At 73.0% G+C, this 53,356-nt stretch carries 61 protein-coding genes (2 of these 61 only partly in view); 32 read left to right on the top strand and 29 right to left on the bottom strand.

Translation table 11 applies throughout. The features are described from left to right. The 3 genes from BMY19_RS10265 to BMY19_RS10255 all read right to left on the bottom strand — a co-directional run. Positions 1-74, bottom strand: partial view of a DUF6456 domain-containing protein gene (locus tag BMY19_RS10265; RefSeq protein WP_170862941.1) — the start only. Its footprint begins 775 nt before the window's first position; 74 of the gene's 849 nt are visible here — the first part of the coding sequence; the start codon lies at positions 72-74; the stop codon falls past the left edge of the window. A gap of 93 nt (positions 75-167) precedes the next feature. Further along, positions 168-395: a hypothetical protein gene (locus BMY19_RS10260; protein ID WP_020090935.1), complete on the bottom strand. Its 228-nt coding sequence runs from the start codon at positions 393-395 to the stop codon at positions 168-170. Positions 396-532: 137 nt separating this feature from the next. After that, positions 533-2,230, bottom strand: a complete 1,698-nt coding sequence (locus tag BMY19_RS10255; RefSeq protein WP_100251609.1) for a porin — start codon at positions 2,228-2,230, stop codon at positions 533-535. Positions 2,231-2,693: 463 nt separating this feature from the next. Here BMY19_RS10255 and BMY19_RS10250 point away from each other — a divergent pair, with 463 nt between their 5' ends. Beyond that, complete coding sequence (locus BMY19_RS10250; RefSeq protein WP_100251632.1) at positions 2,694-4,829, top strand: S9 family peptidase; 2,136 nt, start codon at positions 2,694-2,696, stop codon at positions 4,827-4,829. 96 nt (positions 4,830-4,925) lie between these two features. On the opposite strand, the gene BMY19_RS10245 is transcribed toward BMY19_RS10250, so the two are convergent. After that, complete coding sequence (locus BMY19_RS10245; RefSeq protein ID WP_100251608.1) at positions 4,926-8,366, bottom strand: AsmA family protein; 3,441 nt, start codon at positions 8,364-8,366, stop codon at positions 4,926-4,928. Between the two features lie 335 nt (positions 8,367-8,701). Between BMY19_RS10245 and BMY19_RS10240 the strand changes: the two genes are divergently transcribed. From BMY19_RS10240 to BMY19_RS10210, 7 genes are all read left to right on the top strand, one after another. Continuing rightward, positions 8,702-11,101, top strand: coding sequence for an ATP-dependent helicase (locus tag BMY19_RS10240; RefSeq protein WP_100251607.1), 2,400 nt, complete (start codon positions 8,702-8,704; stop codon positions 11,099-11,101). Positions 11,102-11,514: 413 nt separating this feature from the next. Continuing rightward, complete coding sequence (locus BMY19_RS10235; protein ID WP_012321860.1) at positions 11,515-12,231, top strand: PhoH family protein; 717 nt, start codon at positions 11,515-11,517, stop codon at positions 12,229-12,231. 133 nt (positions 12,232-12,364) lie between these two features. Beyond that, entirely contained in the window at positions 12,365-12,610 is a 246-nt protein-coding gene (locus tag BMY19_RS10230; RefSeq protein WP_020090940.1) for a hypothetical protein, read from the top strand. A 148-nt stretch (positions 12,611-12,758) separates the two neighbouring features. Then, positions 12,759-13,043, top strand: a complete 285-nt coding sequence (locus BMY19_RS10225; protein WP_042673542.1) for an accessory factor UbiK family protein — start codon at positions 12,759-12,761, stop codon at positions 13,041-13,043. A 290-nt stretch (positions 13,044-13,333) separates the two neighbouring features. Next, the gene (locus tag BMY19_RS10220; protein ID WP_020090942.1) at positions 13,334-13,843 is read left to right on the top strand and encodes a type III secretion system chaperone family protein; all 510 of its coding nucleotides are present in this window, start codon (positions 13,334-13,336) and stop codon (positions 13,841-13,843) included. Between the two features lie 26 nt (positions 13,844-13,869). Continuing rightward, positions 13,870-14,673 (top strand): pyrroline-5-carboxylate reductase, encoded by an 804-nt coding sequence (gene proC / locus BMY19_RS10215; protein WP_091676486.1) that lies wholly within the window; start codon positions 13,870-13,872, stop codon positions 14,671-14,673. A 129-nt stretch (positions 14,674-14,802) separates the two neighbouring features. Continuing rightward, a complete protein-coding gene (locus BMY19_RS10210) occupies positions 14,803-15,666 on the top strand; it encodes a TetR/AcrR family transcriptional regulator (RefSeq protein WP_170862940.1) in 864 nt (287 codons plus the stop codon). A gap of 9 nt (positions 15,667-15,675) precedes the next feature. On the opposite strand, the gene BMY19_RS10205 is transcribed toward BMY19_RS10210, so the two are convergent. After that, positions 15,676-17,622, bottom strand: coding sequence for a methyl-accepting chemotaxis protein (locus BMY19_RS10205; protein ID WP_100251631.1), 1,947 nt, complete (start codon positions 17,620-17,622; stop codon positions 15,676-15,678). A 561-nt stretch (positions 17,623-18,183) separates the two neighbouring features. Then, positions 18,184-18,618 carry a response regulator gene (locus tag BMY19_RS10200; RefSeq protein WP_020090945.1) on the bottom strand — a complete coding sequence of 145 codons (435 nt, stop codon included), beginning with the start codon at positions 18,616-18,618 and terminating at the stop codon, positions 18,184-18,186. A 230-nt stretch (positions 18,619-18,848) separates the two neighbouring features. On the opposite strand from BMY19_RS10200, the gene argJ reads away from it, so the two are divergent. The 3 genes from argJ to BMY19_RS10185 are packed head-to-tail and all read left to right on the top strand — an operon-like array spanning position 18,849 to position 21,264. Next, entirely contained in the window at positions 18,849-20,099 is a 1,251-nt protein-coding gene (argJ, locus tag BMY19_RS10195; RefSeq protein WP_100251606.1) for a bifunctional glutamate N-acetyltransferase/amino-acid acetyltransferase ArgJ, read from the top strand. Next, positions 20,096-20,815 (top strand): SIMPL domain-containing protein, encoded by a 720-nt coding sequence (locus tag BMY19_RS10190; protein ID WP_100251605.1) that lies wholly within the window; start codon positions 20,096-20,098, stop codon positions 20,813-20,815. The genes argJ and BMY19_RS10190 overlap by 4 nt, the downstream gene beginning before the upstream one ends. Further along, positions 20,812-21,264 (top strand): (deoxy)nucleoside triphosphate pyrophosphohydrolase, encoded by a 453-nt coding sequence (locus tag BMY19_RS10185; protein WP_020090948.1) that lies wholly within the window; start codon positions 20,812-20,814, stop codon positions 21,262-21,264. The genes BMY19_RS10190 and BMY19_RS10185 overlap by 4 nt, the downstream gene beginning before the upstream one ends. A gap of 18 nt (positions 21,265-21,282) precedes the next feature. On the opposite strand, the gene BMY19_RS10180 is transcribed toward BMY19_RS10185, so the two are convergent. From BMY19_RS10180 to BMY19_RS10160, 5 genes are all read right to left on the bottom strand, one after another. Next, positions 21,283-22,260, bottom strand: a complete 978-nt coding sequence (locus tag BMY19_RS10180) for a Gfo/Idh/MocA family protein (protein ID WP_100251604.1) — start codon at positions 22,258-22,260, stop codon at positions 21,283-21,285. Positions 22,261-22,373: 113 nt separating this feature from the next. Next, positions 22,374-23,195 (bottom strand): alpha/beta fold hydrolase, encoded by an 822-nt coding sequence (locus tag BMY19_RS10175; RefSeq protein ID WP_100251603.1) that lies wholly within the window; start codon positions 23,193-23,195, stop codon positions 22,374-22,376. Positions 23,196-23,261: 66 nt separating this feature from the next. Further along, a complete protein-coding gene (locus BMY19_RS10170) occupies positions 23,262-23,672 on the bottom strand; it encodes a DoxX family protein (RefSeq protein ID WP_020090951.1) in 411 nt (136 codons plus the stop codon). Positions 23,673-23,706: 34 nt separating this feature from the next. Continuing rightward, positions 23,707-24,339: an alpha/beta hydrolase gene (locus BMY19_RS10165; protein WP_100251602.1), complete on the bottom strand. Its 633-nt coding sequence runs from the start codon at positions 24,337-24,339 to the stop codon at positions 23,707-23,709. 69 nt (positions 24,340-24,408) lie between these two features. Next, positions 24,409-25,332, bottom strand: a complete 924-nt coding sequence (locus tag BMY19_RS10160; protein ID WP_100251601.1) for a ring-cleaving dioxygenase — start codon at positions 25,330-25,332, stop codon at positions 24,409-24,411. A 119-nt stretch (positions 25,333-25,451) separates the two neighbouring features. Here BMY19_RS10160 and BMY19_RS10155 point away from each other — a divergent pair, with 119 nt between their 5' ends. Further along, complete coding sequence (locus BMY19_RS10155) at positions 25,452-26,390, top strand: LysR family transcriptional regulator (protein WP_100251600.1); 939 nt, start codon at positions 25,452-25,454, stop codon at positions 26,388-26,390. A gap of 272 nt (positions 26,391-26,662) precedes the next feature. After that, positions 26,663-27,358 (top strand): GntR family transcriptional regulator, encoded by a 696-nt coding sequence (locus BMY19_RS10150; protein ID WP_056522938.1) that lies wholly within the window; start codon positions 26,663-26,665, stop codon positions 27,356-27,358. Between the two features lie 16 nt (positions 27,359-27,374). Here the strand turns inward: BMY19_RS10150 and BMY19_RS10145 are convergent, their stop codons facing one another. Genes BMY19_RS10145 through BMY19_RS10130 form a run of 4 tightly spaced genes read right to left on the bottom strand, consistent with a single transcriptional unit; the run spans position 27,375 to position 30,558 of the window. After that, complete coding sequence (locus tag BMY19_RS10145; protein WP_100251599.1) at positions 27,375-27,953, bottom strand: GbsR/MarR family transcriptional regulator; 579 nt, start codon at positions 27,951-27,953, stop codon at positions 27,375-27,377. Between the two features lie 49 nt (positions 27,954-28,002). Further along, positions 28,003-28,125, bottom strand: coding sequence for a DUF2474 family protein (locus tag BMY19_RS10140; protein ID WP_012321840.1), 123 nt, complete (start codon positions 28,123-28,125; stop codon positions 28,003-28,005). Next, positions 28,125-29,132, bottom strand: coding sequence for a cytochrome d ubiquinol oxidase subunit II (cydB, locus tag BMY19_RS10135; protein ID WP_100251598.1), 1,008 nt, complete (start codon positions 29,130-29,132; stop codon positions 28,125-28,127). Before cydB ends, BMY19_RS10140 begins: the two co-directional genes overlap by 1 nt. A gap of 7 nt (positions 29,133-29,139) precedes the next feature. Next, positions 29,140-30,558: a cytochrome ubiquinol oxidase subunit I gene (locus BMY19_RS10130; RefSeq protein ID WP_091676122.1), complete on the bottom strand. Its 1,419-nt coding sequence runs from the start codon at positions 30,556-30,558 to the stop codon at positions 29,140-29,142. A gap of 258 nt (positions 30,559-30,816) precedes the next feature. On the opposite strand from BMY19_RS10130, the gene BMY19_RS10125 reads away from it, so the two are divergent. Then, positions 30,817-32,037, top strand: coding sequence for a pyridoxal phosphate-dependent aminotransferase (locus tag BMY19_RS10125; protein WP_091977879.1), 1,221 nt, complete (start codon positions 30,817-30,819; stop codon positions 32,035-32,037). Between the two features lie 16 nt (positions 32,038-32,053). On the opposite strand, the gene BMY19_RS10120 is transcribed toward BMY19_RS10125, so the two are convergent. Then, a complete protein-coding gene (locus tag BMY19_RS10120; RefSeq protein ID WP_100251597.1) occupies positions 32,054-32,980 on the bottom strand; it encodes a dihydrodipicolinate synthase family protein in 927 nt (308 codons plus the stop codon). Between the two features lie 235 nt (positions 32,981-33,215). Here BMY19_RS10120 and BMY19_RS10115 point away from each other — a divergent pair, with 235 nt between their 5' ends. The 3 genes from BMY19_RS10115 to BMY19_RS10105 all read left to right on the top strand — a co-directional run bounded on the left by BMY19_RS10115 (position 33,216) and on the right by BMY19_RS10105 (position 35,533). Further along, entirely contained in the window at positions 33,216-34,001 is a 786-nt protein-coding gene (locus BMY19_RS10115) for an amino acid ABC transporter substrate-binding protein (protein WP_091977881.1), read from the top strand. Positions 34,002-34,094: 93 nt separating this feature from the next. Beyond that, a complete protein-coding gene (locus BMY19_RS10110; RefSeq protein ID WP_100251596.1) occupies positions 34,095-34,775 on the top strand; it encodes an amino acid ABC transporter permease in 681 nt (226 codons plus the stop codon). Beyond that, complete coding sequence (locus BMY19_RS10105; protein WP_091926431.1) at positions 34,772-35,533, top strand: amino acid ABC transporter ATP-binding protein; 762 nt, start codon at positions 34,772-34,774, stop codon at positions 35,531-35,533. The genes BMY19_RS10110 and BMY19_RS10105 overlap by 4 nt, the downstream gene beginning before the upstream one ends. 46 nt (positions 35,534-35,579) lie before the next feature. Here the strand turns inward: BMY19_RS10105 and BMY19_RS30855 are convergent, their stop codons facing one another. The 3 genes from BMY19_RS30855 to BMY19_RS10095 all read right to left on the bottom strand — a co-directional run bounded on the left by BMY19_RS30855 (position 35,580) and on the right by BMY19_RS10095 (position 38,370). Continuing rightward, positions 35,580-35,735: a hypothetical protein gene (locus BMY19_RS30855; RefSeq protein ID WP_170862939.1), complete on the bottom strand. Its 156-nt coding sequence runs from the start codon at positions 35,733-35,735 to the stop codon at positions 35,580-35,582. Next, the gene (locus tag BMY19_RS10100) at positions 35,732-36,205 is read right to left on the bottom strand and encodes a DUF2243 domain-containing protein (RefSeq protein WP_091676107.1); all 474 of its coding nucleotides are present in this window, start codon (positions 36,203-36,205) and stop codon (positions 35,732-35,734) included. Before BMY19_RS10100 ends, BMY19_RS30855 begins: the two co-directional genes overlap by 4 nt. Before the next feature lie 155 nt (positions 36,206-36,360). After that, the gene (locus BMY19_RS10095) at positions 36,361-38,370 is read right to left on the bottom strand and encodes an OPT family oligopeptide transporter (RefSeq protein WP_100251629.1); all 2,010 of its coding nucleotides are present in this window, start codon (positions 38,368-38,370) and stop codon (positions 36,361-36,363) included. 216 nt (positions 38,371-38,586) lie between these two features. On the opposite strand from BMY19_RS10095, the gene BMY19_RS10090 reads away from it, so the two are divergent. Both BMY19_RS10090 and BMY19_RS10085 read left to right on the top strand, forming a co-directional pair. Then, positions 38,587-39,036, top strand: coding sequence for a DMT family transporter (locus BMY19_RS10090; RefSeq protein ID WP_100251595.1), 450 nt, complete (start codon positions 38,587-38,589; stop codon positions 39,034-39,036). Between the two features lie 43 nt (positions 39,037-39,079). Next, a complete protein-coding gene (locus BMY19_RS10085) occupies positions 39,080-39,523 on the top strand; it encodes a DMT family transporter (protein ID WP_100251594.1) in 444 nt (147 codons plus the stop codon). Between the two features lie 16 nt (positions 39,524-39,539). Here BMY19_RS10085 and BMY19_RS10080 read toward each other — a convergent pair whose 3' ends face one another. Then, on the bottom strand, positions 39,540-40,268 hold the full coding sequence (locus BMY19_RS10080; RefSeq protein ID WP_100251593.1) for an SDR family oxidoreductase: 729 nt from the start codon (positions 40,266-40,268) through the stop codon (positions 39,540-39,542). Positions 40,269-40,473: 205 nt separating this feature from the next. On the opposite strand from BMY19_RS10080, the gene BMY19_RS10075 reads away from it, so the two are divergent. Next, positions 40,474-40,698 carry a hypothetical protein gene (locus tag BMY19_RS10075; protein ID WP_020090971.1) on the top strand — a complete coding sequence of 75 codons (225 nt, stop codon included), beginning with the start codon at positions 40,474-40,476 and terminating at the stop codon, positions 40,696-40,698. 70 nt (positions 40,699-40,768) lie between these two features. Here the strand turns inward: BMY19_RS10075 and egtD are convergent, their stop codons facing one another. Together egtD and BMY19_RS10065 are read right to left on the bottom strand one after the other, a co-directional pair. Next, on the bottom strand, positions 40,769-41,716 hold the full coding sequence (egtD, locus tag BMY19_RS10070) for an L-histidine N(alpha)-methyltransferase (protein WP_100251592.1): 948 nt from the start codon (positions 41,714-41,716) through the stop codon (positions 40,769-40,771). Continuing rightward, positions 41,713-42,687, bottom strand: a complete 975-nt coding sequence (locus BMY19_RS10065; protein WP_100251591.1) for a methyltransferase — start codon at positions 42,685-42,687, stop codon at positions 41,713-41,715. Before BMY19_RS10065 ends, egtD begins: the two co-directional genes overlap by 4 nt. A 638-nt stretch (positions 42,688-43,325) precedes the next feature. Here BMY19_RS10065 and BMY19_RS10055 point away from each other — a divergent pair. Both BMY19_RS10055 and BMY19_RS10050 read left to right on the top strand, forming a co-directional pair. Next, on the top strand, positions 43,326-43,910 hold the full coding sequence (locus BMY19_RS10055) for a YgjV family protein (RefSeq protein WP_020090974.1): 585 nt from the start codon (positions 43,326-43,328) through the stop codon (positions 43,908-43,910). Between the two features lie 103 nt (positions 43,911-44,013). Continuing rightward, positions 44,014-44,754 carry a DUF4336 domain-containing protein gene (locus BMY19_RS10050; protein WP_091676086.1) on the top strand — a complete coding sequence of 247 codons (741 nt, stop codon included), beginning with the start codon at positions 44,014-44,016 and terminating at the stop codon, positions 44,752-44,754. 30 nt (positions 44,755-44,784) lie between these two features. On the opposite strand, the gene BMY19_RS10045 is transcribed toward BMY19_RS10050, so the two are convergent. Then, entirely contained in the window at positions 44,785-45,030 is a 246-nt protein-coding gene (locus BMY19_RS10045; RefSeq protein WP_091676084.1) for a hypothetical protein, read from the bottom strand. 208 nt (positions 45,031-45,238) lie between these two features. On the opposite strand from BMY19_RS10045, the gene BMY19_RS10040 reads away from it, so the two are divergent. Beyond that, positions 45,239-45,643 (top strand): hypothetical protein, encoded by a 405-nt coding sequence (locus BMY19_RS10040; RefSeq protein ID WP_020090977.1) that lies wholly within the window; start codon positions 45,239-45,241, stop codon positions 45,641-45,643. A gap of 58 nt (positions 45,644-45,701) precedes the next feature. Here BMY19_RS10040 and BMY19_RS10035 read toward each other — a convergent pair whose 3' ends face one another. The 3 genes from BMY19_RS10035 to BMY19_RS10025 all read right to left on the bottom strand — a co-directional run bounded on the left by BMY19_RS10035 (position 45,702) and on the right by BMY19_RS10025 (position 46,684). Beyond that, the gene (locus BMY19_RS10035; protein ID WP_056522904.1) at positions 45,702-46,007 is read right to left on the bottom strand and encodes a hypothetical protein; all 306 of its coding nucleotides are present in this window, start codon (positions 46,005-46,007) and stop codon (positions 45,702-45,704) included. 65 nt (positions 46,008-46,072) lie between these two features. Continuing rightward, on the bottom strand, positions 46,073-46,273 hold the full coding sequence (locus BMY19_RS10030; RefSeq protein WP_056522902.1) for a hypothetical protein: 201 nt from the start codon (positions 46,271-46,273) through the stop codon (positions 46,073-46,075). Between the two features lie 21 nt (positions 46,274-46,294). Continuing rightward, on the bottom strand, positions 46,295-46,684 hold the full coding sequence (locus BMY19_RS10025) for a hypothetical protein (protein WP_100251590.1): 390 nt from the start codon (positions 46,682-46,684) through the stop codon (positions 46,295-46,297). A gap of 217 nt (positions 46,685-46,901) precedes the next feature. Between BMY19_RS10025 and BMY19_RS10020 the strand changes: the two genes are divergently transcribed. Both BMY19_RS10020 and BMY19_RS10015 read left to right on the top strand, forming a co-directional pair. Beyond that, positions 46,902-47,165: a hypothetical protein gene (locus tag BMY19_RS10020; protein WP_026604594.1), complete on the top strand. Its 264-nt coding sequence runs from the start codon at positions 46,902-46,904 to the stop codon at positions 47,163-47,165. A gap of 168 nt (positions 47,166-47,333) precedes the next feature. After that, a complete protein-coding gene (locus BMY19_RS10015; RefSeq protein ID WP_020090982.1) occupies positions 47,334-47,522 on the top strand; it encodes a hypothetical protein in 189 nt (62 codons plus the stop codon). A 15-nt stretch (positions 47,523-47,537) separates the two neighbouring features. Here BMY19_RS10015 and BMY19_RS10010 read toward each other — a convergent pair whose 3' ends face one another. After that, entirely contained in the window at positions 47,538-47,783 is a 246-nt protein-coding gene (locus BMY19_RS10010; RefSeq protein WP_170862938.1) for a hypothetical protein, read from the bottom strand. Positions 47,784-47,937: 154 nt separating this feature from the next. Between BMY19_RS10010 and BMY19_RS30850 the strand changes: the two genes are divergently transcribed. Beyond that, the gene (locus BMY19_RS30850; protein ID WP_020090984.1) at positions 47,938-48,105 is read left to right on the top strand and encodes a hypothetical protein; all 168 of its coding nucleotides are present in this window, start codon (positions 47,938-47,940) and stop codon (positions 48,103-48,105) included. A 43-nt stretch (positions 48,106-48,148) separates the two neighbouring features. On the opposite strand, the gene BMY19_RS10005 is transcribed toward BMY19_RS30850, so the two are convergent. After that, complete coding sequence (locus tag BMY19_RS10005; RefSeq protein WP_244491794.1) at positions 48,149-48,478, bottom strand: hypothetical protein; 330 nt, start codon at positions 48,476-48,478, stop codon at positions 48,149-48,151. A 95-nt stretch (positions 48,479-48,573) separates the two neighbouring features. Beyond that, complete coding sequence (locus BMY19_RS10000) at positions 48,574-49,332, bottom strand: CDP-diacylglycerol diphosphatase (protein WP_100251627.1); 759 nt, start codon at positions 49,330-49,332, stop codon at positions 48,574-48,576. A gap of 96 nt (positions 49,333-49,428) precedes the next feature. Between BMY19_RS10000 and BMY19_RS09995 the strand changes: the two genes are divergently transcribed. From BMY19_RS09995 to BMY19_RS09970, 6 genes are all read left to right on the top strand, one after another. Further along, positions 49,429-49,854: a hypothetical protein gene (locus BMY19_RS09995; protein WP_056522893.1), complete on the top strand. Its 426-nt coding sequence runs from the start codon at positions 49,429-49,431 to the stop codon at positions 49,852-49,854. A gap of 134 nt (positions 49,855-49,988) precedes the next feature. Beyond that, on the top strand, positions 49,989-50,291 hold the full coding sequence (locus BMY19_RS09990; protein ID WP_020090988.1) for a hypothetical protein: 303 nt from the start codon (positions 49,989-49,991) through the stop codon (positions 50,289-50,291). 361 nt (positions 50,292-50,652) lie between these two features. Then, on the top strand, positions 50,653-51,183 hold the full coding sequence (locus tag BMY19_RS09985) for a Ros/MucR family transcriptional regulator (RefSeq protein WP_100251589.1): 531 nt from the start codon (positions 50,653-50,655) through the stop codon (positions 51,181-51,183). 191 nt (positions 51,184-51,374) lie between these two features. Next, entirely contained in the window at positions 51,375-51,635 is a 261-nt protein-coding gene (locus BMY19_RS09980) for a hypothetical protein (RefSeq protein WP_020090990.1), read from the top strand. Between the two features lie 125 nt (positions 51,636-51,760). Beyond that, positions 51,761-52,819: a phosphatase PAP2 family protein gene (locus tag BMY19_RS09975; RefSeq protein ID WP_100251588.1), complete on the top strand. Its 1,059-nt coding sequence runs from the start codon at positions 51,761-51,763 to the stop codon at positions 52,817-52,819. A gap of 221 nt (positions 52,820-53,040) precedes the next feature. Then, positions 53,041-53,356, top strand: the start of a protein-coding gene (locus BMY19_RS09970; protein ID WP_100251587.1) for a protein adenylyltransferase SelO. 1,160 nt of this gene lie beyond the right edge of the window; 316 of the gene's 1,476 nt are visible here — the first part of the coding sequence; the start codon lies at positions 53,041-53,043; its stop codon lies off the right edge, out of view.

Here is a 53,356-nt window from a genome sequence, read left to right as displayed (position 1 = left end):
AGATCCCCCGGAGCGGCGCCGCGGCGACGCGTCCCCGCGGAGGCGGAACGGCCGCCCTTCACTCGCATGTTCATGTTTTGTTCCGTGTGTGCTACGACGGACGTGCGAAGCCTCCAGTGTCCCAGGAAAAATCAGAAGGTCAAGGCTTTTTTACCTACAACCCACAGCTATCTAGCGACGGCCGCGCGCGTCGGCGGCCGGTGCAGGATGTCGGCGATCTCGCCCTCCGACTTGCCGCGGACCTCGTAGCCCATCGCCTCGAACCGGTCGATCAGCGCGGCGCTCTCGGTGGCGGAGCGCGCCGCCCAGGCGGCGAGGATGTCGTTCACCCGCTCCAGGTCAGCGGCGGGGTGATCGTCCTGCGGATCCGGCTGCGGATCGGGGATCGCGTCCATGTCGGCACCTCGGGATCGAACCGGCGACCATGGTCGACGCCACGGCCCGCGGTTCAACGCCCCAGGCCGGAACCGGCTCCCGGCCGAGCCGGCATCGCCGCCCGCCCTCCTGGATCACCCCGGATCCGCAGCCGCCCTCAGAAGTCCCGCTGCACGCGCGCGCGGACCTGGATGACGTCGACGTGGCGGGCGGTCGAGACCGGGTTGGCGAGGTTGTTGACGTAGGCCGCGTTCTGGTTGGGGTACCGGCCCAGGTCGAGGATGCGGCCGCTCTGCGGCCCGTAGCGCGTGTAGATCGCCTCGACGCCGATATCGAACTCCTTCACCGGCGACCAGATCAGGTTGCCGCCGACCACGAAGCGGTAGCTGTCCCGCAGGACCTGGCTCAGGTCGAAGAACCGCGTGCCAGGGGTGCCCGGCCCGGTCCCGGTCACGCCGAAATAGGCGCCCTGCGCCGCGCGGGCGCCGCGGGCGAAGCTCAGGGCGCCGTAGGAGCCGAAGAAGGCGGAGCGGACCGCGGGCGTCCAGTAGTGCAGCATCGCCGCCGTGAACGAGTAGCTCGTCGACAGCTCCAGGCGCTGGGTGAAGGGGTTGATCACGCCGTCGCTGAAGAACTGGGAGAAGGCCGCCCCCTGCACCGCGGTGGCCGATTGCGCCCAGGGGCCGTTATAGGCCGGCAGGCCGGTATACAGGGCGGTGCCCTCCCCGTAGGCGCCCTGCAGGTAGAGCGTGTCGCCGGTCGCTATCGCTGGCAGGTTGATCTTCACGCCCCCCTGAACGGCCCAGCCGAGGGCGGAGGCCGCGCCGCCCGGGGTGCGGTTATTGCCCACCGAGACGGGCGCCCCCAGGTTGGTGCCGGCGAACGAGACGCTGCTGAGCAGGCCGTGGTTGACCTCGTGCACGGCCCCCGAGAGCTGCGCGGAGCCCCAGGACTGGTCGGAGCGCAGGACGCCGACGATGTCGGGCATGCGGCTGCGCTGGACCGTGTCCACGAAGCCCACCCCGGTCGGGCGGCCGGCGGCGTCGTAGCCGACGAAGACCGGGGCGACGGGGTTCCCGGGCGAGAGGATCGCGCCGGGATTCGGGAACGCCGAGGCCGCGGCGTTCTGGGACGCGTAGACCGGCGTGCGGCGGAATACCGGGTCCTCCATCGACAGCGATGCGGACAGGCCCTTGCCCAGCGTCGCCGTGTAGGCGGCGAGGTTGGTCGAGGGATTGTCCGAGCCGATGGAGGCGACGATGAACTCGAAGTCGTGAGCGTAGAAATCGAAGAACGAGGAGGCGCGGCCGGCGGTGATGCCGGCGAACTGGATGAAGGCCTTGTCGACGTTGAACTGCTGCTGGGCCCGCCCGAACTGATCGACGCCCAGGGCCGGGAAGGCGCCGCCGATCCGGTTCAGCGCGCCGGCATGCATGGTGGCGAAACCGGTCCGGCTCCCGGCGTCGAGGCGGAGGAAGGCGCGCAGGGTGCCGTAGGACGTCTGGGACCGGGCGTCGAGGTTGATCCGGAGGCGGCCCTGGTAGCCGCTGTAATCCCCCGGGGTGGCGGTCGCGCTCCCCGAACGGCTGTAGGAAGGCTGGTAGGCGTACTCGTAGCGCGCGCGGCCGGAGAGGCGCAGGCAGGTATCGGTGCCGGGGATGAAGAAGAAAGCCTGGCCGTAGGCCGAGCAGATCCGCACGTGCTCGATGAGCTGCGATTTTCGCCGATCGGGAAGTTCCGCCGCCTCCACCGGCAGACTCAGCAACCCCGCAACACCCGCCAGTACGCCCGTTGTCCCCCGCTTCGCACGATGTTTCCGGTACTCCGCACACAAAACATGCATCGAATCGGCCATTCCACCATCCGCAAGTCCCCCTTCATGTCGGACGGATCGCGGAGCCGGATAATCCCAGAGCGATTTTCTCAGGTCTGTGCTCGGCTCGACTTGTCAGGATCTGTGACGCACCCGCGGCGTTCCGGTGCCGCGTTGAGGCCGAAATCGGCCGCTGCGCCAAGTCCCTGGCGGGTTCGGGGCCTTCGCCGAGACCGCACGATCGGGCCGCCCCGGCGCGGCTCCCGACGCCGCTCCGGCGCGGGTCCGCGCCGGCGGATCGCGTCGTCGGCCGGACCGTTTCCCGCGCCACCGATGCCGGAAAGCAACGGATCGGCCCCGGTCCCGCGACCGCGCCGTCCCGGCCGGCGATAGCGCCGCCCGCCCCGGCCGCGCCCCCGGACGCCTTGCATCCGCGCGCCCGGCGGGACACATCCCCTCACCCGGACGCGACACCCGCGCGCGACGGGACCCGACGGGAGAGATGATGACGGAGATCGGCCACGGCTTGCTCGCTCACAGGACCGGCGCGCCGGTGGCCGAGGTCCGGCCGCGACGCTTCAGCGTCCACGGGCAGGAGATCACCGACGACTACGCGTGGCTGAAGGCCGAGAACTGGCAGACGGTCCTGAAGGACCCGGCCGCGCTGCCGGAGGACATCGCCGCCTACCTGAACGCCGAGAACGCCTTCGCCGAGGCGGCGCTCGCCGGGAGCGCGGAGCTCCGGCGGCAGCTCGTCGCCGAGATGCGCGGGCGGATCCAGGAGGACGAGAGCGGCGTCCCCGAGCCGGACGGGCCCTTCGCCTACTACACCCGCCACCGCGAGGGCGGGCAGCACCCTCTGATCTGCCGGCGGCCGGCCACATCACCCGACGTGCCCGAGTCGGGCTTGGACCCGGACGAGACGATCCTCATCGACGGCGACCGCGAGGGTGAGGGCCTGCCGTTCTTCGAGATCGCCGCCGCGGTGCATTCCGACGACCACGCCCGGCTCGCCTGGAGCGCCGACACCAAGGGCTCGGAACTCTACACGATCCGGGTGCGCGACGTCGCCACCGGCCTCGATCTCGACGACCGGGTCGAGGCGACCTCCGGCGAGGCGGTCTGGGCCGCGGACGGCGCGAGCTTCTGGTACGTGGCGGTGGACGCCAACCACCGCCCCGCCAAGGTGATGCGCCACCGCGTCGGCACTGGGCATAGCGAGGACGAGACCGTCTACACGGAGGCCGATGCCGGCTACTTCGTCCACATCGGCAAGACGCAGTCCGGCGCCTTCCTCGACGTGACGGTGAGCGACCACGAGACCTCCGAGGTCCGGCTGCTCGACCGGCACGCGGAGGACGCCCCGTTGCGCCTCGTCGAGCCGCGCACGCCGCTGCTGATCTACGGCGTCGAGCACCGCGGCGACCGCCTGTTCATCCGCACCAACGCGGACGGCGCCGAGGACTTCAAGATCGTCACCGCGCCGCTCGACGATCCCGGCCGCGCCAACTGGACCGACCTTGTGCCGCACCGGCCCGGGGTGATGATCCGCCACCTGCACCTGCTGGCCGGCCACTTGGTCCGGCTGGAGATCGAGAACGCCAAGCCGCGGATCGTGGTGCGCGACCTCGCCGACGGCACCGAGCACGTCGTCGCCTTCGCCGAGGAGGCCTACTCCCTCGGCCTGCGGGCCGGGCTCGCCTTCGACACGGCCACGATCCGCTTCGTCTACTCGTCGATGACGACCCCGTCGGAGACCTGGGACTACGACTGCGCAACCCGAACCCGGCTCCTGCGCAAGCGGCAGGCGGTACCGAGCGGCCACGACCCGGCCGCCTACGTGACCCGGCGGCTCTTCGCCACCGCGCCGGACGGCGAGCAGGTGCCGATCTCGCTGCTGCACCGCCGGGACCTCGCCCTCGACGGCGGCGCGCCCCTGCTGCTCTACGGGTACGGCTCCTACGGCACGCTGATGCCGGCGGCGTTCCGCACGAACCTCCTGAGCCTCGTCGACCGCGGCTTCGTCTACGCGATCGCCCATATCCGCGGCGGCACCGAGAAGGGCTGGCGCTGGTACCTCGACGGCAAGCGCGAGAAGAAGCCCAACACCTTCACGGACTTCATCGCCTGCGCCCGCGCTCTAATCGACGCGCGCTACACGTCCGAGAAGCGCATCGTCGCCCATGGCGGGTCGGCGGGCGGGATGCTGATGGGGGCTGTGGCCAACCTCGCGCCGGAGCTGTTCGCCGGCATCGTCGCCGACGTGCCCTTCGTCGACGTGCTCAACACCATGCTCGACGCGGAGCTGCCGCTGACGCCGCCGGAATGGCCCGAATGGGGCAACCCGGGCGAGAGCGAGGCCGCCTTCCGGACGATCCTGTCCTACTCGCCCTACGACAACGTCGCCGCCAAGGACTACCCGGCGATCCTGGCGCTCGGCGGGCTGACCGACCCGCGGGTGACCTACTGGGAGCCGGCCAAGTGGGTCGCGCGGCTGCGCGCCACCATGACGGGCGGCGGGCCGGTGCTCCTGCGGATCAACATGGAGGCCGGCCACGGCGGCGCCGCCGGCCGGTTCGACCGGCTGGAGGAGGTGGCGCTGATCTACGCCTTCGCGCTCATGGCGGTGGGGAAGGCGTAGAGCCGCCGCCCGTGCGGGCGCGGCGCTCCAAGGGGTGCTGCGCCTGAGGCCGTCACGCTGGCCAGCCCCACCCCCGCCCTCAGGACGCGGCCGGCCTCACGGCCGGGCCTCGGCCGGCGCCGGTGGCTGGGCAGCACCCTCCTCCGGGTTGCGCGGCCGCCTCGCCGCCTCCTCGGCGGCCTTGTCGGCGGCAGTCCTGTCCGCAGCGGCCTTCTCGGACGCGGCCTTGAGGGCCGCCGCGCGGGCCCGATCCATCTCGATCCGGGCGCGGCGGCGCTGCCGCTCCACCTGGTCGGCCTCGGTCAGCTCGATCGTCTCCAGCTCGCGCTGCAGCACGAAGGCCGCGAGGCCGTTCGACAGGGTGCCGACGTCGAGCACCCGCTCGGGCGCGCCGAGCGGCCCGGTCAGGCCGAACTGGACCGCGGGCGGCCCGGCATTCCAGCCGCGGGGCACCGGGCCGCCCGCGAGCGTGCCGCGGGCGTCGAGGCGCCCGGCGCGCAGGTCGTAGCCGACGGTGCCGACCCAGCGGGCCGGCCCGAGATCGAGGTCGAACGGCCCGGCCCGCAGCACGCCCCCCACGATCGTGGCGGCGGCCCGGGTGGATCCGCGCGCCTGCGCTCCGCCCCGGGCGAGTTCCTCGGTGACGAGCGCCTGGAGCCGGCCCTCGCGGAGCGGGTCGTCCATCTCGGCCGCGCGGGCGAGAGCGCGGCCGAGCGCCGCGGGATCGGCCGCGGGCAGGCTCAGGTCCGTCAGGGTGAGCGCGCCGCTGCCCGAGAGGCTGTCGGCGAGGCCCGGCAGGGTCTCGGCCGTGGCGGCGAAGCGCAGGTCGGCGCTCAGGCGGCCGCCGAACGTGCCGCCGGCCAGGGTGGGGAGCGCCGCGCCGTCGAGGCTGCCCGAGCCCGAGACCGAGGCGCCGGCCCCGAGCCGGGCGATCGTCACCGAGCCCGCGAAGCGGCCGCCGGCGAGCTTGCCGGTCAGGTCGCGCAGGATCAGGCCCGCGTCGGCGAGGCCGAGGGCAGCGGTCGCGTCGGTGGCGACGAGGCCGCGGCCGAGATCCAGGCTGGCGACGCGGGCGTCGAGGGACAGGGCCGGATGAACGGCCGGCGGGCCGAACGCGCCGTTCGCCCCCGGCGGGATCACCAGGGCGGCCGCGAGCTGCGGGATCGACAGCCGGTCGAGGGCGAGGCGGCCGTGAAGGGCACCGCCTGCCGACCGCAGCAGCGTCCCGTTCACCCCCGCGCCCGCGACCGTGCCGGCGAGCGCGGCGGCGGCCTCGCCCTGCTGCCGCGACAGCGTGACGGTGAGGTCGGCCGGCCACGCCCCCGGTGCCAGGGTCGCGGCGCCGGCCAGCGTCAGGAACGGCGCCAGATCGGCCGTCTCGGCGCGGAGCGTGCCGCCGGTGGGGACGAAGTCGGGACCGACCAGGATCGGGCGGCCCGTACCGAGGCGCAGGCCCGCGACCGTGCCGTTCGCCGTCAGGGCGAGGGTCTGGCCCTCCGGCCGCTCGGCTGTCAGGCGCAGCTCGGCAGGTTGCTGCAGGCCGGCGAGGTCGGTGCGGCCGAACCACGCCCCCGCCCGCGGCGCCGTGAGGGTGGCAGCGCCGCCCTCGATCCGCGTGCCGCGGCTCGCGAGCGTCAGGTCGAGGGTGCCGCCGCCGGCACTGCCCCGGGCCTGGGTCCGCAGGGCCGCGGCCGCGCCGCCCTCCCGGTCGAGGGTGACGGCGAGGTCGAGGGGCGCGTCCCGCAGGAAGGCGGGCAGCAGGCGGATCTCGCCCACCCAGACCCGCTCGAGCAGGCCGAGCAGCGGCGCCGCCGCCGGCGCCTTGAGGCGCCCGGAGACGCGGCCGGTCCCGTCCGCGCCGATCTGCCCGGACAGCCGGGCGCTGGCGCCGGCGAGGTCGGTGACGTCGAGGCTGTCGACCGTCAGGCCGGCGCCGTCCGACTGGATCCGCGCCGCGATCGTGCCGGTACCGGAGCCCGCGGTGCCGAACCGGACGTCCTTCGCCTCGAGCGTCAGGGCGAGGTCGGTGTCGCGCAGGGTGCCGAGGGTCGTCCCGAGGGGCGGCAGGCCGGCGATGTCGAGGCCGGTGGCGCGGATCTGGGCCTCGAACCGCCCGCGCTCGGCGCCCTCGGCGGCGGTGTAGCGGGCGTTCCCGGTGATCCGCGCCGGCCCGAGGCCGAGGCGCATGTTGCGCAGGGATAGGCCGGTCCCGGCGGCCGACAGGTCGGCGGCGGCCTCGATCTTCCGCCCGTCGAGCAGCGCGACGAGCGGCCCCTCGGCGCCGAGGCGGCGCAGGTAGCGGCCGAGCGCATCCGAGTCGGGGGCGGCGAGCGCCACCGGGCCGGAGAAGCGCAGCGGCGCCGTCTCGACCTGCCCGCTCGCCGTGACGGTGGACTCGGCCGGGCCGGTCACCGCGAAGCGGCGCAGCAGCAGGCCGCCGGCCCGCTCCAGGGTGCCGGTGAGGGCGAGGTTCGACCATTCCTCGCCGCCCAGCACGGCGCTGCCCACGGTGAGGTCGAGGTCGAGCATCGCCGGCAGGCTGCCGGCCGAGCGCGGCAGGCCGCGGGCGATCAGGCTCTGCCCCTCCGCCGAGGCCAGGAAGGCGTCGAGGTCGAGGCGGCGGGCGTCCAGGGTCAGGCCGGCGCGCCACTGGCGCAGGTCGAGCCGTCCGGTGCCGCCGAGCCGCAGGGCCCGGCCGCCGGGGTCGATGGCGAGGTCGACGGCCTCGAAGCGCACCTGCGTGCCCCGGGCCTTGAAGGTGCCGGCCAGCGAGAACGGCAGGTAGGCGCCGGCCGCCTGGGTCGGCGGCCCGACGACGAGGCGGGCGGAGCCCTCGGCCTCGACCTGGGCGCCGCCGGATTCGGCGGGGACGAGGCCGAACCGCGCGTCCGCCTCGAAGCGCGGCATCGCGTCGCCGCCGCCGGAGATCTTGGCGGCGAGGCGCCCGTCCGGTCCCGGCGTGCCGCTGACCGCCCGGAACGGGACGCCGCCGCTCGTCCCCTCGATCCGCCAGGGCCCGACCAGGGCCGGCGCCTGCAGGCGCAGGTCCTGGACGTAGAGCTGGTCGGTCCGCCCGGTGGCGGGGACCTGCGTGGTGACGAGGAACTGCTGGATGTGCAGGTTCTCGATGGCGAGGTCGCGGTCGCGCAGGGCCCCGCCGAAATCGGGCGGCAGCTTCAGCGTGTCCGGGCCGGCGACCGGGAGCTTGATCTCGGCCCGGCCGATCCGGGTCTCGGTGAAGCGGAACTCGCCCTTGAGGAGCGGCGCCAGGGCGATCTCGGCCTTGACGAACCGAGCATCCAGGCTCGGGCGGTCCGGATCGGCGCCGAGGTGGAGGCGGTCGACGCGCAGCCGCGGCGAGGGCAGCAGGCGGACCTCGATCCGGCCGTCGGTCCGGACCGGAACGCCCAGGGACCGGGCGAGCGCCCGCTCGACGAGCCCGCGATGGGCCTGCCAGTCGACGAAGGGCGGGACTGCGAGCGCCGCCACGAGAACCAGGATGACGGCGCACGCCAGCGCGGTCAGAAGATCACGCAATGGTCCCGTTCCGCACCATCTCTGCGCGAGGCCGCGACCTCACCGGGCCGCCGTGCCCCGCGTGCCCCCGCGAGTCAGTCGCCACGGCCATAGCACGATAAGCCGCCGGGGGCGCCAGCGGCGATGCCACGGTCCCGAGCGGCGGTCGGGGCACGCGCGAGGTTCCTCGGGCATCCCGGGCCCGCGGCCTATGGATCGCGCGATCGGCCGCGGAACGCGACCAGCCCGAAGGACGCGGATCACCCCGGCGCGGACAGCCGCGCTTAATGGCTCCGCGCCCCCGCCGCGGCGCGAACGGCCTCGACGCCGTTCGCGATTTGGTCCAGGGAAGCAGGATGCAGAACCGCCCGCATCCGCAACCCGCCGGGGACGGCGCGCCCGCCACGTCCATCGCCGCCCGCGCCATGGGCGCCCTCCGGCGCGACGCGGCCGGCTACCTCGAGGGGCTCAACCCCGAGCAGCGCCGCGCCGTCGAGACCACGGAGGGCCCGGTCCTGGTGCTGGCCGGGGCCGGCACCGGCAAGACCCGGGTGCTGACCACCCGCATCGCCCACCTGATCGCCACCAACCGGGCGCGCCCCTTCGACATCTTGGCGGTGACCTTCACCAACAAGGCCGCCCGGGAAATGAAGCACCGGATCGGCGCGCTGATCGGGCCGGCCGGCGAGGGCATGCCGTGGCTGGGCACCTTCCACGCCATCGGCACCAAGATCCTGCGCCGCCACGCCGAGCTGGTCGGGCTGAAATCCGACTTCACCATCCTCGGCACCGACGACCAGCTCCGGCTGATGAAGCAGGTCATCGCCGACCAGAACGTCGACGAGAAGCGCTGGCCGGCCCGGGCCCTGTCCCACGCCATCGACGGCTGGAAGAACCGCGGCCTCGGCCCCGAGCAGGTGCCTCCGGGCGAGGCCTCGGCCTTCGCATTCGGCAAGGGCGGCGCCCTCTACACCGCCTACCAGGCCCGGCTGGCGACGCTGAACGCCGTCGATTTCGGCGATCTCCTGCTGCTCTGCCTCAAGCTCTGGCGGGAGAACCCCGACGTCCTGGCCAATTACCAGGACCGGTTCCGCTACATCCTGGTCGACGAGTACCAGGACACCAATGTCGCTCAGTACCTGTGGCTGCGCCTCCTGGCGCAATCCCGCAAGAACATCGCCTGCGTCGGCGACGACGACCAGTCGATCTACGGCTGGCGCGGGGCCGAGGTCGACAACATCCTGCGCTTCGAGCACGACTTCCCGGGCGCGGTGGTGGTGCGCCTGGAGCGCAACTACCGCTCCACGGGCCACATCCTTGCCGCCGCCTCCGGGCTGATCGCCAGGAACGAGAGCCGCCTCGGCAAGACCCTGCGCACCGACGACGAGCCGGGCGAGCGCGTCACCGTGACGGGCGCGTGGGATTCGGAAGAGGAGGCGCGGATGCTCGCCGAGTCGATCGAGTCCCTCCAGTCCAAGCAGCATCCCCTGTCGGAGATCGCCGTGCTGGTGCGGATCTCGGCGCAGATGCGCGAGATCGAGGACCGGTTCGTCCAGCTCGGGCTGCCCTACCGGGTCATCGGCGGCCCGCGCTTCTACGAGCGCGCCGAGATCCGCGACGCGCTGGCCTACCTGCGCGCCACCGTGAACGTCAGCGACGACCTCGCCTTCGAGCGGATCGTGAACACGCCCAAGCGCGGCCTGGGCGACGCCACTCTGCAGCAGCTCCACACCTACGGCCGCGCCAACCGGCTGCCTCTGCGCATCGCCGCCGCGCGCCTGTGCGAGACCGACGAGCTGAAGCCCCGGGTCCGCTCGACCCTGCGGGCGCTGACCGAGAGTTTCTCGCGATGGGCGCGGCTCGCGGAGACGCAGCCGCACAGCGAGGTCGCGCAGACCATCCTGGAGGAGTCCGGCTACACCGAGATGTGGCAGAAGGACCGCTCCGCCGACGCCGCCGGCCGGCTGGAGAACCTGAAGGAATTCGTCCGCTCCATGGAGGAGTTCCCCGACCTCGCCGCCTTCCTGGAGCACGTCTCCCTGGTGATGGAGGCCTCGGAGGCGGAGGGCGCCGAGCGGGTCTCGCTGATGACGCTCCACGCCGCCAAGGGGCTCGAGTTCGACACCGTGTTCCTCCCCGGCTGGGAGGACGGCCTGTTCCCGAACCAGCGGGCGCTCGACGAGAGCGGCCGGGCGGGCCTGGAGGAAGAGCGGCGCCTCGCCCATGTCGGGCTGACCCGGGCGCGCAAGCGCGCGAAGCTGTCCTTCGCGGTCAACCGGCGCATCCACGGCCTCTGGTCCTCGACCATCCCGTCCCGGTTCATCGACGAGCTGCCCGAGACGGCGGTCGACGTGGTCGAGGCCCCGGCGCACTTCTCCGCCGGCGCCTCGCGGTTCGACCGCAACCCGACGCCGTTCGGATCGAGCTACGGCACGCCGGGCTGGCAGCGCGCGCAGGCCAACACCGCGCCGGGCGGCCGGTCCGGGTTCGGATCGGGGTCCGGAAGCGGCTTCCGCTCGGCGGGCCCGGGCGGCCGGTCCGGGGGCCAGTCCGGCGGTCCCCGCCAGATCGAGGGCGAGCTGATCGCCAAGTCGACGGGCGCGCCCTCGGCCTTCCAGGGCGGCCAGCGGGTCTTCCACACCAAGTTCGGCCCCGGAACGGTCGCGGCGGTCGACGGCAACAAGCTGACCGTTGACTTCGACAAGGCCGGCCGGAAGATGGTCCTCGACAGCTTTGTCCAGGCCGGATCGAGCTAGTCCCGCCGACCAAGCCCGGACGTGTCAGGGCGGCAGGGTCGGCCGGCTTCGCCCGCGCTGGCGGGGAGGATCGCGACCGTGCCGGATGCCGCGTTACCGCGACACCACCGTCCCGAACCTGATGCATCCGCGCCAGCCGCGCGGCTTTTTCGAAGCCCCTTCACCGACCGTCACCCCTTAGTCACACCCGGCGCGCAATCGTCGGGCGCGAATCGCACTGGTGCGCCAGTTGCATCGCGTATTCGGCCGCGCACGGAACGTCGTGACGCTCTCCACAGGCGGACGAGCGCGGGGCGGAACCTTCGGCCTTGGGCCGGTATTAAGTTCCGCAAGCGAGTAGAACCGGGAGCAAGCAGGTAAACGGCAGTTCAGAAACAGATCCAGGTTGGCAAGTCCCGTTGGAGTGTACATCCATGAAGAGACGCCGCGCACGACTTGAACTGGTTGAAGACCGCACGTCCCGCATTCATCGCACACGCTTCGACGAAGAACGCAATCTCGCTCCCATCCAGCCGCTCACCGAACGCCAAGCCGAGTACCTCGACGCCCTCGCCCGCTCGCCGCAGGTCATCGTCCTGGGGCCCGCCGGCACCGGCAAGACCTTCATCGCCGGCACCCGCGCGGCGGACCAGCTCCGCCAGCGCCGCATCGCCAAGGTGGTCATCACCCGCCCGAACGTGCCCTCCGGCCGGTCGCTGGGCTACTTCCCCGGCACCCTGGAAGAGAAGATCGCCCCCTGGGTCGCCCCCCTCACCGAGGCCATGAAGGAGCGCATGGGCGCCGCCGCCTTCGAGATCGCCCTGAAGACCGGCGACATCGAGATCGTCCCCTTCGAGGTGATGCGCGGCCGAACCTTCAAGAACTGCCTCGTGATCCTCGACGAGGCGCAGAACACGACGATCAACGAGATCAAGATGTTCCTGACCCGGATCGGCGACGATTGCCAGGTCATCATCAACGGCGACGTCTCGCAGACGGATCTCCGCGAGACCTCGGGCCTGCGCACCGTCATGCACATGGTCAAGAGCCGGATGATGCCGATCCCGGTGGTGGAGTTCACCCGCAACGACATCGTCCGCTCCGGCATCTGCGCCGAGTGGGTGAAGGCGTTCGAGGAAACGAATCTCTAAATCGGAAGTTGATGGCGGCGGGTCCTCGCAGACCCGCCGTGCCGTCCCCCGGCACGAGACGACTCTCCGCACCTCCCTTTCGGGAGGATGAACCGGGCGCCGAGCCCGGCCTTCAGAGAACTGGAGTCTCCTCGTGAGGAAACTGACCTTCGCCTTCGCCGTGCTGGCCTCGCTCGGCGGCGCTGCCCTCGTCCAGCCGGCCTCGGCCGCCCCCGCGATGCCCGGCGCCGTGTCGGCGCCCGACGCGGTGACGCATGTCCGGATGACTCCCATGGAGCGGCGCATGATGCATCGCCGCATGGAGCGGCGCATGATGCACCGCCGCATGGAGCGCCGGATGATGCATCACCGCATGCACCGCCGCATGCACCGCATGTGATTGAACGGCGGAGTGGGGTCTTCCGGCCCCGCTCCGCTCGCCCGGCCGGAACCGGGCGTTGCTCCCCGTTCCGAAGATTCCTATCTCGTCGTCTCGAATCGCGCCGTCAGGCGGCCGCCGCGGCAGCCGGCCGATCCGGGAGACCCCGATGCCCCCCTCCAATCGACTGTTCGACGACCTCGCCCGCCTCATGACGGACGCCGCCGGCGCCGCCCAGGGCGTCCGCCGCGAGGCCGAGACCGTGGTCCGGGCGCAGCTCGAGCGCGTCGTCCGCGACCTCGACATCGCCTCCCGCGAAGAGCTCGACGTGCTCCGCGACCTCGTGACCCAGCTCCAGGCGCAGAACGAGGCCCTGACGGCCCGCGTGGCGGCCCTGGAGACGCGATCCGGGAGCGCCGGAGCGGGCGCCGCGGGCCTGAGCGAGGTGGTCTGAGTCTCCGCGGCAACGCCGCGGGCTTTTACACAGGAAGCGGCGTCGACGATCCGGTTTCCTGTTCACTGAATGTGACCTGCACTTTGTGTCGCGAGTCACGGCCGGTCTATAGTCGGGCATAGGGTGATTCGGGGGCTGCGGGGCGATGTCCGCAGAGCTTCGACAGTCGATCGCGTCACCGCCGGCCTAGATCTGCCGGTCGTTCCAGTTCTCGGAGTGTTCTCGCGCTCCGGTTTCGCGTCACCGCCACGTCGGGCCGGATCTCGTCCGGGTCGTCCTTTTGGATCGTCATGCCGCTTCTCAACGTCGACTTCCACGACCCGGACCGGAATGAGCATCCGCTCGACGTCGTCGAGCGGCTGGCCTCCCTGCGCGACTGGATCTTCGACCGGGCCGAGACCGACGAGATGTCGGTCACGAGCCCCGGTCGCTGGACCGACTACAACGTCGCCTTCACGTGGATCGAGGACGTCGAGGCGCTCCACGTCGCCTGCGCCTTCGACCTCAAGGTGCCGGAGCGGCAGCGCACCGAGGTGATGCGCCTGATCGCGCTGATCAACGAGCAGCTCTGGGTCGGCCATTTCGACCTCTGGACGACCGACAGCGTGGTGATGTTCCGGCACGCGCTCCTGCTGACCGGCGGCGCCGTCCCGACCCACCCGCAATGCGCCACGATGATGAAGACGGCGGTCGACGCCTGCGAGCGCTACTTCCAGGCGTTCCAGTTCGTCCTCTGGGCCGGCAAGAGCGCCCGCGAGGCCCTCGACGCCGTCCTGTTCGAGACCGAAGGCGAGGCGTGACCGCCCCCGGCGCCTCCACGGCGCGGATGCCCGCCTCCCTGGTCCTGGCCGGGGCCGGCAAGATGGGCGGCGCGATGCTGGCGGGCTGGCTGGAGGCGGGCCTCGATCCCCGCCGCACCACCATCATCGACCCGGTACCCGTGCGCCCGATCGTGGATCTCTGCGCCGAGCGGGGCATCGCCCTGAACCCGTCCGATCCCGAGCCCGGCGACGTTCTGGTCCTCGGGATCAAGCCGCAGGGCCTGGACACGGCGGCCCCCGGGCTCGATCGGCTCATCGGCCGCGACACGCTCCTCGTCTCGATCCTGGCAGGCAAGACCGTCGCGGATCTCCGCGGCCGGCTGCCGCGGGCGCGGGCGATCGTCAGGGCGATGCCCAACCTGCCGGCGAGCATCGGCCGGGGCGCCACCGGTGCCTGTGCGAGCTCGGAGGTCACCCCCGCGCAGCGGGCGGCCGCCGAGGCCCTGTTCGCGGCCAACGGCGCCGTGGCGTGGCTCGCCGACGAGGCGCAGATCGACGCCGTGACGGCGGTCTCGGGCTCCGGACCGGCCTACGTCTTCCTCCTGGCCGAGACGCTGGCGGAGGCCGGCATCGCGGCCGGCCTGGAGCCCGACGTTGCCCGCCGCCTCGCCCGGGCGACCGTGGCGGGAGCCGGCGCGCTCCTCGATGCCAGCCCGGCCGAGGCGGCGGAGTTGCGCCGCAACGTCACGTCGCCCGGCGGCACCACCGCGGCGGCCCTGGACGTGCTGATGCGGGAGGACGGCCTCGGCGCGCTGATGCGCGAGGCCGTGGCCGCGGCCCGTCGGCGGGCGGGGGAACTGTCCGGCTGACATCGGGCGTCGGCATCGGGGACTGACATCGGGCGGCGCCCGTGCGGCATGGCCGCGCGACGGACCTGCCCTTCGCGGCCCGCCCGCCTACATGAGGCCACACGACCGATCAGACCGGGCGACCGATCCATGACCGACAGCAAAGCCCCCTCGAAGCGGCCCCGCAAGGCCGCGAGCCCCGCCAAGGCGGGCGACGCGCAGGAAGGCGCTGCCCGAGAGAGCGCTGCCCACGCGAGCGTCGCGCAGGAGAGCGAGGCGCGGGGGAGCGGCCAGACCGGGACAGCCGATTCGGGGGAGCAGGGCGGCGCGCCGAAGCTGTCGCCCCGGGAGGCCGCCGTCGAGGCCCTGATGCGCCTCGCCGCCGAGCAGCCCTGGAACGACATCGAGGTCAGCGACATCGCCCGAGAGGCGGGCCTGACGCTCGCCGAGCTGCGCGACCTGTTCCCGTCGAAGGGGGCGGTCCTCGGCGGGCTGACCCGCATCATCGACCGCAAGGTTCTGGAGGGCGATCTCACGGGTCTCGAGGAGGAGCCGACCCGCGAGCGGCTGTTCGACGTGCTGATGCGCCGCCTCGACGCCATGGAGCCCTACAAGCCGGCGCTGCGCCGGATCGCCTACGCGCTTCGGGGCGAGCCGCTCTCGATGCTGGCGCTGAACGGCGTGATGCTGAACTCGCACCGCTACATGCTGGCGGCGGCCGGGATCGACACCGAGGGGTCGCTCGGGCAGCTCAAGCTGCAGGGCGTGGTCATCGCCTTCGCCCGCGTGACCCAGGTCTGGCTGGACGACGACGATCCGGCGCTCGCCCGGACGATGGCGCGGCTCGACAAGGAGATCCGCAACGGTGAGCGCATCATGGAGCGGGCCGAGGACGTTCGCCGCCTGACGGCGCCCCTGCGCGCCATCGGCCGCTCGTTCCTGGACCGGCGGCCGCGCGACCGGCGGAGCCGCGACGGCGACGGTGACGAGAGCGACCCCGCTGCCGCCATCTAGACCGGTCGCTCACGCGGCCTGGATGTCGCTGAGGAAGCTGTCGACCTCGCGCTTGACCGTCAGGGACTGCGTCGCCAGTTCGGCCGCCGCGCTCTGAACCTGCGCGGCGGCGCTCCCGGCCTCCCGGGCGGCGGCCAGCACGCGCGCCACGTTGGCCGAGACGCCCTCCGTCCCCCGCGCCGCCTCGCCGGCATTGCGCGAGATCTCGCCGGTGGCCGCCGTCTGCTGCACCACCGTCGCCGCGATGGCGCCGCTGATCTCGTTCACGGAGGCGATCGTGCGGGCGATCTGCGCCATCGCCTCCGCGGCCTGCCCGGAGGCCGCCTGGATCGCGGCGATCTGGCCGCCGATCTCCTCGGTCGCCCGCGCCGTCTGGGCAGCGAGCTCCTTCACTTCGGAGGCCACGACGGCGAAACCGCGTCCCGCCTCGCCGGCCCGCGCCGCCTCGATGGTGGCGTTGAGGGCGAGCAGGTTGGTCTGGTTCGCGATGCCGGAGATCATCATCACGGCGGCCCCGATCTGCTCGGCGGCGGCGTGCAGGCTCGCCATGGCGGCGTTGGTCGCCTCGGCCTCGTGGGCGGCGTGACCGGCCACCGCGTTCGAGCGCACGACCTGCCGCTCGATCTCCTGGAGCGAGGAGACCATCTCCTCGGCGGCGGCCGCGACGGTCTGGACGTTGGCCGAGGTCTGGGCGGCGGCCGAGCTCGACGTCACGGCCTGGCTGTTGGTGTTGTCGGCCACCCGGGTCATCGCCTGCGCGGTCGCGTCGAGTTCGCTGGTCGCCGCCGTGACGATGTCGAGCGAGGCGGCGATCTTCGCCTGGAAGGCGTGGACACGCTGCTCGACCCGCTCGGCCCGGCGCAGGCGGGCCTCCCGCTCGGCGGCCTGCGCCGCCTCGAGCTCCGCCCGCGCGACCGCGTTCTGGCGGAAGACGTCGACGGCCTTGGCCATCGCGCCCATCTCGTCGGTCGCCGCGCGGTACGGCACCGCGACGTGAAGATCGCCCTCGGCCAGCCGCGTCATCGCCTCCGTCATGCCGGCGACCGGTCGGATGACGCTGCGGGCCAGCACGAAGGCCAGGACGCCCCCGAGGAGCAGGGCCGCGGCGACCAGGCCGATCAGGATGTACCGGGCCCGCCTCGCCGCCAGGGCGGTCTCCCGGGAAATCGTCTCGCCGGCGGCCACGATCCGGTCGCGCAGCGCGATGCCGAGCCGGTCGATCGCGTCGGCGTGGGGCTTGATCCCGGTCTCGAACGTCGCCTTCGCCGACGCCACCGCCCGATCGTACGTGCGGAAGCCGGCCGCGGCGGCGATCAGCGCGTCGCGGACGGCCCTGACCTGCTGCCCGAAGACCGCGCCGCCCTGCGCGTCCTTGAACGCGTCCAGGGTCGCCAGAGCCTGCTCGACCCGCTGCTCGAAGGCGTCGCGGTCTTGTGCGTCCAGGCCGATCACGAAGCGGGCCGACGCGATGCGGGACCGCAGGACGGCGTTCTCGACGTGCTCGACCCGCGCGAGCATCGTCTCGCCGGCCCGGGCGCGCACGTCCGCGAGCAGGCTCGCGAGAAGGGTGGTGAGCGCGTTGCCGGTCTCGTAGAGCTTCGTCCTGGCCTCGCGCAGGCTCGCCCCCGACGCCGCGAGGCGTTCCAGCTCCGGCTTCATCGCGCGGGCGGCCTCCCGCACGTCGTCGTAGAGCTTCCGCCCCCCGTCCGTCATGGCCAGCGAGAAGTACCGGTCGCAGGTCTGCTCGATCGCCTGTCGGGCCTGCTCCATCGCGGCGATCAGGTCGGGATCCGGCTGGAGCCGGTACCGTTCGGCCGTCCCGACGAGGCGTGCGGCGTGACCGTCGATCATCAGGACCGATTGCGCCCCCCGCTCCACGCGCTCCTGAAGCGCGTGGTCCGCGCCGATGACAGCCTGCTGGTAGATCGCGAATGCGCCGATGATGCCCGTGATCATGACGAGCATCGCAAATCCCGTGTAGAGACGAGCGCGTATCCCAGTTCTCACAGACGTATCTTCCACAGAAGAGGCCAGACTTTCGGCCTTACGATAGACGATACGATCATGACAACATCGTGTCGCGCGATCAAGTTCAACTTGTATTATAGATGATAGACGACAATACTTAGAGACAGACCCGATATCTCGGGCGCTCGAGGTGACCAAACCTGCCGGGCTGCGCGCGCAAACGGCAATCGGTGCGTTCTCGTCGCGATGGATCAGTTCTGACGGCGCCTCCCGGTCCGCCCGGAAGCTTCGCCCTGCGCGTGTCCGCTGCCGAGCGGCGTCGAGACTTCCCGCGGTACACGCTCGCGCTGGATCACGCGGGCGATGCACTTGCATTGCGGCACGGTCCGGCCCGCGTTGCTGACATCGGGCAGGAAGACCCGCGCTACAGTTCCGACCTTCGGGGCGACATGGCGACGGCCTGAAGCTCGTCGGCCGCGATTCGATCGACGGGTCGCGCAGACCCTCGGCTCGCGGGCCGTCCGGGTCGATCAGGCCTCGCGCCGGAGTTCAGGCGGCGCGGCTCGCCAGCGCCTCGCGCATGGTCGTGGCGATCATCCCGTTCTGGAACTGGTCGCGCGGGACCAGCAGCGCGTCGGGCACGCGGACCGACGCCTCCGGCCCCATGGCGTCGACCGGGTCGCTGGCGAGGATGATGCGCAGGGCCGGGCGCAGGGCCCGGGCCTCGACGGCCAGCTGCGCGCAGCACAGGCCGCCCTGGAGCGCGGTATCGACCACCAGCACGTCCACCGGCAGGCCCAGGGCCAGCACCGTCATGGCATCGACGCCGCGGTCGCAGGCGGTGACCTGGTAGCCCAGCATCCGGACCTGGGCCGAGACCTCGTCGCGCCAGCGCTTGTGGCGGCCGACGACCAGAACCTGGATCCGGTAGCAGCTGCCCTGGGGAAGGCTGCTCGAGGCAGTCTCGTCGTCGGCTGGGGGCATTCCGCACTCGACTTCGCGCTGGCTTTGCGATGCAGCATGCTAAGCTGGGATGCAATCCACACGCAAGCCCGGCGCCGTCATCGCGCCGCATTCGGCGCCTCCGTTGCACAAAGGCGAAGCACTCCGGCGGCCTGATCATAGGCTGGGCACGGAGTTGACGCCGGCGGGGTCGCGCGGGCAACACCGGGCCGCCGCGGGACCTGAGCCGCGCGCTGCCGGAGCCCGAGCCGATGTCGTCCGCGAAAGCCCCTCCCGTCTCCCCGCTGGCGCCCACCGCGATGCCCGATCTGCCGCCCCTGCCGGGCGTGCGAATCGCGACCGCCCAGGCGGGGATCCGCTACAGCGGCCGCACCGACGTGCTCTACGTGGCGCTGGAGGCCGGGACCCGGGCAGCGGGGGTGTTCACCCGGTCGAAGTGTCCCTCGGCGCCGGTGGATTGGTGCCGCGACGCCCTGGCCGACGGGTCGGCGCGGGCGCTCGTGGTCAATTCCGGCAACGCCAACGCCTTCACGGGCCGGCTCGGGCGCGACGCGGTGGCGCGCACCGTCGAGATCGCCGCGGAGGCGGCGGGCTGCGGCGCGCGCGAGGTCTACGTCGCCTCGACCGGCGTGATCGGCGAGCCGCTCCCGGCGGAGCGGTTCGCGGGCGTGCTGGCGGACTGCGCGGCCCGCGCCGAGGACGGGCCGGCCGCCTGGACCGCGGCGGCCCGGGCGATCATGACCACCGACACCTTCCCGAAGCTCGCCACCCGCACGGCCGAGATCGGCGGCGTGCGCGTGACGATCAACGGCATCGCCAAGGGCGCCGGCATGATCGCCCCCGACATGGCGACGATGCTGTCCTTCGTCTTCACCGACGCGGCCCTGCCGCAGGACGTGCTGCAGGCGCTCCTCTCGGCCGGGACGAAGACGAGCTTCAACTGCGTGACCGTGGACGGCGACACCTCCACCTCCGACACGCTGATGCTGTTCGCCACCGCCAGGGCCGGCAACCCGGCGATCAGCGATCCCGCCGACCCGCGGCTCGCCGGCTTCCGGGAAGCGCTCGACGGCCTGCTGGTGGAGCTGGCCCAGCTCGTCGCCAAGGACGGCGAGGGCGCGCGCAAGTTCGTCACCGTGCGGGTCACCGGCGCCGAGAGCGACGCCTCCGCGCACCGCATCGCGATGTCGATCGCCAACTCGCCGCTGGTGAAGACCGCGGTGGCCGGCGAGGACGCCAACTGGGGCCGCGTGGTGATGGCCGTGGGCAAGGCCGGCGAGCCCGCCGACCGCGACCGGCTCGCGATCTGGTTCGGCGACGTGCGGGTGGCGGTCCAGGGCGCCCGCGACCCCGATTACAGCGAGGCGGCGGCGAGCGCCGTGATGCGCGCGCCGGAGATCACGGTCCGGGTCGATCTCGGCCTGGGCGACGGCACGGCCCGCGTCTGGACCTGCGACCTGACCAAGGCCTACGTCGAGATCAACGGGGATTACCGCTCGTGAGGGCGGTCCTGTCCGGCGCCCTCCTCGTCCTGAGCCTGGCGACCGCGGCGCGGGCCGACGACGCGGCGTGCAAGCGCCACATCAGCGTCGTCGGGCGCGCGTCGGAGACGCGGGCGCCGGACTTCGCCGAGGTGACGATCGGCATCGAGGCGCGCGGCGCGAGTGCGGCGGCCGCCCTCGACGCGGCCTCGGAGGCGGTGGCCGGGGTCTCGGCGCAGGCCCGCGCCCTCGGGGTCCCGCCCGCCGATCTCGGCACGGCCGCCGTCACCCTGCAGACCGCGACCCGCACCGTCGCCCGGCCGGGGGGCGCCGTCACCGAGGAGCCCGACGGCTACCGCGCCAGCAACCTCGTCACCGTCCGGCTCGCCGACATGGACCGCCTCGGCGACCTGCTCCGGCAGGCCCTCGAATCCGGCGCCAACCGCATCGACGGCGTGAGCTTCGGGCTGCGCGACCCGGACAAGAGCGAGGCGGCCCTCCAGGTGGCGGCGACCCGGGACGCGCGGAGCCGCGCCGAGGCCCTCGCGGAGGCGGTCGGCGCCAAGCTCGGCCCGCTCTGCACGCTGAGCACAACCGCGGCCGGCACGCCGTACCGCCCGGCGCTGGAGATGGCCCGGGCGGCGCCGATGGCGGCCAAAGGACGGCGGGTGCCGCTGGAGGCGGGCACGATCCCGATGTCCTCCGAGGTCTCGGCCACCTTCGCGGTGGCGCAGTGAGCGCGCCCGAGAACGCCCCCGACGGCGCCCCCGCTGCCGCGCCCCTGCGCCTGCTCCTCGTGGTCGCCGTCGCCCTCGTCGACGTCGACGGCCGCGTCCTCGTGAGCGAGCGCCCGGCGGGCAAGCAGCTCGCCGGCCTGTGGGAGTTCCCAGGCGGCAAGGTCGAGCCCGGCGAGCGCCCCGAGCAGACGCTGATCCGCGAGCTGGCGGAGGAGCTCGGCATCCGGGTCGAGGAGCCCTGCCTCGCGCCGCTGACCTTCGCGAGCCACGCCTACCCGGACTTCCACCTGCTGATGCCGCTCTACATCTGCCGGCGCTGGACGGGGACGCCGCGGTCGATGGAGGGGCAGGCGCTCAAGTGGGTGCGCCCCAAGGCCCTGCGCGACCTCGCGATGCCGCCCGCCGACGCGCCGCTGATCCCGTTCCTGATCGACCTGCTGGATTCCTGACCCCGTCGCGGGCCACCCTCACAGGGTCAGGATCGACTCGACGACCTCCTGCACGTCGAGCGCCTCCGCGAAGGTGGCGAGGTGGTGGGGCTCGCCGCGCGCCATGCGGACGACGCCCTCGAGCTGGCGCCGGAGCGTGATCGGCCGCAGCTTCTCGTTCGGGATCGCGTCGGGCTCCGGCTCGAAGCGCCCGTCGGCGCCCCGCCGCTCGGCGATGGCCCAGTCGCGCAGCCGGACGGCGCCCGCGTCGCCCTCCAGCGTCCACGTGTTGTGGTCGTCGGCCGCGACGCCCCCGACCCGGCCTGTCAGGGTGACGGGGATCCCGCCCGCCGTGAGCGTCATGTCGATCGCGCGCTCGGACCGGCCCGGTTCCGGGAAGGCGATCCGTCCGGCGAGCCCGGCGAGCGGGCCGAGCTGGCGGCGGGCCAGGAACAGGAAGTGCGAGACCACCTCGCGGGTGAAGCCGCCCTCGCCCCGCGCGTCGAGCCAGCGGGCGGCGTCGGCCTGCCAGGGCCGGGGCCAGCGGGCGAACGCCACCGCGACGGTGAGCGCCCGTGGCGTGCCGACCGCGCCGGCCGCGATCCAGCGCTCGATCGTCGCCACGCCCGGCGACGAGGCGAACGGGAAATTGACCGCGCCCGCGCCCCTCGCCTCCGCCACGAAGGCGCGGGCATCGGCGCGATCGATGGCCAGCGGCTTCTCGCAGAAGACGCTCCGGCCGGCCGCCAGGGCGGCGCGGGCGTAGCCGAGATGCGAGGCGGGCGGCGAGGCGACGTAGACGCAGTCGCTCGCCGCCACGACGGCGGCGGAATCGGCCACCCGCGGCACCGCCGGGAAGGCCGCGCCGATCCGGTCCAGGGCCGCCGGGGCCGGATCCCAGATCGCCGCGACCCGCACGGGCGAGTCCGTCGCCCCGTGGATCGCGCCGAGCAGGCGCTCGGCCATGATTCCCGCGCCGATGATCCCGATGGTGAGCGGTGCGTCGGAGGTCGGCATGCGGGGATCCGTGCGGCTTCTGGCGTCTGACGGGCCGCGGGGCGCGGCCCGTCGCAGGCTTTAGGAGCCCGAACCGGCGTGGGGAAGGCCGCCGGTCAACGCGACCCGGGATCTCAGCCGTGGATGAAGGCGAGCAGGTCGGCGTTGAGCCGGTCCTTGTGGGTGGCGGCCAGCCCGTGCGGGGCGCCCGGATACTCCTTCAGCACGGCGCCCGGCACGAGCTTGACGGCGGCGCGCGCGGCGGCGTCGATCGGCACGATCTGGTCGTCGTCGCCGTGCACGAGCAGGGTCGGCACGTCGATGCGCTTCAGGTCCTCGGTGAAGTCGGTCTCCGAGAAGGCCGCCACGCAGGCGTGCACGTTCCGCAGGCCCGCCATCATGCCCTGCATCCAGAACGTGTCCCGCAGGCCTTCGCTGACCGCGGCGCCGGCACGGTTCGCGCCGTAGAACGGGCCACTCAGGTCCTTGAAGAACTGGGATCGGTCGCGCAGGACCGAGTCCCGGATGCCGTCGAACACGTCCCGGGGCAGGCCGCCCGGATTCGCGTCGGTCCGGACCATCTGGGGCGTCACGGCCCCGACCAGCACCGCCTTGGCGATGCGCGCCGTCCCGTGCCGCCCGATGGTGCGGGCGACCTCGCCGCCGCCGGTGGAGTGGCCGACCAGCACCGCGTCGCGCAGGTCGAGATGGGCGATCAGCCCGGCGAGGTCGTCCGCGAAGGTGTCCATGTCGTTGCCCGACCAGGGCTGCCCGGAGCGACCGTGCCCGCGCCGGTCATGGGCGATGACCCGGAACCCGCGCTCCGCGAGGAACAGCATCTGGTCCTCCCAGGCGTCGCCGTTGAGCGGCCAGCCGTGGCTGAAGACCACCGGCTGCCCGGCGCCCCAGTCCTTGTAGTAGATCTGGGTGCCGTCCTGCGCGGTGAAGTAGGGCATCGTGGTCTCCCGAGGGTCGAGAAGGCAGAGGGCGAGAAGCAGGGGTCGCGCGGACCGACGGACCGGTCAGGCCCGGCCCTGCCGCGCGTCGAGGCTGAGCGGGCCGGCCCCGAAGGCCGCGACCTGAAGCAAGCCGCCGGCCATGGCGAGGTTCTTCAGGAAGTGGAACATCTGGTTCTGGTCGCCGAGGGCCGCGTGGAAGGTCACCGCGGTGGCCACCGCGAAGAGCGCGAGGGCCAGGGCGACCAGCCGCGTGCGGTAGCCGGCGACGAGCAGCAGCCCGCCGACGACCTCCACGGAGGTCGCCGCCGCGTAGGCGAGCGGCGGCAGCGGCAGGTGGGCGGCCTCGATGGTGGCGAGCGTCGCGGCCGGGGCCGCGAGCTTGCCGGCGCCGCTCACGAGGAAGATCGCGCTCATCAGGACCCGGCCGGTCACCGGCAGCAGGGCGGTCGCGCTGGAAGAATAGATCGGGGGCATCGTCGAACGCTCCGTCCTGTCGTGCGCGGCCGGCTCAGGCCGCTTCGGGAAGTGTGAGGCCGCGAAGCCAGTTCAGCGCCAGGCCGATATCGGCCTGCGACAGGCCGTGACCCGTCGGCAGGATCCGGTGCTCGACGCGGGCTCCGGCCGCGGTGAGCTGCTGCGCGAGGCACCGCGCGTTCTCGGCGGGCACGATCGGGTCCATCGCCCCGGAGAGGATCAGGACCGGCCGGCCGGCGAGATCCGCGGCCGGGGGCTCGGCGAACGGCACCATCGGGCGGATCAGGACCGCGCCCGCCAGGGTCTCCGGCCGGAGCAGAAGCAGCGAGGCTGCGATGTTGGCGCCGTTCGAGAAGCCCAGCGCCACCGGCGCCCCGAGCCCGTACCGCGTCCGGGCGGCCGCCACGAAGGCCGCGAGGTCGCCGGTGCGGCGGCGCAGGTCCGCCTCGTCGAAGACGCCCTCCGCCAGGCGCCGGAAGAAGCGCGGCATGCCGTTCTCGCTGACGGCGCCGCGGGGCGCCAGCAGGGCGGCCTCCGGCGCGACCGTGCGGCCGAGGGGCAGGAGGTCGGTCTCGTCGCCGCCGGTCCCGTGCAGGAGCAGCAGCGGACGGGCGGTGTCGGGACCGGGCTCGAAGCGGTGGATGAAGCCGGCGGTGTCCTGGGTCATGGTGGCCTCACGGGTGACGGGGGGAGGTCCCGCCCCGCGCGGGCGCGGGGCGGGCGTGGAGGTCGCGGATCAGGCGACCTTGGGCAGCACGGCCTCGATCTCGGCCCGGCGCGGCTCCAGGCCGGCGGGGAGCTTGAGGGCCTGGCCGAGGGCCTCGATCGGCTCGTCGACCGCGAAGCCGGGCTCGTCGGTGGCGATCTCGAACAGCACGCCGCCGGGCTCGCGGAAGTAGATCGAGCGGAAGTACTGCCGGTCGCGCTGCTCGGTGACGTGGAGCCCCCGCGTCGCGAGCGCCCGGCCCATCGCGGCCTGCGCGGCGTCGTCCGCCGCCCGGAACGCGATGTGGTGGACCGAGCCCGCCCCCGGGCGGCCGGGCAGGAACCCGCCGACGGCCCGCAGGGTGACGAGACCGCCGAGCTCGGCGCTGCCCGCGAAGCGGATCAGGTTGCCCTCGCGGCCGACCTCCTCCAGCCCGAGCACCTCCGTGAGGATCGCGGCGGTCGCCTCGGCCCTGTCGAGGAGGAGCGTGACGCCGTGCAGGCCGCGGATCGCGTGCTCGGCCGGCACCTCGCTCGACGCCCAGCCCTCCGCGTCGCCGACATCGACGCCCACCAGCGCGAGCATCATGCCGTCCGGGTCGCGGAAGCGCAGCGTCGGCGCGCCGAAGACCTGGACCAGCGGCTCGTGGGCCACGCCCTTCTCGATGAGCCGGTGGGTCCACCAGCCGATGGAGGCGCGGGGAACCCGGAAGGCCGTCTCCTGGGTCTCGCCGATCCCGACCCGGCCCGGCGCGGCGTGCTCGACGGGGAAGAAGGTCAGGATCGTGCCGGGCCGCCCGGCCGCGTCGCCGTAGTACAGGTGGTAGGTGCCCGGATCGTCGAAATTGACGGTCTTCTTCACCAGACGCAGCCCGAGGATTCGGGTGTGGAAGTCGAGGTTGCGCAGGGCCGGCCCGGAGAAGGCCGTGACGTGGTGGAGGCCGGTCTGAACCATGGCGATGTCTCCCGACGGAAGGCCGCGGCGGGCGGCCTGTTGCGATGACGGGAATGTGCCCCTTGCCATGGGCGGCGAAAATAGAAACGGTGGAAACCTATCGTTTCCGGATCTGATCGATGAGACTGCCCGATTTCGAGGCCTGGGCCGTGTTCGCCAAGGTGGTGGAGACCGGCTCCTTCGGCCGCGCCGCCGCGGAACTGGGCCTGTCGAAGGCCACGGTCTCGAAGGCGGTGAGCCGGCTCGAACTGCGGATCGGCGCCCGCCTGTTCAACCGCACGTCGCGGAAGCTCGCCCTCACCGAGGCCGGGCAGGCCGCCAAGGACGGTGCCGCGCGCATCCTCGCCGAGGGCGAGGCCGCGGAGGCGCTGGCGACGGCGGGCGCCGCGGAGCCGCGCGGGCTGGTGCGGCTCGCGGCGCCGATGACCTTCGGGGTGATGCACGTGGCCCCGATCCTGCCGGCCTTCCTCCGGGAGTACCCGGCCGTCTCGGTGGATCTCCACCTGTCGGACGCGGTCGTCGACCTCGTCGGCGGCGGGTTCGACATCGGGCTGCGCATCGCGGCCCTGCCGGATTCCTCCCTGCGCGCGCGCCGGCTCTGCGACGTCCGCCGCTCGCTGGTCGCCACCCCCGCCTATCTCGACCGGCACGGCCGGCCCGAGCACCCGGACGACCTCGTCCGCCACACCTGCCTCGGCTACGCCTACCTGCCGACACCCGACCGCTGGCGATTCGTGGACGGGAGCGGCGCGGAGGCCGTCGTGGTGCCGGCGGGCCAGCTCCGGGCGAACAACGCCGAGGCGCTGGCGCCGGCGCTGCGGGCCGGCCTCGGACTCGCCCTGCAGCCCGACTTCATGATCTGGGACGACCTCGAAGCCGGGCGCCTCGAGCGGGTGCTGCCGGCCTGGTCGCCGCCGCCGATCGCCCTGCACCTCGTCACGCCGCCGGGCGATCCGCGGCCGGCGCGGGTGACGGCGCTGATCGCCCATCTCGCCCAGACCCTCGGCCAGGCGCCCTGGGCCGCGCCGCCGCCGCGAGGCCACGCGGCGGACCGGTGAGTCCCGCGCCGGCGCGCGCGATCCAGGCACGTCATTCACCTGGATCAATGCCGTCTACGCGAACGTGCGTTACCGGCGAGCACCGTGCCTCCGAAGACGGCCTGCTCCTTGCGGGTGCATCTGTCGGAGAACGGCCGAGACTTGCCGCTCGGCCGGGAATCTCGGCCAAGCAAACTTCAGGTTTATCCAGGACAATCTGGCATTGGACAGCGGCGCATTTTCCGGTCAGTAAGGCGCCTTGTATACATGTATACGATTCTGTTGAGGCGTCGATGTCCCCTTTGATTCCCGGACGCCCCGCACCCGACCGGTTGCGGCACAAGACTGTGGCGGCGGCCGTGGCGGACTCGCTCCGCGAGCAGATCCTGAACGGTGAACTGCCGCCGGGAGTGCAGCTCCGCCAGGACGCCCTGGCGGAGGAGTTCGGGATCAGCCGGATCCCGGTGCGCGAGGCCCTGCTGCAGCTGGAAGCCAGCAAGCTCGTGCGGATCGTGCCGCACCGCGGGGCGGTCGTGACGGGCCTCTCGCTGCAGGAGGTCGAGGACATCTTCCAGCTGCGCGTCCAGCTCGAGCCGGAACTGCTCCTGCTCTCGGCCCCGCACCTGACCCCTGACGACATCCGCGATCTCGACGCGCTCTCGAAGGAGTACGGCGCGGCGCTGGAGACCGGTCAGGTCCTCCGGTGGGGCGACCTGAACAGCCGCTTCCACCTCGACCTGATCCGGCACGCCGGCCGGCCGCGGTCGCTGGCGATCGTCTCCGCGCTGCTGCAGGATTGCGAGCGGCCGACGCGGCTGCAGATCGCGACCTCCGAGGACGCGACCCGCGCGGTCAGCGAGCACGCGCAGATCCTGGCCCTGTGCGAGGACCGCGCGTTCGAGGCGGCGGCCGCGTGCCTGCGGCGCCACATCGAGCATGTCGGCGCCTCGCTCATCGCCCTCTATCGGGGGGCGCTCGCCGAGGCCTGATCGGTCGCGAGGCGGCTCAGTCCGGCTTGGCCGACCGGCCGCCGATCCGGCCCGGCAGGCGGGTCAGGCGATCCTTCATCTCCAGGACCTTCTGGACCTTCGAGCCGAGCGTCAGGAGCTGGACGAGGCGCTCGGTGTCGAGGCGGCGCACGTCCGCGTACCAGCCGGCGAACAGCTCGAAGAGGTCGTGCATCTCCCGCAGGCGCGCCTGGGCGTGCCGCTCCTCCTCGGTCGCCGGCTCCTGCATCAGGAGCTCGCGCAGGAGGGTCAAGGTCGGGTCGACCTCGCGCTTCTTGCGCTCCTCGACCAGCGTGCGGACGATCTGCCAGATGTCCTCGGGCGTCGTGAAGTAGTCGCGCCGGTCGCCGGGCCGGTGCTGGAGTCGGACGAGGTTCCAGGCCTGGAGCTCCTTCAGGCCCATGCTGACGTTGGAGCGCGACACCCCGAGCCGCTCGACGATCTCGTCGGCGTTGAGGGGCCGCTCGGCCACGAACAGCAGGGCGTAGATCTGCCCCACGGTCCGGTTGATGCCCCAGCGCGAGCCCATCTCGCCGAAATGCAGCACGAAGGTCTGGACGAGCGGGGGCAGTTGCACGGCAGGGATCCGACGCGGGCAATAATCGGGCGGGCGCCGCCCCGGTCTATCAGCTCTTGAGCCAATACCGCAGGACCGTCGCGACGAAGCCGAGGCCGACGATGCTGGAGGCCCAGAGCCCCGCGAACCACGCGAGGCGCTTCCAGAGGGGCTGTGCTGCTGCGGGTGCCATCAGTGATATCCGTGCGCGTCGACCTTGCCGCGGAAGACCCAGTACGCGTACGCGGTGTAGGCCAGTATGATCGGGATCAAAACCGACGCGCCGGCCAGCAGGAAGATCTGGCTCGCCTCGGGGGCGGCCGCCTGCCAGATCGTGATCCGGCCCGGCACGATGTCGGGGAAGATGCTGATGCCGAGCCCCAGGAAGGTCAGGGCGAACAGCCCCAGCGCGATCAGGAAGGGCGCCCGCTCGGCGCCGCCCCGCAGGGTGCGCCACAGGGCGTAGGCCGCGAGCGCCACGAGCAGCGGCACCTGCGCGGTGACGAGCACGTTCGGCATCGCCAGCCAGCGCTCGTAGTAGCGGCCCTGGAGGAACGGCGTCACCGCGCTGACGAGGGCGATGGCCGCCACCGTCGCCGCGGTGAGGCGCAGGGCCAGGCGCCGGGCCCGCAGCTGGAGCAGGCCCTCGGTGCGCATCACCAGCCACGTCGCCCCGAGCAGCGCGTAGGCGACGACCAGGCTCGCGCCGACGAGGACGCTGAAGGGCGTGAGCCAGTCCCACCAGCCGCCGGCATAGGCCCGACCCTCGACCGCGATGCCTTGCAGGAGCGCGCCCAGCGTGATGCCCTGGGCGAGGGCCGCCACCAGCGAGCCGCCCGCGAAGGCCACGTCCCAGGCGGCGCGGTGGCGGGGGTCGCGCCAGCGGAACTCGAAGGCGACGCCGCGGAAGATCAGCCCGAGCAGCATCGCGATGATCGGCGCGTAGAGCGCCGGCAGGATCACCGCGTAGGCCAGCGGGAAGACGGCGAACAGGCCGCCGCCGCCCAGCACCAGCCAGGTCTCGTTGCCGTCCCAGACCGGCGCGACCGAGTTCATGGCGGTGTCGCGCTCCGCGCCCGGCGGCAGGACCGGGAACAGGAGGCCGATGCCGAGGTCGAAGCCGTCCATGACGATGTAGGCGAAGACCGCGAAGGCGATCACGAGCGCCCAGACCACCGTGAGATCGACGCTGTAGGCCATGGGTCCCTCACTCGGCCGGCTGGAGGTGGCGGTCGGGATCGATCGCCGGGGCGGGCGTGATGCCCGCCGTCCGGATCGGCGCGCCGGGCTCGATCCCGCTCTCGCCGGCATGCGGGGGCTGGCCCATCAGGCGCAGCATGTAGCCGGTGCCCATGGCGAAGACCGCGAAGTAGATGACCACGAAGGCGGTGAGCGAGGCCGCCACCGCCGGCGCGTGCAGCGGCGAGGCCGACTGCGCCGTGCGCAGCAGTCCGTAGACCGTGTAGGGCTGGCGCCCGACCTCAGTGGTGATCCAGCCGGCCAGCACCGCCACGAAGCCCGCCGGGCCCATAGCCACCGCGAAGCGGTGCAGGGGGCGCCACGCGTAGAGGGTGCCGCGCCAGCGGGCGAGGAGGCTGAGCGCGCCCAGGAGCAGCATCAGCATCCCGAGGCCGACCATGATGCGGAACGACCAGAACACGATCGGCACGGGCGGCCATTCCGACCGCGGCAGGCTGTCGAGCCCCTTCAGGGGCGCGTCGAGGGCGTGCTTCAGCACCAGCGACGACAGCTTCGGGATCTCGACCGCGTAGCGCACGGTGCCGGCCTCCTGGTCGGGCAGGCCGAACAGCACCAGCGGCGCGCCGTCCGGGTGACTCTGGAAGTGCCCCTCCATGGCCATGACCTTGGCGGGCTGGTGCTCCAGCGTGTTGAGGCCGTGCGCGTCGCCCGCGAGGATCTGGACCGGCGCGACCAGGGCGGCCATCCACATCGCCATCGAGAACATCGTCCGGGCGGCCGGGTTGGCCCGGTCGCGCAGCAGGTGCCACGCGCCGACCGCGCCCACCACCAGGGCCGTCGTCAGGTAGGCGGCCAGGACCATGTGCACGAGGCGGTACGGGAAGGACGGGTTGAACACGATCGCCCACCAGTCCAGCGGCACGAACTGGCCCTCGGCATTCGTGCCGTAGCCCGCCGGCGTCTGCATCCACGAGTTCACCGCCAGGATCCAGAACGCCGAGAAGCAGGTCCCGACCGCCACCATCAGCGTCGCCGCGAAGTGCAGCCGCGGCCCGACCTTGCGCATCCCGAACAGCATCACGCCGAGGAAGCCCGCCTCCAGGAAGAAGGCCGAGAGCACCTCGTAGGCCATCATCGGCCCCAGCACCGGGCCGGTCTTGTCGGAGAAGACCGACCAGTTCGTACCGAACTGGTAGGACATCACCAGGCCGGACACGACGCCCATCGCGAAGGCGATGGCGAAGATTTTGAGCCAGTACTTGAACAGATCCATGAAGACCTGGCGCCCGGTGGCGAGCCAGAGCCCTTCCAGAACGGCGAGGAAGCTCGCGAGGCCGATCGAGAAAGCCGGGAACACGATGTGGAAGGCGACCGTGAACCCGAACTGGATGCGGGCGAGGATCAAGGGATCGAGGTTGGCGAGCACGTCGTGCCTCCGGCTCTGTGCGCGACTCGGCGTATAGCAATTTCAGAAATTTCTGAAAAGTCAAAACATCCTGTGCCGCCGGTGCGGCGCCCCGGCCATGCGCCGGCGTCCGGGGTCGGTTTGGCCTCGGGGTCTGGACGTCCGCGCCCGAACGCGTCAGGGTCTCGGCATTCACTACAGGTCGGGACCACGCGGGGCCCTGGACGCGCGCCGCGCGACGGGACGCCGCGTCCCGACGCACGGAGAGCACGCGCCGCCATGGCCGACACCCTCGTCTCCGCCGCGCCCGTCGATCTCGCCGCCGCGCTGTCGGCGCGCATCCGCGGCATCGGCACGAGCCAGATCGGCCTCGTGGCGGATCGCGGGCGGGACGACCCGGAGGTGGTGAAGCTGTGGATCGGCGAGGGCGACCTGCCGACGCCGCCCTTCATCGTCGAGGCCGCGCACCGGGCGATGCTCGACGGGCACACCCGCTACACCACGTCGCTGGGGCTGCCGGCGCTGCGGGCGGCGCTCGGCGCCTACCACGCCCGCCACTGGGGCGTGGAGATCCCGCCGGACCGGTTCGGCGTCACGGCGGGCGGCATGAACGCGATCATGCAGGCGGCCCAGGTGCTGCTGGAGCCGGGCGACGAGATGATCATCCCCTCCCCGGCCTGGCCCAACCTCGGCGAGGCGGTCCGCATCGCCGGCGGCGTGCCCGTGACGGTGCCGTACCGCCGCCTGCCGGACGGGCGCTTCGCGCTGCCGCTCGCCGACATCGCGGCGGCGATCACGCCGCGCACCCGGGTGATCATGGTGAACTCGCCCTCGAACCCGACGGGCTGGACCATGCCGCTCGCCGAGATGACGGCCCTGCGCGACCTCGCCCGGGAGCGCGGCCTCTGGATCCTCTCGGACGAGGTCTATGCCCACTTCACCTACGGCAACCGGATCGCGCCGTCCTTCCTGCAGATCTGCACGGAGGACGACCGGCTGATCGTGACCAACACCTTCTCGAAGAACTGGGCGATGACCGGCTGGCGGGCCGGCTGGGTGATCTATCCCCGCGGCCTCGCACCGACCTTCGCCAAGCTCGGGCAGTACAGCACCACCTCGATCCCGACCTTCGTCCAGCACGCCTGCATCGCGGCCCTCGAGGAGGGCGACGGCTTCATCCGCACGATGGTGGATCGCTGCGCCGAGGCCCGGGCGATCCTGGTGGAAGGGCTGTCGCGCCTGCCGGGCGTCACGGTCGCGCCGCCGGACGGGGCCTTCTACCTCATGGCCCGGATGGGCGGCGACGAGCCGAGCCTCGACCTGGCGCTGCGCCTGCTGCGGGAGGCCAAGGTCGGCGTGGCGCCGGGCACCGCCTTCGGGCCCGAGGGCGAGGGTCTGGTGCGGATGTGCTTCGCCATCAGCCCGGACCTGGCGCGGGAGGCGGTGCGCCGGCTCGCGGGCGTGCTCGGGACCCGGGCGCCGGCCGCGGCGGCGCACTGAGTCGGGCGGGGGCGGCTCAGCGGCCCCAGCGCAGGACCAGCGCGTCGTTCCGCCGGGCGAGCTCGATCAGGCCGGCCCGCGTCGCCGGGTGCAGGGGCTGGATCGGCAGCCGCGCGGTCTCGCTCGCGATCACCCCGCCCTCGGCCATCAGCGCCTTGCAGGCGAGCAGGCCGCACTGCCGGTTCTCGTAGTTGATCAGCGGTAGCCAGCGCGCGTAGGCGTCCATCGCCTCGTCGCGACGCCCGGCCGCGTAGGCGTCGGTGATCTGGCGGATGCCGTCCGGGTAGCCGCCGCCGGTCATCGCACCCGTCGCGCCGGCGTCGAGGTCGGCCATCAGGGTGATCGCCTCCTCGCCGTCCCAGGGGCCCACGACCGCGTCGCCGCCGAGCGCGATCAGCTCGCGGAGCTTGGCCGCGGCGCCCGTGGTCTCGATCTTGAAGTAGGCGACGTTCGCGATCTCCCGGGCCATGCGCGCCAGGAGCGGTGCCGAGAGCGGCGTGCCGGCCACCGGCGCGTCCTGGATCATGATCGGGATCGCGATCGCGTCCGAGACCGCGCGGAAGAAGTCGACGAGGCCGAGCTCCGGCACCCGGATCGTGGCGCCGTGATAGGGCGGCATGACCATCACCATCGCGGCGCCGGCCTCCTGGGCGCGGCGCGAGCGCTCGGCGCAGACCTGCGTGGCGAAGTGCGTCGTCGTCACGATCACCGGAACGCGGCCGGCCACGTGCTCCAGCACGGCGTGCATCACCCGCTCGCGCTCGTCGTCGGTGAGGACGAACTGCTCGGAGAAGTTGGCCAGGATGCACAGGCCCTGACTTCCGGCGTCGATCATGAAGTCGACGGCCCGGCGCTGCCCGTCGAGGTCGAGGGCGCCCGACGCGTCGAAGACCGTGGGGGCGACCGGGAAGACGCCGCGATAGGCGGGGACGGACGAGGTCATGCGCGGTCCTTCTGCCGGGATCGCGCATCCCGGCGGACGACCGTGTCCGCGGGCGGGATCCGGCCGCCTCTTAGCACGCGGCCGCGATCCTGGCGCGTTCGGGGCGCGCAACGCGCTGTCGACAAGCCCACCGGCTTTCCTGTACGGCCGAGATCTTCTTTGCTTTGTCCATCGACAGCCGAGATCGGGCGCGGCGGCCGCACGAGAACGGCGTTTTCTTTTCGGAGCTACTGTAATGCGATTCTTCTCTGCGAGCCGCGTCGCGGCGCTCGTCGCGGCGACGCTCCTCGGCGCAATCGCCGGCGCGCCGGCGCGGGCCGACGATCTCGACGCGATTCGCGCCGCCAAGACCCTGCGCATCGGCACCGAGGGCACCTACGCGCCCTTCACGTTCCACGACGCGTCCGGGCAGCTCGTCGGCTTCGACGTCGAGATCGGCCGCAAGGTCGCCGAGCAGCTGGGCGTCACGCCGCAATTCCTCGAGGGCAAGTGGGACGGGCTGATCGCCGGCCTCGACGGCAAGCGCTACGACGTGGTGATCAACCAGGTCGGCATCACCAAGGAGCGGCAGGCGAAGTTCGACTTCTCCGAGCCCTACATCCGCGCGCGGGCCGTGCTGATCACCCGGGCGGACCGGTCCGACATCAAGTCCTTCGCGGATCTCAAGGGCAGGAAGGCCGCCCAGAGCCTCTCCAGCAACTTCGCGCGCCTCGCCGAGCAGTCCGGCGCCGAGCTCGTCGGGACGGACGGCTTCGACCAGTCGATCCAGCTCGTCCTCACCGGCCGCGCCGACGCCACCGTCAACGACAGCCTGTCGTTCCTGGATTTCCACAAGCAGAAGCCGAACGCCCCCGTGAAGATCGCCGCCGAGCAGGCCGACGCGGACGCCTCCGGGATCATCATGCGCAAGAACAACCCGGCGCTGAAGGCGGCGATCGACAAGGCGCTGGAGGCGATCAAGGCCGACGGCAGCTACGCGGCGATCGCCCAGAAGTACTTCGGGGCCGACGTCTCCAAGTAGACCGTCCGCAGAGGGCCCGCCCGGACGAGTCCCGCCCGGGGCGCCGCCCCGTACAGCCCCACGCTTCGATCGCCCGGTAGGAGACGCCGCCCCGTGCCGCACTGGCTCGACCTCATGCTCCAGTCGCTGGGGCCGCTGCTCGCGGCCGGCCTGCACTTCACCGTGCCGCTGACGCTCATCACCTTCGTGCTGGGCCTCGCGCTCGGGCTCGGGACCGCTCTCGTGCGCCTGTTCGCGCCCCGGCCCCTGGCGGCCCTGGCCTGGTTCTACGTGTGGATCTTCCGGGGCACGCCGCTCCTCGTGCAGCTGTTCGTGATCTTCTACGGCCTGCCGAGCGCCGGCATCCTGATCGACGCCTTCCCGGCCGCCGTGATCGGGTTCACCCTCAACGTCGGCGCCTACACGTCGGAGATCGTCCGCGCCGCCATCGCCTCCATCCCGAAGGGCCAGTGGGAGGCGGCCTACGCCACCGGCATGAATCCGGTCCAGGCCCTGCGCCGCACGATCCTGCCCCAGGCGGCGCGGGTGGCGGTGCCGTCGCTCGCCAACTCCTTCATCGCGCTGGTGAAGGACACGTCGCTCGCGGCCGCCATCACGGTGCCGGAGCTGTTCCAGGCGGCCCAGCGCATCGTCGCCGTCACCTACGAGCCGCTGATCCTCTACATCGAGGTGGCGCTGATCTACCTCGTCCTGTCGACGCTCCTGTCCTGGCTCCAGACGCTGCTGGAGCGGCGCCTCGGGCGCTACGGCGGCTACCTGGAGGCCCGCGCGTGATCGCCCTGTCGGCCATCGAGAAGCGCTTCGGCGACAACCCGGTCCTGCGGGGCGTCGACCTCGCGGTGCCGGAGGGGCGGGTCACGGCGCTGATCGGCCCCTCGGGCTCGGGCAAGTCGACGCTCCTGCGCTGCGCGAACCTGCTGGAGGTCCCGCAGGCCGGGACGCTGACCCTCGGCGACATACGCCTCACCTTCCGGCCCGGTAGCCCGCCGGCGCGGCGCGACGTGCTCGCCGTGCGCCGGCAGACCGGCATGGTGTTCCAGAACTTCCAGCTCTTCCCCCACCGGACCGTGATGGAGAACGTCACCGAGGGGCTCGTCACCGTCGGCAAGTGGCCGCAGGACCGGGCGCGGGCGCGCGCCCTGGAGCTGCTGGAGCGCGTCGGCCTCGCCCACAAGGCCGCGGACTGGCCCGCCAGCCTGTCGGGCGGCCAGCAGCAGCGGGTGGCGATCGCCCGGGCGCTGGCCCCCTCCCCGCGCCTGCTGCTCTGCGACGAGCCGACCTCGGCCCTCGACCCGGAACTCGCCGCCGAGGTGGTGGACGTGCTCGCCGGCCTCGCGAACGCGGGCACGACCATGCTGATGGCGACCCACGACCTGCGCCTCGCGCGGCGCGTCGCCGACACGGTGGTGTTCCTGGAAGGGGGGCATATCGTCGAGCAGGGCGCGGCCGCCGACGTCTTCGCCCGGCCGGCCGACCCGCGCACCCGCCGGTTCGTCCGGACGCTGCTCGGCGAGGCGGCCGAAGGGGCGTGAAAAGTGGCCTGAGAAGGGGCCTACGGAACGGGCCGGGACGCGGGATTCAGCGCGTCAGGCAGCGGAGCGTGAGAAGATCCTCAACGGTGAGCGCGGTCCCGAAGACCAGGGGCCGCCAGGCCGGCAGGGTGGCGAGGCTCAGGCCGGCCGCCAGGGCGAGCCAGGGCAGGACCGGGCTCAGGCCGGGACCGGCGGCCCTCACGCGGGATTCCGCGCCAGCGACGCCTCCTCGCCCTTGCCGACCACCACGAGGCCCAGGCCCGCGGCCAGCATGGCGCCGCCCCAGAGCAGGAAGCCGATGTCCCAGTAGAGCCACTGCTCCGGCGGTGCCCGCTCGTTGACGTGGTGCACGCCGAGGATCTCGTGGTCGATCAGGCCCTCGACGAGGTTGAACAGGCCCCAGCCGATCAGGAGCGACCCGGCGAGCAGCTTGCTGGACCAGTAGAGGTGCGTGCGGTGCGCGGCGCGCCAGAGGAGGAACAGCCCGAGGACCACGAAGACGTAGGTCGCGCTGTGGAAGAGGCCGTCCCAGCGGGTGTTCAGCTCGAGGTTCGGGATCGTGTCGATCGGGTACCAGCTGCTCAGCATGTGGTGCCATTGCAGGATCTGGTGCAGCACGATCCCGTCGAAGAAGCCGCCGAGGCCGAGCCCGAACAGGATGCCGGCGCTCACGGGGAAGACGCGCTCCCGGGTGTCGGCCGCTCTCTCAACCGCCCTGTCAGCCGCTCTGTCAGCCACTCTCATGCGCAACTCCGGCGTGGCGGAGGCCGCGGCCGCGCGGGCGACGGCGTCCTGCGGGGAACCCGCCCGGGGCGCCGGCGGATCCGTCACGCCTCCCGCGGGACCGCTTCCGGTCGCGAGACCATCCGCAGGTAGACGGCGAGCCCCGCCAGGAAGACCGCGAGGCCGAGCCCGGTGGCGTAGGGCGCGAAATCCTTGCCGGCCACGGCGATCGCCGAGCTGTGGCCCGCCAGGAGGTCGGTGCCGGCGAGCAGCACGCCCACGAAGCTCTCGCCGACGAGGAACCCGGACGCGAGGAGGACACCCCGGCGGCGGGCGGTGCCGACCGTCCTGTCGGCCTTCGCGTCGCCCTTCGCGCCGACCCGGGCGCGCAGCCGGCGCTCGGCGACCCAGCCGAGGATGCCGCCGATGGCGATCGTCATCTCCACCGAGAGCGGCAGGTACATGCCGATGCCGACCGTCAGGGCCGGGAAGGTGAGGTCGCGCCGCTTCAGCCACGTCTCGGCCGCCACCAGGACCACCCCGAGCCCGGCTCCGATCAGCACCATGGTCCAGGGCAACTCGCCGTGCGTGATGCCGTTGGCGATCTGGGTCATCAGGGCCGCCTGGGGCGCCGGCATGGCGCTCCCCGCGTCCTGCCCGTCCCGCGCGGGGGCACCGACGAAGCCGTAGGCCTCGTAGAGCAGCGACAGGAGCGGGGCGATCACCACGGCGCCGACCCCGACGCCGAGGATGAGCGCGATCTGCTGGTGCCAGGGCGTGGCGCCCAGCACCTGCCCGGTCTTCAGGTCCTGCAGGTTGTCGTTGGCGATCGACGAGGTGGTGATGATGACCGACGTCAGCAGCAGCGCCATGCCGGTGACGAACCGGTCTCCCTCGGGCCCGGCAGAATGCCCCAGGACCAGGGGCAGGAGCAGCGCGGTCGCCATCGTGGTCAGGATGCCGATCCCCGAGATCGGGCTCGACGAGGAGCCCAGCAGGCCCGCGAGGTAGCCGCAGGCCGCCGCCATCAGGAAGCCGAACAGGACGGTGAACAGGGTGGCGGCCACCGCCAGCACGATCGTAAGGCCGCCGAGTTCGGCGGCCCCGGCGAAGGCCCAGAACAGCAGCGCGAGCGGCACGCACAGGCCCAGGGTCGCGGCGGCCACCCAGGTGATCGGCAGGTCGCGGTCCTCGCGCGGGTGATCCTTGCCGAGACCGCCGCTGCCCGACAGGGCGGCGCGGATGCTCCCGAGGATCGGGCGCGCCAGCGAGCCCACGGTCCAGAGCCCGCCCACCGCGATGATCCCGGCGCCCATGAGGCGCACTTGGCCCGACCAGACCGCCTCGGCGGCCGCGCCCGCCGACTTGGCGGGATCGGGCGACAGGGCGGTGAGGATCGGGACCGCGATCCCCCAGGCGATCAGGACGCCGGTCAGCAGCGCGAGGCAGGCGCCGATGCCCACGAGGTAGCCGACGCCGACCAGCGCCAGCGAGAAGCCGGTCCCGGTGCGGAACACCGCGCCGCCGAGGCTGACCGCGCCGTTGAGCCCCTCGCCCAGGACCTTCAGCCCCGTGGTGGCGAGCCCGATCGTCCCGGCGGCTGCGGCGGCCCCGAGCAGGTCCCGCAGGCCGTGGCCGCCCTGCTCCTCGTGGCCGGTCCTGAGCACCTCCGCGGCGGCGATGCCCTCGGGATAGGGGAGATCGCTGCCCGACACGAGCGCGCGGCGGAGCGGGATCGAGAAGGCGACGCCGAGCAGGCCGCCCAGCAGGCAGACCGCTGTGGTCTGCCAGAACGGGAAGCCGTGCCAGTGGCCGACGAGGACGAGCCCGGGAAGCGCCAGGATGACGTTGCACAGGGTGCCGGCCGCCGAGGCCTGCGTCTGCACGATGTTGTTCTCGAGGATGCCGGCGCCGCCCATCAGCCGGAACGCGCCCATCGAGATCATCGCGGCCGGGATCGAGGACGAGAACGTCATCCCGGTCTTCAGGCCCATGTAGAGGTTGGCGGCCATGAACACGACCGTGATGGCCGCGCCGAGCGCGATCCCCCGCAGGGTCAGCTCGGCCTGACGGTCCTGCGTCGTCGGCGTGATCGTCGGGCTGCGGGCGTCCATCGTCCACTCGGGCTGCGACAGGCACAGCACGCGAGGGGCCGGAAACGTTCCCGCGCCGCGCCCGGCCCGCCCGGCCTCACCCTGCCCCGCCCCGCCCTGGGGCGATGTGTCCCGGCGCCGACCGGGCCTGTGATGCAGTCACCCGGCGCGGCGGCGGGTTTGGCAGCAGACCGCCCCGTCCGGGTGCGATCCGCTCCTCGTCGGGAAGGCGCCGCCTTGTCCAAGTGGTATCTCTACGGCATCGCCCTCGTGGCCGGCGTCGCGAACGCCATCGAGCCGGGCCAGAACGCCACGCTGGCGAAGGTCACGGGGCAGCCGATGCTGGCCGGCCTGTTCTGCTTCGGCCTCGCGATCGTCTGCTTCCTCGCCGCGATGGCCGTCGCCCGGCTGCGCGGCCGCTCCCAGGCCGAAGCGGCCACGCCCGTGCCCTGGTGGGCTTGGCCGGGCGGCGTGCTCGGGGCGGCAGTCGTCCTGGCGCAGCTCTACATCTCCGAGAAAGTCGGCGCGGCGCCGTTCCTGGGCTGCGTGATCACCGCGGGCGTGGTCGGCTCGATCCTCCTCGACCATCACGGCCTCGTGGGCTTCGCGCGCCACCGCGCCGGGCGCTGGCGCATCCTCGGCGGCGCGCTGATGGTCGCGGGCGTCGCCCTCGTGGCGGCGTTCTGACGGACCCGTCGATCCGAACGCCTCGCACCCTCAGGATCCCAGCATGCTCTTCCTGTACGGCTTCGCGCTGCTCGCGGGCATCGCCACCGCGATCGAACCGGGCCAGAACGCGGGCCTCGCCAAGTCCCTCGCGCGGCCGCTGCTCGCCGGCGTGGTGAGCCTCGTCGTCAGCGTCGCGGCGATCTGCGTCGCCATGCTGGTGACGGGGCAGTACGGGTGGCCGTCGCTGGAACGCCTCGCGCAGGTGCCCTGGTGGGCGTGGCTCGGCGGCGTGATGAGCGCGGGCCTGACGATGGCGCAGCTCTCCGTCTCCGCGCGGATCGGGGCCGCCACCTTTCTCGGACTGATCGTGACGGCGGGCGTCGTCACGTCGATCCTGCTCGACCATTTCGGCCTCGTGGGCTTCAAGGTCCACGAGGCCGGCCTGTGGCGCATCCTCGGCGGCGCCCTGATGATAGGCGGCGTGGCGCTGGTCGCCCGGTTCTGAGGCCCGCCCCGCCGGATCAGATCGTCCAGCCGCCGTCGATCACGACGGCTTGGCCGGTCGTGTAGGTCGCGCCCGCGAGGTAGACGGCGAGGTCGGCGATCTCCTCGGGCGTGCCGAGCCGGCCAATCGGCTGGCGCGCGATGAAGGCCGCGCGGGTCTGCTCGTAGTCGCCCTGCTGGCGGATGCGCTCCTGCAGCGACGGGCTCTCCACCGTGCCGGGGCAGATGGCGTTGCAGCGGATGTTGTGGCCGACATAGTCGGCGGCCACCGCCTTGGTCAGGCCGATCACCGCCGCCTTCGTCACCCCGTAGGCGAAGCGGTTGGGCACGCCCTTCACCGAGGAGGCCACCGAGGCCATGTTGACGATGGCGCCGTCGCGGCGCTCCAGCATGCCGGGCAGGACCGCCCGGATCGTGCGGATCATCGCCTTGACGTTGAGGTCGAGGGCGCAGTCGAGCTCGTCGTCGCGCATCTCCAGGATGGTGCCGGCGTGGACGGTGCCGGCGCAGTTGAACAGGATGTCGACCGCGCCGATGCGCGCGACCAGGGCCCCGACCGCCTCCGCGTCCAGCACGTCGAGGGTCGCGGTGCTCAGGCTGTCGGCGCGCAGGTCGGCGAGGGCGTCCGCGTTGATGTCGGTGGCGTGGACCCGCGCCCCGGCGCGGGCGAAGGCGAGCGCGCTGGCGCGCCCGATCCCCTGACCCGCCGCCGTGACCAGGACCGTCTTTCCGGAAAGATCTGCCATTGCTCGCTCCAGCAGGCTGCGCGGCGCCGCGCGGGCGTCCGGACCGGGCCGCGCCCGGCGGGGCCGCCGATCAGGTCCGGTGGGCCCGGCCGAGCGGCCCATCCTTGTAGGTTCTGACCGCGCCGGGCTCCAGGCCCGATCGCGTCGGATCCGCGGCCGCCGTTCGGGCGTTCTCCCGGCGTCACCGTACCTAAGGAGGATCGCCGTGGGGCTCGCCGCCTTCGTCTTCTTCGTCGTCCCGTGGATGGCCGTCGCGATCTGGATGTCGATGCGGCCGTCCGGCGCGCGCCTCGGCACTCCGTCCGCCCCCTGGCGCCCGCTGACGGATTACCCGCCGCCGGCCCGGGATCAGCGGCAGGCCGGCGAGACGCGGAGCATGGAGTCGGGCTCCGCCCACGACGGCAAGCACGCGCCGATCGAGGCCGTCTAGAGCGCCCGCCGCCGGATTAACTACTGGCCCGGCGCGCGCGAGCGTGTCGGGAGAAGAGTTCCGCGCCGGGTCAGGCCTCCGCCTGCAGCAGGTGGAGGTTGAAATCTCCGCCCTCCCCCGTCCACAGGGCGCGGGGCTGCCAGCCGCTCTCGGCCGCGAGCGCCCGGAAGGCGTCCGCCGGGTACTTGTGCGACGTGTCGGTCCGGACGCTCTCCCCCGCCGCGAACGCGATGGTCCGGTCGCCCAGCCGGTAGCTCGCCGGCCGGGTCGCGACGAGGTGGGCCTCGACCCGCAGCGGGTCCGGGCAGATCCGCACGGCGTGCCGGAAATTGTCGCTGTCGAAATCGGCGCCGAGTTCCCGGTTCAGCCGCGTCAGGATGTTGCGGTGGAACGCGGCCATGAGGCCGTCGGCGCGCCCGTAGGCGCGCTGCAGGCGGTCCGGGTCGGCGGTGCCGTCCGCGCCGACGAGGAAGAGGCTCGGCCCGAGCGTGGCGCGCGCGCGCTCGAGGAACTGCCGGGCCCCGCGCGGGTCGAAGTTGCCGATGCTCGTTCCCGGATAGAAGCCCAGGATGCCCCCCGGCCCGGCCCCTCGCGGCAGCTGGACCGGCTGCGAGTAGTCGGCGCAGACCGGGATCATCGGGATGCCGGGGTAATCGGCGGCCAGCCGCCGGATCGCGGCCTCCAGGTACGCCCCGGAGATGTCGATCGCCACGTAGGCTGCCGGTTCGGGCAGCGCGTCGAGGAGCGTGCGGATCTTGCGGCTCGCGCCGCTGCCGAACTCGACGACGGTCACCCCCGGCCGCACCCGGCGCGCCACGTCGGCGGCGACCTGCGGCAGGACGGTCATCTCCTGCGCGGTCGGGTAGTAGTCGGCGCTGTGGCAGATCCTGTCGAACAGGTCCGAGCCGGTCTCGTCCCAGAGATACTTTCCCGGCAGCGTCTTCGGCTCGGCGGAGAGGCCCGCGAGGGCGTCCCGGAGCAAGGTGTCGGTCGAGCTGTCGGTCGAGCTGTCGATCATGGCCGGGTCACCGGGCGCGCGGCGGTCAGGACGACGAGGGCGAGCCGCTCGACCGCGTCGTAGGCGGGCGTCGCGAGTTCCTCACCGTACGCGTCCGGGTCGAACTCGCGGTAGGTCCAGTCCAACCCGGCCCGGTCGCAGAGGTCGGCCACGGCGTCGCGGAACGGGTCCGCCCCGTCGACGATGGCCGCGCCGGTGAACAGGACGAGGCTGCCGCCGGGCGCGAGCCGCCCGGCCGCCTGCTCGGCCACCGCGAGCGGCAGCCCGGCCCCGAGGGGGCCGCCGCCGTGCCGGTAGGCCCGTTCCGCCGTGTCGATCATGAAGGGTGGGTTCGACACGATGAGGTCGAACGGGCCCTCGACGTCGCGCAGCAGGTCGCTGCGGCGGACATCGACCCCGTCGGTCCCGGCGAGCCGGGCGTTGACGCGCGCCGCCCGCATGGCCGCCGGGTTGATGTCCACGAGCACCACCTCGGCGCCCGGCGCCCTCTTGGCGACGCAGATCCCGGCCGCGCCCGAGCCGCAGCCGATATCGACCGCGCGCCGCACCGGCCGCGACCGCGCCTCGAGATGCGCGATCACCGCCGCGGCGAAGCGCGCCGTGTCGGGCCCGAAGAACACCGCGTCGGCCGCGCTCGGGGGATACGCGGAATGGGCGAACAGCTCGCCGTCGAGGCTGGAGACGCGCAGCGTCGGCCGCAGCAGCGGGCCGTCCTCGATCACGGCGCCGGCCGCCCGCATCAGGCGCAGGATCGGCTCCGGGACCAAGTCGGCGCGGAACGGCCGGCTCCAACCGAACACGTCGCGCAGGCTGCGCGCCTCGGCGTGCCGCGGCCGGGCGTTGACGTGGGCGTGGGTGGCCGGGGTCACGGTGGTGAAGGTGTAGCCGGTCTCGCGCAGGGCGCGCGCCAGCGCCAGCACCGCCTCCTCGTCCTCGGGAAACGGAGCGGCAATCGGAACGGAACGCGTCATCGGTCGGCCCTCAGCTGTCCATCCGGCGCATCACGAAGGCGCCCGACGCGCGATCGGCGGCGACCTGCCGGGCGTCCCCGGTCGAACAGCACCGCGAAGCTCCGGAACAGGCCCGGCTGCGCGCGGTACCGACAGAGGAAGGCGAGCAGGGCTGGGTAGATGCGGGCGTCGTCCAGGCCCGATGAAGTCCCGGAACCGCGCGGCGACGGGATGGTGATCGTCATACGTAGAAAGCTGCATCGGAGCGTCGGTTCACACCACCGGTAGCGGGCGCGCGCGCACCCCCGCCCGAACGGCCGCGGTGTCGTCCCGACTCGAATGCCCGGAGAACCGGAAGCCGCAGGCATTGTTCCCGGCGCAATACGCGCGGATCGGCCCCTGATCTATGTTAATCCCGGAGTTCAAACATCTTGTTTTGGTTTAATACTCACATGATGTAGATCGACACACGGAATGACCGATGATCGGGCCCACGGACATGCGGGCACGGCGGGTTGCCGCGCGGGACCGCGGTGCGGCGGCGCGGCCACGCTCGCCGGGTCGCGATCGTCGCCGGAGGCGGCGTTAACCATCCGATTACCGTGCGATCCTAGCGCGATCGACTGAAACGGCGCCCCCGCGCCGGCCGGTCGCGCACGATGAACGCCGCATCATTCCTGTATTCCTGGTCCGCCGCCGCCGCGACGCACCTCGATCTGTTCGGGTCGCTGGGCCTGATCCTGGGCTTTACTGCGGGGGTGATGCCGCGGCGCGCCTGGATCCTCGCGGCCTCGGCGGCCTGTGCCGCCTGCTTCGGCGCGCATTACCTGACGCTCGGGGCGCTCACCGGGACGGCGATGTGCGCCATCTCGGTGCTGCAGAGCCTCGTCTCCCTCCGATGCGTCGGCGCGCCCGGCCGGGGCGGCTGGGTGCCGCCGGTCTTCGCCGCGAGCACCCTCGCGGCGGCGTGCCTGACGGCGGCCACGTGGAACGGCTGGCCGTCGGCCTGCGCGGCCGCGGGCTCGCTGCTCGCCACCGGCGCGCGGCTCCAGGCGGCGCCGCAGGCGATGCGGCAGCTCTTCCTCGGCGCCTCCCTGTGCTGGGCCGGGCACAATCTCCTGGTCGGCTCGGTCTTCGGACTGACCTGCGACGTGCTGACGATCCTCGGTCTCGCGATCGCGCTGCTGCGCGCCGCCCCGGTTCCGCCGATGGAGCCGGTCGCGCCCGACTGCGCGCGGGCGTGAGACGCCCCGGGCCTGCGGCGATGGATCCGGGAAACCCGCCGCGGCCCCGCCGTTGCACGGGAGCGGGCGCGTGACGCCCCGCGGCCGAGGAAGAGAGCGGGATTTGCCGGACGCGACCTATCCACCCCTCGACGTGCTCAAGCCGGTGGCCGAGGGCGTCTGGATCGTCGACAGCGGGCCGCTCCGCGCCCTCGGCATCCCCCTGCCCGTCCGGATGACCGTCGTCCGTCTCGGGGACGGATCGGTCTGGCTGCACTCCCCCACGCGCTACGACGCGGGCCTGCACCGCGCGATCGCCGCGCTCGGACCGATCCGCCACCTGGTCGCGCCCAACATCGCCCACTGGACCTTCCTGAAGGACTGGCAGGCGCAGTGTCCGGAAGCCCTGACCTGGGCAGCCCCGAACCTGCGCGAGCGCCGCCAGGTCCGCCGCGCCGGCCTGCGCGTCGACCGGGTCCTGGAGGATGCGGCGCCGCCCGACTGGGCGGCGGACCTGCGCCAGGTCGTCGTGCCGGGCGGGTTCGGCTTCCGGGAAGTCGCGTTCTTCCACGGCGCGAGCCGCACGCTGATCCTGACCGACCTCGTCCTCAACCTGGAGCCGGCGAAGATGCCGGCGCTGCTGCGTCCGCTCCTGCGCCTCGCCCGCATGACGCCGCCGCACGGCGAGCCGCCGCCCTACCTGCGCCTCGTGATCAGGCTCCGGCGGCGCGACGCCGCGCGGGCGGCCGCGGATCTCGTCGGCTTGGCGCCGGAACGGGTCGTGTTCGCGCACGGACTCTGGTTCGCCGCGGACGGTGCGGCCCGGCTGAGACGCTCGCTCCGCTGGCTCGGGACGCCGTCCTGAGGATCACCCCGAGGATCGCCGTCGCCGCCGTCAGGCCGCGGCGATCAGCTGCCGCATGATCCAGGCCCGGGCCGCCGGAAGGTCCGCGAACAGCGGCGGCCCGAGGGGATCGATCGGGCCGAACCCGGCTTCGAGGAACCACTTCCCGGCATCGGCCCCGTGCTGCGCCGAGAGACGGACCAGGATCGCGACCAGGAACCCGTCGGCGAAGACGAGCTGACTCTCGGCATCGTCGCTGCCGGTCGCGACCTGCACGGCCTGCAGGCTCAGGATCATGCGGCCATCGCCTTCACGACGCGAGCGGGTTGAGGGCGTGCGACCGGAGGCGATCGTCGCACCGCGGCGACGGCGCGGATCTCCGTGCCGGCACACTGATCAATCAGCCCTTCGCCCCGAAGTTCCGGCCTCGCGGCGGTCCGGAACACGGCCGGAACCGCCCGGTTGGCCAACCATGGACCGGTGGCCGCGCGGAGCAGGATCGCAGATGGATGACAGGCAGATGGCCCGCGGGCTGGCTTGGTTCGGGATCGGGCTCGGCCTCGCCGAGACCTTCGCGCCCCGGCGCGTCGCCGCCGCGACCGGCCTCGACGGCCACGAGGGCCTGATCCAGCTCTACGGCCTGCGCGAGATCGCCTCGGGCGCGGCGATCCTGGCTGCCGCCGAGCCGGAGCGGCATCTCGGCCTGCGGGTGGGCGGGGATCTCCTCGATGCCGGCCTGCTGGCGGCCCGCGCCACGCCCTCGAACCCGCGGCGCAACCGCACCCTGGCCGCGGCCCTGGCGGTGGCGCCCGTCGTCATGCTGGATGCCGCCATCTGGCTGAGAGCGCGCGACAGGCGCGGCCCATCTCCGGGCGATCCCGGCCGGAGGTCCGGCGCGATCGCGCGATGACCGTTACATGGGTGGCGACGGGGGTGGCGACGGGGATGTGGCGACGGGAGCGGTGCGCTCAGGGCTGTCCGGGCGCGTCCTTCGCCGGGTCTCGCCCAGAATCGTCCGCCTCGCCTTCCGCGGCGGGTTCGGTCCCCTCGATCGCGCGGGCGAGCTCGGTCAGCACCTCCTCCACCATCGGCGGCCAGGGGGCCCTCTCCTCATCCATCAGGCGGGCCGCGCCGACCAGCGCGGAGATCTGCGCCTCGTAGACCGGGCGGCCTACCAGCTGCGCGTAGCGCACGCGCGCCGCGAGCGCCGTGGCCAGGCGCTGAACCTCCGCGATCTTCGCGCTCGGCGCGCCGCTGCCGTCGCCGTTGCCCATCCGTCCACCCCCTCGGGATCCTCACCGATCCTCATAGGCCATGGCCGGGACACAGTCAGGACCGGCTACCAGGCTTCGAGAATCCGGCCGCCGACGAGCGCGACGACGACACCGACGAGCAGCGCCATGCCGATGTCCCGGAGCGGCGCGGTGATCAAGCCGACCTCGGGAGCCGGCGGCGACACGTAGCGGGTCAGGCTCTCGGGCAGCGCCGGCGCCGGCGGCACGGGGGCCCTCCGCCGAAGGGCCAGGCGGATGCGGTGCATGGGCGTGATCCCCGGACGAACTCAGGCGGTCTCGACCTGGCGGGGCCCGGCGGCCGCCTGGGCCTTCCGCGCGGACGTCTTCGGGCGGACGAAATCGCCGAGGGGCTTGCAGGTCGGCAGGCCGATCACCTCGACCGACCGGGTCGCGGCCTGCGGCGCCGCATTGCGCGGAACGAGAACCTCCGTCCCGTCCGCATGCTCCGTCTGCCCTTCGCCGAGATCCGGCAGCTCGACGCGATGCCCGACCAGGTACGCCTCGATATCGATGAGGCGGTGGCGCAGCCGCCAGATATCGTTCTCGACGCCGTTGATCTGCACGAGGAGGTCGGAGACGGTGCCCTGACGCGCCGCGATCGCCGAGAGCACAGAGGCCCGCTCGTTCAGCAGCACGGCCTTGACGGTCGGGTTCATGACGTACGCCTCCGAATGTTACAGCACCACGATTCCCGAATTCGGAAGCGAAGACAGTTCTCAAAATGGCTTAGCCGTTACGCCCGAAGGTGAACGGCCGCATTCAGCCGCCGAATGACTCGCGCCGGGGCGCCGATCGCGCGCGGAGGCGGGAACTTCTCGCGCGCGCGTGCGTCAGTTTCGCACAGACCGACGCACGCAGTGCTGGGAGCTTCACATGCGCAGATCCGCGACTCTCGCCATGGCCGCCGCCCTGACCCTGGCCTCCGTCACCGCTTGGGCCGACCCGGTGAGCCAGACGGGCACCGGCGGCGGGCCCGCCACCACCGCCAAGGCGCCCCATACCGCCGCGACCGGCCAGACGGTGCCCAATCCCGGCGCCCTCGGTCCGAACGAGACCGGCAGCATCGAGCGCCGCGACGCTGTCGAGGAGCGCAACGACGCGATCACCCGCGGCATCTGCATCGGCTGCAACCGCTGATAGCGGCGGACCGACGGCTGCAGGGCGTCGGCAAGACCGCGCGCCTACGGCGTCCCGGCCATGACCGCGATTCATGGCCGGGGTGCGGTGGCCGCGGCCGGGGGTTGAAGCCCCGGCCGCTCTGGCCCAAATCAGCGCGCCTCACCCACCATGAACAGGAGTGAACACGTGGCAAACGAGTCTGTCGAACAGGCGGCAGAGAAGACCTATTTCGGCTTGACCCTCTCGCAGCACGCGGACCGGATCCGGAAGCTCGCGACGGAGCGGGGCCTGACCGGGGAGACGTTCGACCGCGTGACCGCGCAGGCCGTGGCGATGATCCCGACCATCAAGGTGACCGACGCCGCCCAGCGGTGAGCCGGGCCGGGCCGATCATCGCTCGGCCCGCAGCCCCTTGAGCATGCGCCGGGCGATGGTCCGCACGGCCTCATCGTCCCGCGCCTCGCCCTCGACCGTATCCCACAGGTGGACGAGGCTGCCCTCGAGCTCGTCCAGCAGCTCCGGGTTCTTCCGCGCCAGGAACCGCATCGTCCCGAACAGAAGGTGCTCGGTCGCCATCTCGCGCCGGCGCGCCTCGGTGACGGGATCCGCGTGCGGCTTGGATGTCTGATCGCTCATGGCCGGCCAACGGTCCGCGCGGGCCGCGGTTCGCCGGGCCGTGCGCGGTGCGACGCCGCGGACGGCCCCGAGCCTCGACGACGCACGCGACCGGGAACAGCGCCGGACCGACACGGTTTTCCGGTCAGGAACGGGCGTCCGGAGAGGGCTGACGATGGCCGAGGCGGATCCGCGCAAACCCGGGGACGAGGCCCCGCCCGGCACGCCGGGCACCGGCGAGAACCTGTGCCGGACCTGCGGCGGCACCGGCAAGGTCGCCGACGCGCAGTGCTCCGATTGCCGGGGCAGCGGCACGGTCACGACCGGCATCGGCGGCGCCTGACGCCGTATCACCCGGCACGATCGGCGCGGAGACCGCGACGCGCTCAGCGCCGCAGCGCGCCGAGCCACGCGGTGAGCGGCTCCACGAACGCCGCCCAGGTCCGTGACCACACCGTGCCGGTGCGGGCGTCCGCCGGGCGTGCGCCGGACATCAGGGCCGCCACCAGGGCATCCTCGCGGGCCTTGCACTCGTCGAGGGCGTTGCGCTCGTCGCCGGCGCGGCTCTGCCCCGTCGGCTGATGCCCCGTGGCGTCCCGCAGGCAGCGGTGCCACGCGCGCTCCAGCTCGGCCGGATCGGTGGCTCCGGCGGCCGGCCCCGCAACCGCAGGTCCGGTGGTCAGGAGGAGCATCGCGGACAAGCTGAGCACCGGCATGCGCATGCTCGCTCTATGCCCGATTCGTGCCCCCGAGGGATAGAACGTAGCAGCAACAGTGGCCGCGGCTCGGCACGGCTGGGCTCGGCCGCCGGTCAGCCGGCCCGGCCGTGCCTCGCCACCCGGCAGCCGTGATCCATCAGGTATTCGGCACTGGCCTCAGGCTCCCGATAGGCGAGCAGGATCATCCCGCCCCGCGGATCCCCGGGATCGGCCTCCACCGCCGCGAAGCTCGCGTCGTGCAGGTGGCCCTGCCAGCCCGGCACGCGGGCCAGAGCGGCGAACGGATTGAACGCCGCGACCGCGTCCGCCGGGACCCGCATGGCGAGGTAGGACACCTCCGCCAGCGGCACCGGGAACGGGGCCCAGCTGTCGCCGACGGCATCGCCGTGGGCCTTCAGGGCCGCCGTGACGCTCCGGCGCATGCAGTCGAGGTGGATGTGCAGCTGATCCTGGCTGCGGCCGCCCACGGAATTCACCTCCAGGCCCACCGCGGAGGGCGGCAGGCGGCCCTGCAGCGCGTCCGACACGTAGTGCCGGGCCGCGAGCGCCGCCCGCCAGTAGGCCGCTCCCCGCGGTCCCTGGAGCACGGGGGCCTCGATGCCCGAGACGCTGTCGGTAGGCATCACCACCGTGTGGGTAGGCTGGCCCGGCGCCCGCAGCACCGCCGTTCCCGGGCGCACCGCGTCGCCGAGATCGACCGCGAGGCAGGGAAAGCTCCGGCCCGCGGCCTTCTTGGCGAGCACGCAGCCCTGCAGCGCCACCCAGAGCACGTCCCGCACCGGATTGGCCGCGATCGCGGCCGGCATCACCGAGAAGGCGAGAAGGGTCGCGACGACCAGAGTACCACGCATGATCAGATGTTCCGGTCCCCGGCCGGCGTTATGATACGTCGGGCGGCGCGCCATCGTTGTACGCGGCCGCCGTCGCCGCGAGGTTACGTTTCCGCGATGCTGAGATCGAACGCGCAGTGGCACGGCCTGATACGGGTCGCGGCCTGGATCCTGGTGGCGCTGATCGCCGCGATCACGCTGGTGCCGATCGGCCTCCGCCCGGTGGTCACGGCCAATCCCAGCTACGAGCGCGTCGCGGCCTACGCTCTGGCCGGGCTGCTCATGACGGTGGCCTACCCGCGGCACTGGCTCTGGATCCTGGCGGGCAGCGTCGTCCTGGCCGGCGGCCTGGAAGCCGGCCAGACCCTCACCGGGACCCGCCACGGCCGGTTCGACGACTTCCTGATCAAGGCCGCCGCCGGGCTCGTCGGCGCCCTGGCCGGCCGCCCGCTCGCGATCCTGGCCGACCGCGCGCTTGCCGGCGGCACCGCGGCCGGCACCACCCTGGCCGGCCGCGATCTGGGCGACCGCACCTGCGGCTGAGCCGTGTCCGCCGTCGCGCCCATGCCGCCGGCGCATGGCCGCGGCGCCGGTCCGGTGCCGGACGACGGGCCGCGCGCGGAAACCGCCGAGCTTGACCCGCGTTGCTTTCAAGGGGCTCTCACGCGAGGTGCTGCATGTTCGGCGCGGCCAAGCTCACGGGACGGTTCTGGTTCCGCAAGACGTGGACGGGCAAGCTGGTCCTGCTCGTCGAGGAAGAGAGGCCGCGGTGGTTCAGCCGCACCGGCCTCACCAAGCTCCGCTGGCGCGACGCCCGCCTGCTCGACTTGGCCGAGGCGCCGATGCGCACCCTGATGACCCTCGAGCGCAGCTACCGCGCCGACTACGCGGCCGGGCCCGCGCGGGTCCTGCAGGCCGTCATCCCGCCCGGGACGCGGGGCGCGATCGCCACGCCGATCGGGACCGCGGCCAACGCCTGAGCGTCGCCGCGGCGCGAGGGCGCGGGCCGAGCATGGAGGGGCAGGGCTCGGCCCGCCTGTCGTTCGGCTTCTTACCCCCAAAGCCGGAGCGACCCTGTCAGTGACCACGGTCAGGGTTAACGCTTTGTGAAGAGCCCCGCCCGGTCCGGCCGGTCGGCTGCGGCCGGAGGCGCCCGAGGATCCGGCAGTCGGGGTGCCGGCGGGCGAAAGATCCGGCACGAAATGCGTCACTGATCTATGTTGGTATTCGCCACTCCATTCGGTAGATAACAGGCATAATGGGTTATCTTCGTGCAGATAAGGACTTGACTGTCGAGAAGCGAATGCACGTTCATGGATCACTCCCACGTGAGAGGCGCCCATGGAAGATAGCAATCCTGCACCGCATCAGGACCCGATCGATTTCGTCGAGCTGACCGCCGATATTGTTTCGGCTTATGTCGCCAACAACTCCGTTCCGGTTCCCGACCTCCCGTCGCTGCTGTCGGGCGTCCACGCCGCGCTGGCCGGTCTCGGGCACGCGACGGTCACGTCGGAGCCCGAATTCAAGAAGGCGACGCCCGCGCAGATCAAGAAGTCGATCACGCCCGACGCCCTGATCAGCTTCATCGACGGCAAGCCGTACAAGACGCTCAAGCGGCATCTCACCGGCAACGGCATGACGATCGAGCAGTACCGGCAGCGCTACGGGCTGCCGCCGGACTACCCGACGACCGCGTCCAACTACTCGGCGATGCGCGCTGAGTTCGCCCGCAACGCCGGCCTCGGCCACAAGCGCCGCGGCCCGGCCGCCAAGCGGAGCGAGCCCGCGGAGACCGTCGCGGCGGAGGCCGGTGCCGGCACGAAGGCTCCCAAGAGCCGCAAGACCCGGAAGGCCGCCGCGGAGGCGTGAGGCCCCGGCCGCGCGCTCCGGCGCGCACTGCCGGCGCCCCGCGCGCCAGGACCTGAGATGACGGGACCGGGTACGGCCTCGCCGGACCCACCCGTCACCTCCCGGCCGGTCCCGGACCGGCGCGCGTCGGAACGACCCCTGCGGCCAGCCGTTGGGCCGGTTGAACGCCCGACCGCGCGACGGAGCCACGCTTGACCCGATCGATCCCCGCCCTCGTCCTCGCCGCCGCCACGCTGGCCGCCCTTCCGGCCGCGGCCCGGGCGCAGGATCGGCCCGGCCCCGGGGCGGCGCCACCGGCCGAGACCGCGCCGAAGCCGGCGGCCGACACGAAGGACCCGGGCAAGACCGCGACGGAGGCCGTCACCCACCCGTCCGCCGTGCCGCCGACGGAGGGCGCGGTCGGTACCGGCAAGCCCCCAGCCACGGGCGACGCCCCGACGACCGGCCGGTAGAGTCCGCCCCCGCACCCCCAACCCTGTCCGCCCGCCGCCCCCCCCCGGCCGGCGGCCACATCCCCGTCGCGGCCGAGCCTCGTCCCGGCCGCGCATCGGCCCTGTCGGGCGAGGTGAGCCGGATCATGCGTCCAGACCGGGCCGTTCACGCCGGCCGCGCGCCCATCGTCCGCGCTCGAAACCCGGCACGTCCCTGGTGGCGCCTGCTGCGCCGGCACAGCACCGGCATCGCCGCGCCGGACCCGCGTCTCTGGGCCCTGACCCTGGCGATCGTCGCGGTCGACGCCGTCTGGATGGCGGCGTCCGGGATCGCCGCCGAGCCCCTGGGCTTCGCGCTCGCGGGCCTCGCCGTCCTCGTCCTGCTGAGCGCCGCCGCCTGCCTGAGCACGGTGAAGTCCGACCCGCCCCTGCGCGGCATGGCCCTGGCGAGCGCGTTCCTCATCGCCTTCACGGTGCCGGTGGCGGTCCTGCACTTCCTCGCCGCCGGGATCGGGCTGCCCTTCGTCGATCCCGCGCTGGCCCGCATCGAGGCCGCCCTCGGCTTCGACTGGACCGGTCACGTGGCGTTCCTGGCGCGGCACCCGACGCTGTCGTGGTGGCTGGCGCTCGCCTACCATTCCAGCGGCCCGCAGGTCGGGCTCGTGGTGATCGCGCTGAGCGCGACCCGCCGCCTCGGCCGGCTCTGGACCTACATCCGGCTGTTTTCCGCGACGCTGCTGTGCGTGATCGTCCTCGCCGCCCTGCTGCCGGCCCTCGGCCCCTACGCCCACTACGCCCCGCGGGTCGTCCCGTCCGAGCCCCTGGAGACGGTCGGCGCGCTCTGGCACCTGGAGCCGGTGGCGCGGCTTCGGGCCGGCAGCCTGCACACGCTGGCGCTCGGCGACCTGCGCGGCCTCGCGACCTTCCCGTCCTTCCACGTGTGCCTCGCGATCCTCACGGCCTGGGCGCTGGCGCCGATGCCGCTCCTCGGCCCCCTGGCCGTCCTGCTGAACGCCGCCGTGATCGTCGCGACCGTCGGGTCGGGCGGTCATTACCTTCCGGACGTGCTGGCGGGCGGTCTCCTGGCCCTCGCGGCCCTGGCCTGCCGCGCCCGGCGGCGCGGGTCGACGGCCGATCCCGCCGCGCGCGATCCCACCACCCGGAGGATCTACGCGCTCGAGGCGATCCGGCCCGCCGACGCCTGAGAACGGGTCGGGCCGCGAACATCCCCCCGCCCGGCGGATGGGCCAGGGAGCGGGGAAGGCGCGACGATGACCCGGGCCCGGTGGACGATCCGCGGTTCCGTCGCCGCCGCGCGGCTCCGGTCGATGTCCGAGACGCCCACGGGCGCCGACGGCACCGCCCGGATCCCGCGGCCCCGACGGCCCCGCTTGCCCCCCGACCCCGCGCTCCATAGATCCCGACGATGACGGCACTCCCCTTCGACAACAGCTACGCCCGCCTGCCGGAGCGCTTCTACGCCCGCCGGCCGCCGACGCCCGTGGCGGCGCCGCGCCTCGTCCGGCTGAACCGCGCGCTCGCCGAGGAGCTCGGCCTCGATCCGGACTGGCTCGCCGGCCCGGACGGCGTCGCGGCGCTCGCGGGGAACGCCGTCCCGGACGGCGCCGACCCGATCGCCGCGGCCTATGCCGGGCACCAGTTCGGCCAGTTCGTGCCCCAGCTCGGCGACGGCCGCGCGGTCCTGCTCGGCGAGGTCGTCGACCGGAACGGGCGCCGCCGCG

This window comes from Methylobacterium sp. UNC300MFChir4.1 (genome assembly GCF_900110155.1).
In the GTDB taxonomy this organism is placed as follows: Bacteria; Pseudomonadota; Alphaproteobacteria; order Rhizobiales; family Beijerinckiaceae; genus Methylobacterium.
This window is presented reverse-complemented; position numbering and strand designations above follow the sequence as displayed.

Coding starts and splice junctions, on each gene's coding strand:
- BMY19_RS10260 (WP_020090935.1), bottom strand. CDS start 395: ATGGACGCGATCCCCGATCCGCAGCCGGATCCGCAGGACGATCACCCC.
- BMY19_RS10255 (WP_100251609.1), bottom strand. CDS start 2,230: ATGGCCGATTCGATGCATGTTTTGTGTGCGGAGTACCGGAAACATCGT.
- BMY19_RS10250 (WP_100251632.1), top strand. CDS start 2,694: ATGACGGAGATCGGCCACGGCTTGCTCGCTCACAGGACCGGCGCGCCG.
- BMY19_RS10240 (WP_100251607.1), top strand. CDS start 8,702: ATGCAGAACCGCCCGCATCCGCAACCCGCCGGGGACGGCGCGCCCGCC.
- BMY19_RS10235 (WP_012321860.1), top strand. CDS start 11,515: ATGAAGAGACGCCGCGCACGACTTGAACTGGTTGAAGACCGCACGTCC.
- BMY19_RS10225 (WP_042673542.1), top strand. CDS start 12,759: ATGCCCCCCTCCAATCGACTGTTCGACGACCTCGCCCGCCTCATGACG.
- BMY19_RS10220 (WP_020090942.1), top strand. CDS start 13,334: ATGCCGCTTCTCAACGTCGACTTCCACGACCCGGACCGGAATGAGCAT.
- proC (WP_091676486.1), top strand. CDS start 13,870: ATGCCCGCCTCCCTGGTCCTGGCCGGGGCCGGCAAGATGGGCGGCGCG.
- BMY19_RS10210 (WP_170862940.1), top strand. CDS start 14,803: ATGACCGACAGCAAAGCCCCCTCGAAGCGGCCCCGCAAGGCCGCGAGC.
- BMY19_RS10205 (WP_100251631.1), bottom strand. CDS start 17,622: ATGATCACGGGCATCATCGGCGCATTCGCGATCTACCAGCAGGCTGTC.
- BMY19_RS10200 (WP_020090945.1), bottom strand. CDS start 18,618: ATGCCCCCAGCCGACGACGAGACTGCCTCGAGCAGCCTTCCCCAGGGC.
- argJ (WP_100251606.1), top strand. CDS start 18,849: ATGTCGTCCGCGAAAGCCCCTCCCGTCTCCCCGCTGGCGCCCACCGCG.
- BMY19_RS10180 (WP_100251604.1), bottom strand. CDS start 22,260: ATGCCGACCTCCGACGCACCGCTCACCATCGGGATCATCGGCGCGGGA.
- BMY19_RS10175 (WP_100251603.1), bottom strand. CDS start 23,195: ATGCCCTACTTCACCGCGCAGGACGGCACCCAGATCTACTACAAGGAC.
- BMY19_RS10170 (WP_020090951.1), bottom strand. CDS start 23,672: ATGCCCCCGATCTATTCTTCCAGCGCGACCGCCCTGCTGCCGGTGACC.
- BMY19_RS10165 (WP_100251602.1), bottom strand. CDS start 24,339: ATGACCCAGGACACCGCCGGCTTCATCCACCGCTTCGAGCCCGGTCCC.
- BMY19_RS10160 (WP_100251601.1), bottom strand. CDS start 25,332: ATGGTTCAGACCGGCCTCCACCACGTCACGGCCTTCTCCGGGCCGGCC.
- BMY19_RS10155 (WP_100251600.1), top strand. CDS start 25,452: ATGAGACTGCCCGATTTCGAGGCCTGGGCCGTGTTCGCCAAGGTGGTG.
- BMY19_RS10150 (WP_056522938.1), top strand. CDS start 26,663: ATGTCCCCTTTGATTCCCGGACGCCCCGCACCCGACCGGTTGCGGCAC.
- BMY19_RS10140 (WP_012321840.1), bottom strand. CDS start 28,125: ATGGCACCCGCAGCAGCACAGCCCCTCTGGAAGCGCCTCGCGTGGTTC.
- cydB (WP_100251598.1), bottom strand. CDS start 29,132: ATGGCCTACAGCGTCGATCTCACGGTGGTCTGGGCGCTCGTGATCGCC.
- BMY19_RS10125 (WP_091977879.1), top strand. CDS start 30,817: ATGGCCGACACCCTCGTCTCCGCCGCGCCCGTCGATCTCGCCGCCGCG.
- BMY19_RS10120 (WP_100251597.1), bottom strand. CDS start 32,980: ATGACCTCGTCCGTCCCCGCCTATCGCGGCGTCTTCCCGGTCGCCCCC.
- BMY19_RS10115 (WP_091977881.1), top strand. CDS start 33,216: ATGCGATTCTTCTCTGCGAGCCGCGTCGCGGCGCTCGTCGCGGCGACG.
- BMY19_RS10095 (WP_100251629.1), bottom strand. CDS start 38,370: ATGGACGCCCGCAGCCCGACGATCACGCCGACGACGCAGGACCGTCAG.
- BMY19_RS10085 (WP_100251594.1), top strand. CDS start 39,080: ATGCTCTTCCTGTACGGCTTCGCGCTGCTCGCGGGCATCGCCACCGCG.
- BMY19_RS10080 (WP_100251593.1), bottom strand. CDS start 40,268: ATGGCAGATCTTTCCGGAAAGACGGTCCTGGTCACGGCGGCGGGTCAG.
- egtD (WP_100251592.1), bottom strand. CDS start 41,716: ATGATCGACAGCTCGACCGACAGCTCGACCGACACCTTGCTCCGGGAC.
- BMY19_RS10065 (WP_100251591.1), bottom strand. CDS start 42,687: ATGACGCGTTCCGTTCCGATTGCCGCTCCGTTTCCCGAGGACGAGGAG.
- BMY19_RS10055 (WP_020090974.1), top strand. CDS start 43,326: ATGAACGCCGCATCATTCCTGTATTCCTGGTCCGCCGCCGCCGCGACG.
- BMY19_RS10045 (WP_091676084.1), bottom strand. CDS start 45,030: ATGATCCTGAGCCTGCAGGCCGTGCAGGTCGCGACCGGCAGCGACGAT.
- BMY19_RS10040 (WP_020090977.1), top strand. CDS start 45,239: ATGGATGACAGGCAGATGGCCCGCGGGCTGGCTTGGTTCGGGATCGGG.
- BMY19_RS10035 (WP_056522904.1), bottom strand. CDS start 46,007: ATGGGCAACGGCGACGGCAGCGGCGCGCCGAGCGCGAAGATCGCGGAG.
- BMY19_RS10030 (WP_056522902.1), bottom strand. CDS start 46,273: ATGCACCGCATCCGCCTGGCCCTTCGGCGGAGGGCCCCCGTGCCGCCG.
- BMY19_RS10025 (WP_100251590.1), bottom strand. CDS start 46,684: ATGAACCCGACCGTCAAGGCCGTGCTGCTGAACGAGCGGGCCTCTGTG.
- BMY19_RS10020 (WP_026604594.1), top strand. CDS start 46,902: ATGCGCAGATCCGCGACTCTCGCCATGGCCGCCGCCCTGACCCTGGCC.
- BMY19_RS10010 (WP_170862938.1), bottom strand. CDS start 47,783: ATGAGCGATCAGACATCCAAGCCGCACGCGGATCCCGTCACCGAGGCG.
- BMY19_RS30850 (WP_020090984.1), top strand. CDS start 47,938: ATGGCCGAGGCGGATCCGCGCAAACCCGGGGACGAGGCCCCGCCCGGC.
- BMY19_RS10005 (WP_244491794.1), bottom strand. CDS start 48,478: ATGCCGGTGCTCAGCTTGTCCGCGATGCTCCTCCTGACCACCGGACCT.
- BMY19_RS10000 (WP_100251627.1), bottom strand. CDS start 49,332: ATGCGTGGTACTCTGGTCGTCGCGACCCTTCTCGCCTTCTCGGTGATG.
- BMY19_RS09995 (WP_056522893.1), top strand. CDS start 49,429: ATGCTGAGATCGAACGCGCAGTGGCACGGCCTGATACGGGTCGCGGCC.
- BMY19_RS09990 (WP_020090988.1), top strand. CDS start 49,989: ATGTTCGGCGCGGCCAAGCTCACGGGACGGTTCTGGTTCCGCAAGACG.
- BMY19_RS09985 (WP_100251589.1), top strand. CDS start 50,653: ATGGAAGATAGCAATCCTGCACCGCATCAGGACCCGATCGATTTCGTC.
- BMY19_RS09975 (WP_100251588.1), top strand. CDS start 51,761: ATGCGTCCAGACCGGGCCGTTCACGCCGGCCGCGCGCCCATCGTCCGC.